General features: G+C 47.1%; 54 protein-coding genes (2 of these 54 cut by a window edge). 9 read left to right on the top strand and 45 right to left on the bottom strand.

Annotation, left to right across the window (positions count from 1 at the left end; translation table 11 throughout):
• The 18 genes from PIL01S_RS24210 to PIL01S_RS24125 form a co-directional block, all read right to left on the bottom strand.
• On the bottom strand, positions 1 to 1,475 hold the 5' portion of the coding sequence (locus PIL01S_RS24210; RefSeq protein ID WP_095361754.1) for a cbb3-type cytochrome c oxidase subunit I. Its footprint begins 496 nt before the window's first position; 1,475 of the gene's 1,971 nt are visible here — the first part of the coding sequence; its start codon is at positions 1,473 to 1,475; the stop codon falls past the left edge of the window.
• Positions 1,476 to 1,496: 21 nt separating this feature from the next.
• On the bottom strand, positions 1,497 to 2,456 hold the full coding sequence (gene cyoA, locus PIL01S_RS24205) for a ubiquinol oxidase subunit II (RefSeq protein WP_127539817.1): 960 nt from the start codon (positions 2,454 to 2,456) through the stop codon (positions 1,497 to 1,499).
• Positions 2,457 to 2,774: 318 nt separating this feature from the next.
• Positions 2,775 to 3,038 carry a hypothetical protein gene (locus PIL01S_RS24200; protein ID WP_095292381.1) on the bottom strand — a complete coding sequence of 88 codons (264 nt, stop codon included), beginning with the start codon at positions 3,036 to 3,038 and terminating at the stop codon, positions 2,775 to 2,777.
• Positions 3,039 to 3,362: 324 nt separating this feature from the next.
• Positions 3,363 to 4,709, bottom strand: a complete 1,347-nt coding sequence (locus PIL01S_RS24195) for a GH1 family beta-glucosidase (RefSeq protein WP_127539814.1) — start codon at positions 4,707 to 4,709, stop codon at positions 3,363 to 3,365.
• A 19-nt stretch (positions 4,710 to 4,728) separates the two neighbouring features.
• On the bottom strand, positions 4,729 to 7,107 hold the full coding sequence (locus tag PIL01S_RS24190; protein ID WP_127539812.1) for a glycoside hydrolase family 95 protein: 2,379 nt from the start codon (positions 7,105 to 7,107) through the stop codon (positions 4,729 to 4,731).
• 273 nt (positions 7,108 to 7,380) lie between these two features.
• The gene (locus tag PIL01S_RS24185) at positions 7,381 to 9,081 is read right to left on the bottom strand and encodes an ABC transporter substrate-binding protein (RefSeq protein WP_371859984.1); all 1,701 of its coding nucleotides are present in this window, start codon (positions 9,079 to 9,081) and stop codon (positions 7,381 to 7,383) included.
• A 335-nt stretch (positions 9,082 to 9,416) separates the two neighbouring features.
• The gene (locus tag PIL01S_RS24180; RefSeq protein WP_110821703.1) at positions 9,417 to 11,111 is read right to left on the bottom strand and encodes an ABC transporter substrate-binding protein; all 1,695 of its coding nucleotides are present in this window, start codon (positions 11,109 to 11,111) and stop codon (positions 9,417 to 9,419) included.
• Between the two features lie 381 nt (positions 11,112 to 11,492).
• Positions 11,493 to 13,181, bottom strand: coding sequence for an ABC transporter substrate-binding protein (locus PIL01S_RS24175; protein WP_127539810.1), 1,689 nt, complete (start codon positions 13,179 to 13,181; stop codon positions 11,493 to 11,495).
• Between the two features lie 184 nt (positions 13,182 to 13,365).
• The gene (locus PIL01S_RS24170) at positions 13,366 to 14,268 is read right to left on the bottom strand and encodes a carbohydrate ABC transporter permease (protein ID WP_095292355.1); all 903 of its coding nucleotides are present in this window, start codon (positions 14,266 to 14,268) and stop codon (positions 13,366 to 13,368) included.
• Positions 14,269 to 14,283: 15 nt separating this feature from the next.
• Positions 14,284 to 15,267 (bottom strand): ABC transporter permease, encoded by a 984-nt coding sequence (locus PIL01S_RS24165; RefSeq protein ID WP_127539808.1) that lies wholly within the window; start codon positions 15,265 to 15,267, stop codon positions 14,284 to 14,286.
• A gap of 279 nt (positions 15,268 to 15,546) precedes the next feature.
• Positions 15,547 to 18,429, bottom strand: a complete 2,883-nt coding sequence (locus PIL01S_RS24160) for a glycoside hydrolase family 2 protein (RefSeq protein ID WP_127539805.1) — start codon at positions 18,427 to 18,429, stop codon at positions 15,547 to 15,549.
• Between the two features lie 188 nt (positions 18,430 to 18,617).
• A complete protein-coding gene (locus PIL01S_RS24155) occupies positions 18,618 to 20,207 on the bottom strand; it encodes a response regulator transcription factor (protein ID WP_127539803.1) in 1,590 nt (529 codons plus the stop codon).
• A complete protein-coding gene (locus tag PIL01S_RS24150) occupies positions 20,200 to 21,990 on the bottom strand; it encodes a sensor histidine kinase (RefSeq protein WP_127539801.1) in 1,791 nt (596 codons plus the stop codon). Before PIL01S_RS24150 ends, PIL01S_RS24155 begins: the two co-directional genes overlap by 8 nt.
• A gap of 305 nt (positions 21,991 to 22,295) precedes the next feature.
• On the bottom strand, positions 22,296 to 22,718 hold the full coding sequence (locus PIL01S_RS24145; protein ID WP_076311998.1) for an OsmC family protein: 423 nt from the start codon (positions 22,716 to 22,718) through the stop codon (positions 22,296 to 22,298).
• A gap of 200 nt (positions 22,719 to 22,918) precedes the next feature.
• On the bottom strand, positions 22,919 to 23,665 hold the full coding sequence (locus PIL01S_RS24140) for an amino acid ABC transporter ATP-binding protein (protein WP_095292344.1): 747 nt from the start codon (positions 23,663 to 23,665) through the stop codon (positions 22,919 to 22,921).
• A gap of 16 nt (positions 23,666 to 23,681) precedes the next feature.
• Positions 23,682 to 24,326, bottom strand: coding sequence for an amino acid ABC transporter permease (locus tag PIL01S_RS24135; RefSeq protein ID WP_127539799.1), 645 nt, complete (start codon positions 24,324 to 24,326; stop codon positions 23,682 to 23,684).
• A 31-nt stretch (positions 24,327 to 24,357) separates the two neighbouring features.
• Positions 24,358 to 25,185: a substrate-binding periplasmic protein gene (locus tag PIL01S_RS24130; RefSeq protein ID WP_127539938.1), complete on the bottom strand. Its 828-nt coding sequence runs from the start codon at positions 25,183 to 25,185 to the stop codon at positions 24,358 to 24,360.
• 132 nt (positions 25,186 to 25,317) lie between these two features.
• Positions 25,318 to 25,950, bottom strand: coding sequence for a TetR/AcrR family transcriptional regulator (locus tag PIL01S_RS24125; RefSeq protein ID WP_127539797.1), 633 nt, complete (start codon positions 25,948 to 25,950; stop codon positions 25,318 to 25,320).
• Between the two features lie 241 nt (positions 25,951 to 26,191).
• Here PIL01S_RS24125 and PIL01S_RS24120 point away from each other — a divergent pair, with 241 nt between their 5' ends.
• Entirely contained in the window at positions 26,192 to 26,980 is a 789-nt protein-coding gene (locus PIL01S_RS24120) for an undecaprenyl-diphosphate phosphatase (protein ID WP_246058548.1), read from the top strand.
• 71 nt (positions 26,981 to 27,051) lie between these two features.
• On the opposite strand, the gene PIL01S_RS24115 is transcribed toward PIL01S_RS24120, so the two are convergent.
• From PIL01S_RS24115 to PIL01S_RS24100, 5 genes are all read right to left on the bottom strand, one after another.
• Positions 27,052 to 27,378, bottom strand: a complete 327-nt coding sequence (locus PIL01S_RS24115) for a thioredoxin family protein (RefSeq protein ID WP_095292336.1) — start codon at positions 27,376 to 27,378, stop codon at positions 27,052 to 27,054.
• Between the two features lie 85 nt (positions 27,379 to 27,463).
• The gene (locus tag PIL01S_RS24110; RefSeq protein WP_127539791.1) at positions 27,464 to 28,372 is read right to left on the bottom strand and encodes an aldo/keto reductase; all 909 of its coding nucleotides are present in this window, start codon (positions 28,370 to 28,372) and stop codon (positions 27,464 to 27,466) included.
• A 149-nt stretch (positions 28,373 to 28,521) separates the two neighbouring features.
• Positions 28,522 to 28,689: a hypothetical protein gene (locus tag PIL01S_RS29605; RefSeq protein ID WP_153980001.1), complete on the bottom strand. Its 168-nt coding sequence runs from the start codon at positions 28,687 to 28,689 to the stop codon at positions 28,522 to 28,524.
• Between the two features lie 205 nt (positions 28,690 to 28,894).
• Positions 28,895 to 29,638, bottom strand: coding sequence for a 2,3-diphosphoglycerate-dependent phosphoglycerate mutase (gene gpmA, locus PIL01S_RS24105; RefSeq protein ID WP_127539789.1), 744 nt, complete (start codon positions 29,636 to 29,638; stop codon positions 28,895 to 28,897).
• 69 nt (positions 29,639 to 29,707) lie between these two features.
• Positions 29,708 to 30,292 carry a DUF420 domain-containing protein gene (locus PIL01S_RS24100; RefSeq protein WP_127539787.1) on the bottom strand — a complete coding sequence of 195 codons (585 nt, stop codon included), beginning with the start codon at positions 30,290 to 30,292 and terminating at the stop codon, positions 29,708 to 29,710.
• Positions 30,293 to 30,665: 373 nt separating this feature from the next.
• On the opposite strand from PIL01S_RS24100, the gene PIL01S_RS24095 reads away from it, so the two are divergent.
• Positions 30,666 to 31,856 (top strand): cation:proton antiporter, encoded by a 1,191-nt coding sequence (locus tag PIL01S_RS24095; RefSeq protein ID WP_127539785.1) that lies wholly within the window; start codon positions 30,666 to 30,668, stop codon positions 31,854 to 31,856.
• Between the two features lie 282 nt (positions 31,857 to 32,138).
• Here PIL01S_RS24095 and PIL01S_RS24090 read toward each other — a convergent pair whose 3' ends face one another.
• From PIL01S_RS24090 to PIL01S_RS24045, 10 genes are all read right to left on the bottom strand, one after another.
• Positions 32,139 to 32,624, bottom strand: coding sequence for a DedA family protein (locus tag PIL01S_RS24090; protein ID WP_127539783.1), 486 nt, complete (start codon positions 32,622 to 32,624; stop codon positions 32,139 to 32,141).
• 14 nt (positions 32,625 to 32,638) lie between these two features.
• Positions 32,639 to 33,184, bottom strand: coding sequence for a CDP-diacylglycerol--serine O-phosphatidyltransferase (gene pssA, locus PIL01S_RS24085; RefSeq protein WP_095361727.1), 546 nt, complete (start codon positions 33,182 to 33,184; stop codon positions 32,639 to 32,641).
• Positions 33,185 to 33,205: 21 nt separating this feature from the next.
• On the bottom strand, positions 33,206 to 34,963 hold the full coding sequence (locus tag PIL01S_RS24080; RefSeq protein WP_127539781.1) for a sensor histidine kinase: 1,758 nt from the start codon (positions 34,961 to 34,963) through the stop codon (positions 33,206 to 33,208).
• Positions 34,960 to 35,640 carry a response regulator transcription factor gene (locus PIL01S_RS24075; RefSeq protein WP_095361726.1) on the bottom strand — a complete coding sequence of 227 codons (681 nt, stop codon included), beginning with the start codon at positions 35,638 to 35,640 and terminating at the stop codon, positions 34,960 to 34,962. The genes PIL01S_RS24080 and PIL01S_RS24075 overlap by 4 nt, the downstream gene beginning before the upstream one ends.
• 238 nt (positions 35,641 to 35,878) lie before the next feature.
• Positions 35,879 to 36,691: a bifunctional hydroxymethylpyrimidine kinase/phosphomethylpyrimidine kinase gene (thiD, locus tag PIL01S_RS24070; protein WP_095292321.1), complete on the bottom strand. Its 813-nt coding sequence runs from the start codon at positions 36,689 to 36,691 to the stop codon at positions 35,879 to 35,881.
• Between the two features lie 105 nt (positions 36,692 to 36,796).
• Positions 36,797 to 37,495, bottom strand: a complete 699-nt coding sequence (locus PIL01S_RS24065) for an ABC transporter permease (RefSeq protein WP_164764334.1) — start codon at positions 37,493 to 37,495, stop codon at positions 36,797 to 36,799.
• Positions 37,488 to 38,411: an ABC transporter ATP-binding protein gene (locus tag PIL01S_RS24060; RefSeq protein WP_127539777.1), complete on the bottom strand. Its 924-nt coding sequence runs from the start codon at positions 38,409 to 38,411 to the stop codon at positions 37,488 to 37,490. Before PIL01S_RS24060 ends, PIL01S_RS24065 begins: the two co-directional genes overlap by 8 nt.
• Positions 38,412 to 38,536: 125 nt before the next feature.
• Positions 38,537 to 39,466, bottom strand: a complete 930-nt coding sequence (locus PIL01S_RS24055; RefSeq protein WP_164764340.1) for a sensor histidine kinase — start codon at positions 39,464 to 39,466, stop codon at positions 38,537 to 38,539.
• Positions 39,466 to 40,134 carry a response regulator transcription factor gene (locus PIL01S_RS24050; RefSeq protein ID WP_371859986.1) on the bottom strand — a complete coding sequence of 223 codons (669 nt, stop codon included), beginning with the start codon at positions 40,132 to 40,134 and terminating at the stop codon, positions 39,466 to 39,468. Before PIL01S_RS24050 ends, PIL01S_RS24055 begins: the two co-directional genes overlap by 1 nt.
• A gap of 215 nt (positions 40,135 to 40,349) precedes the next feature.
• Positions 40,350 to 41,192: a DegV family protein gene (locus tag PIL01S_RS24045; protein ID WP_127539773.1), complete on the bottom strand. Its 843-nt coding sequence runs from the start codon at positions 41,190 to 41,192 to the stop codon at positions 40,350 to 40,352.
• A gap of 305 nt (positions 41,193 to 41,497) precedes the next feature.
• Between PIL01S_RS24045 and PIL01S_RS24040 the strand changes: the two genes are divergently transcribed.
• The 4 genes from PIL01S_RS24040 (at position 41,498) to PIL01S_RS24025 (ending at position 44,832) form a co-directional block, all read left to right on the top strand.
• The gene (locus tag PIL01S_RS24040) at positions 41,498 to 42,274 is read left to right on the top strand and encodes an ABC transporter permease (RefSeq protein ID WP_127539771.1); all 777 of its coding nucleotides are present in this window, start codon (positions 41,498 to 41,500) and stop codon (positions 42,272 to 42,274) included.
• The gene (locus PIL01S_RS24035; RefSeq protein ID WP_127539769.1) at positions 42,271 to 43,071 is read left to right on the top strand and encodes an ABC transporter permease; all 801 of its coding nucleotides are present in this window, start codon (positions 42,271 to 42,273) and stop codon (positions 43,069 to 43,071) included. The genes PIL01S_RS24040 and PIL01S_RS24035 overlap by 4 nt, the downstream gene beginning before the upstream one ends.
• 20 nt (positions 43,072 to 43,091) lie before the next feature.
• Positions 43,092 to 44,060: an ABC transporter ATP-binding protein gene (locus PIL01S_RS24030; protein ID WP_127539934.1), complete on the top strand. Its 969-nt coding sequence runs from the start codon at positions 43,092 to 43,094 to the stop codon at positions 44,058 to 44,060.
• A 94-nt stretch (positions 44,061 to 44,154) separates the two neighbouring features.
• The gene (locus PIL01S_RS24025; protein WP_127539767.1) at positions 44,155 to 44,832 is read left to right on the top strand and encodes a succinylglutamate desuccinylase/aspartoacylase family protein; all 678 of its coding nucleotides are present in this window, start codon (positions 44,155 to 44,157) and stop codon (positions 44,830 to 44,832) included.
• A 49-nt stretch (positions 44,833 to 44,881) separates the two neighbouring features.
• On the opposite strand, the gene PIL01S_RS24020 is transcribed toward PIL01S_RS24025, so the two are convergent.
• The 5 genes from PIL01S_RS24020 to PIL01S_RS24000 form a co-directional block, all read right to left on the bottom strand.
• The gene (locus PIL01S_RS24020) at positions 44,882 to 45,280 is read right to left on the bottom strand and encodes a MerR family transcriptional regulator (RefSeq protein WP_127539765.1); all 399 of its coding nucleotides are present in this window, start codon (positions 45,278 to 45,280) and stop codon (positions 44,882 to 44,884) included.
• A 21-nt stretch (positions 45,281 to 45,301) separates the two neighbouring features.
• Positions 45,302 to 46,747, bottom strand: coding sequence for an alpha/beta hydrolase family protein (locus PIL01S_RS24015; protein WP_127539762.1), 1,446 nt, complete (start codon positions 46,745 to 46,747; stop codon positions 45,302 to 45,304).
• A gap of 299 nt (positions 46,748 to 47,046) precedes the next feature.
• Positions 47,047 to 47,508, bottom strand: a complete 462-nt coding sequence (locus PIL01S_RS24010; protein ID WP_127539760.1) for a FixH family protein — start codon at positions 47,506 to 47,508, stop codon at positions 47,047 to 47,049.
• A gap of 17 nt (positions 47,509 to 47,525) precedes the next feature.
• Complete coding sequence (locus PIL01S_RS24005) at positions 47,526 to 47,978, bottom strand: disulfide oxidoreductase (protein WP_127539758.1); 453 nt, start codon at positions 47,976 to 47,978, stop codon at positions 47,526 to 47,528.
• 195 nt (positions 47,979 to 48,173) lie between these two features.
• Entirely contained in the window at positions 48,174 to 49,808 is a 1,635-nt protein-coding gene (locus PIL01S_RS24000; protein WP_127539932.1) for a copper amine oxidase N-terminal domain-containing protein, read from the bottom strand.
• A gap of 338 nt (positions 49,809 to 50,146) precedes the next feature.
• Here PIL01S_RS24000 and PIL01S_RS23995 point away from each other — a divergent pair, with 338 nt between their 5' ends.
• Positions 50,147 to 50,353, top strand: coding sequence for a hypothetical protein (locus tag PIL01S_RS23995; protein ID WP_127539756.1), 207 nt, complete (start codon positions 50,147 to 50,149; stop codon positions 50,351 to 50,353).
• Positions 50,354 to 50,367: 14 nt separating this feature from the next.
• Here the strand turns inward: PIL01S_RS23995 and PIL01S_RS23990 are convergent, their stop codons facing one another.
• Positions 50,368 to 51,243: a phosphotransferase gene (locus PIL01S_RS23990; RefSeq protein WP_127539754.1), complete on the bottom strand. Its 876-nt coding sequence runs from the start codon at positions 51,241 to 51,243 to the stop codon at positions 50,368 to 50,370.
• Positions 51,244 to 51,598: 355 nt separating this feature from the next.
• Here PIL01S_RS23990 and PIL01S_RS23985 point away from each other — a divergent pair, with 355 nt between their 5' ends.
• The gene (locus tag PIL01S_RS23985; protein ID WP_246058542.1) at positions 51,599 to 52,705 is read left to right on the top strand and encodes a stalk domain-containing protein; all 1,107 of its coding nucleotides are present in this window, start codon (positions 51,599 to 51,601) and stop codon (positions 52,703 to 52,705) included.
• Between the two features lie 196 nt (positions 52,706 to 52,901).
• The gene (locus PIL01S_RS23980) at positions 52,902 to 53,177 is read left to right on the top strand and encodes a WXG100 family type VII secretion target (protein WP_095292300.1); all 276 of its coding nucleotides are present in this window, start codon (positions 52,902 to 52,904) and stop codon (positions 53,175 to 53,177) included.
• Between the two features lie 89 nt (positions 53,178 to 53,266).
• Here PIL01S_RS23980 and PIL01S_RS23975 read toward each other — a convergent pair whose 3' ends face one another.
• From PIL01S_RS23975 to PIL01S_RS23950, 6 genes are all read right to left on the bottom strand, one after another.
• Positions 53,267 to 53,533 (bottom strand): DUF4176 domain-containing protein, encoded by a 267-nt coding sequence (locus PIL01S_RS23975; protein ID WP_127539752.1) that lies wholly within the window; start codon positions 53,531 to 53,533, stop codon positions 53,267 to 53,269.
• Between the two features lie 26 nt (positions 53,534 to 53,559).
• Positions 53,560 to 54,288 carry a hypothetical protein gene (locus PIL01S_RS23970; RefSeq protein ID WP_127539750.1) on the bottom strand — a complete coding sequence of 243 codons (729 nt, stop codon included), beginning with the start codon at positions 54,286 to 54,288 and terminating at the stop codon, positions 53,560 to 53,562.
• A complete protein-coding gene (locus PIL01S_RS29945) occupies positions 54,289 to 55,251 on the bottom strand; it encodes a hypothetical protein (RefSeq protein ID WP_246058541.1) in 963 nt (320 codons plus the stop codon).
• A 38-nt stretch (positions 55,252 to 55,289) separates the two neighbouring features.
• Positions 55,290 to 56,117: a hypothetical protein gene (locus PIL01S_RS23960; RefSeq protein WP_127539748.1), complete on the bottom strand. Its 828-nt coding sequence runs from the start codon at positions 56,115 to 56,117 to the stop codon at positions 55,290 to 55,292.
• Positions 56,118 to 56,369: 252 nt separating this feature from the next.
• On the bottom strand, positions 56,370 to 57,413 hold the full coding sequence (locus tag PIL01S_RS23955; protein WP_127539746.1) for a hypothetical protein: 1,044 nt from the start codon (positions 57,411 to 57,413) through the stop codon (positions 56,370 to 56,372).
• Positions 57,414 to 57,461: 48 nt separating this feature from the next.
• On the bottom strand, positions 57,462 to 57,671 hold the 3' portion of the coding sequence (locus PIL01S_RS23950) for a DUF6138 family protein (protein ID WP_127539744.1). It continues 1,488 nt past the right edge of the window; 210 of the gene's 1,698 nt are visible here — the last part of the coding sequence; the start codon falls outside the window, past its right edge; the stop codon is at positions 57,462 to 57,464.

Below are 57,671 nucleotides of genomic sequence, written 5' to 3'. Positions count from 1 at the left end.
CAGCCGGTATCCCAGCCGTAGGTACTCAGACGACGTGTCATACCCATCAAACCTACAGCGTACTGCGGCATGAAGCAGACATAGAAACCAATATTCCAAGTCCAGAACGCCCATTTGCCCAGTTTCTCTTCAAGTTGGAAACCGAACATTTTTGGCCACCAGTAGTACAGACCTGCGAAGTATCCGAATACTACACCACCGATCAATACTTGGTGGAAGTGGGCAATCAGGAAGTAACTGTTGTGGAACTGGAAGTCAGCTGGTGCTACGGAAAGCAGAACCCCCGTCATACCACCGACGATAAAGCATGGAATAAATGCGATTGTCCATAACATCGGGGTGGCCATGCGGATCCGTCCGCGATACATCGTGAACAGCCAGTTGAAGATTTTAACCCCTGTCGGAATGGCAATCAACATCGTTGTAACAGCGAAGAATGCATTAACGTCTGCTCCCGAACCCATCGTGAAGAAGTGATGCGCCCATGTGAAGAAGGACAGGAAGCTAATGATCAACATCGCAAATACCATTGATTTGTAACCAAACAGTTTTTTCTTCGAGAACGTACTTACAATCTCGGAGAACACACCGAATGCCGGCAAGACGACAATGTATACCTCAGGGTGACCCCACATCCAGATCAAGTTGATATACATCATTGGGTTACCGCCCATATCAAGCGTGAAGAAATGCGCCCCGCCGAATCGATCCAGGAAGAGCAATGCAAGTGTCACAGTCAGGATTGGGAATGCAAACAAGATGATGATACAAGTGGAGAATACCGACCATGTGAACATCGGCATTTTCATCCATTTCATGCCTGGCGCACGCATTTTAATGATGGTAACCAGGAAGTTGATACCGGTAGCCAGGGAACCGATACCCGAGATCTGTATACCCCATATATAGAAGTTCTGTCCTACCCCCGGACTGTGTGACAGCTCCGATAGAGGCGGATAACTCAGCCATCCTGCATCAGGTGATCCACCGATAACGAAGGATAGGTTGAACAGCATTGCTCCCAGGAAGAATAACCAGAAGCTCAAAGCATTCAGGAACGGAAATGCGACGTCCCTTGCCCCTATTTGTAGAGGCACAATTACGTTAAACAAACCGAACATAAATGGCATCGCCATGAACAAGATCATGATGGTACCGTGAGTCGTAAAGACTTGGTTATAATGTTCTGGATGCAAGAAATCCATGTTAGGCATAGCTAGCTGAAGACGCATCATCAGCGCATCGACACCACCACGGAACAACATGATGATGGAAGCAATGATATACATAATACCGATCTTTTTATGATCGACGGTTGTTAACCAGTTACGCCAGAGCCAGCCCCATTTTTTGAAATAAGTCAGCACCGCTACGATGGTAATCATCGTAATCCCGATGGCCACGTCCGCACCATAAATCAGCGGGTCACCGGTAACGAAAAACTCCGATGCAAACTCCTTAAGTCTCTCTAACATTGGGGGCCTCCTTTCGAATCTTTAGTTAGAACTCTTGTCCACTTTCGTGGACGTATTTTCTTGGGCGCCTGAAGCTTCTTCCGAAGTTCCATGGTTATGAGCGCCTGTACCTTCAATGACATACTTCGTCACGATATCTTGGAACAATCCTTCAGGGAAGGAAGAATAATAAGCAACATTGCTTGTTCCCGGTTCCGCCAGAGTGTTATACGTCTCTTGCGTCAGCGGTTGGGATTGACCTTTCACTTCTCTTACCCATTGATCGAATTCTTCATCTGATGTTGCGTTGACGTCGAATCGCATTTGGGCAAAATGTTCGCCAGTAAAGTTGGCACCAGAACCGAAGTAAGTTCCTTCGTGATCTGCTTGCAAATACAAGGTCATCGCCATACCCGACATCGTATAAATTTGTCCACCAAGCTGCGGAATCCAGAACGAGTTCATCGGTGAATCCGCGGTAAGCTCAAATTTCACGGGCCGGTCTGCCGGAATATTCAACGTATTGACCGTTGCAATGCCTTGCTCAGGATACATAAACAACCATTTCCAGTCCAGTGAAGATACTTGAATGGTAATGGGTTCTTTCTCGGAAGCCAGTGGCTTCGAAGGCTCCAAATCATAGGTGTAGCGAACAGTTACGATCGCAAGCAATCCAATGATAACAATTGGAACCGTCCACCAGATAGCCTCAGCTTTGGTACTATGAGCCCAGTTCGGCTCATAAGCAGCTTTATTGTCCGGCTTGTCGCGGTAACGCCAAACGATTACAGCAGACAAAATCAACACAGGCACGATAACGACCGCACAAAGAATTGTCGAAATGACAATCAAATCTCTCTGCGAAGCGCCAATAGGTCCCTTCGGATCCAGAACAACGTACTGCCCGCCTGCCAGCATTGGCCAGACAATCAATGCAATTGTAACCAACGTCAGGACAACCGGAATGATAATCCGGGTAAGCGACCTAGGTTTCTTGTTCATCTTGATCCCCTCTCCTTAAATTCGCTCATACTGAAAAATCAGTATACTACTCTCTTCCTTCTAAAGATATCAGAAATGAGCAACTTTTTTGGTCTTGTTAACAAATTTGTCGATTTTACACCTTAAATGTGTGAATTTTTTCTCACAAATCACTTGCACACTTGATATTTTTCCATTGTAATCATTACACTTCGAGTCACAAAATAAAACCCTTTGCAGTCCCGTTGAACAGTCTCAACGAATCCGCAAAGGGCTTTATTGACTGGATTCCGGGTACTTATCCAGTCTTATTATGAACGAAAGATCGCCAGATTATAATTAATCCGCTCCTTCATCTTCCCGGCGTGTATGAACAAGACCAATTGATTTGGCGATTACATAAATAAACACACTACCTACCAGAAAACCGATACCGACCATCAAGCCAAGATTACGGTCATTAAATTCATTCAGGTTAATCAAACACATGACCACTCCAGTAATGAGGGCGATCCAAGCCAAAACTGTCATCGTCAACACTGCGCGCCGCATATTCTTATCTTTACGCTCCAATTGGCTTACCATTGCTGTCTTCGATGCCATAGTAAACACTTCCTTTTCCCTTTTTGTAAGTGCTTTCCTTTTACCAATATACCACATCAGTATGATTTTTAGTCAACAAATGTTCAAATTTATTTCGAAATTTGGACACTTTATTTTGATTTAGACTGTTGACAAACACTTAATTTATCCTCTTGTTATGTATAACCCAAAAACGACCTCTTCATAACAGCAATAGGATTTAACCTTTTGAACGCTTTATGAACATGTCTCCTTTCCCTGAAAATCCTCACAAAAAAACGGCGGTTCGGATAAACCGAACCCACCGTCTTGTTTCGAATCTATATTGTGCATGGATAGCTCCAACTAATTACGTGTCTCCAGCCAGTTGTTTTTAATGACATTCTGGTACCAATAAAAGCTTTCCTTCGGCGTTCTTACCAGTGAACGATAGTCCACATGAACAAGACCGAAACGCATCCGGTACCCTTCTGCCCATTCAAAGTTATCCATCAGAGACCATGCCATGTATCCCTTCAGGTTAATGCCATCGTTAATGATCCGGTGAATTTGGGCTAAATGCTGTTCGTAATAGGAAATTCGGCGATCATCATTAATTTTCCCATTCTCCAGATCATCATTGATACAAGCACCATTCTCGGTGATATAGACATCAACGTTGCCATACTTTTGCAAATAATGCATGAACTCATACAGCCCACGGGATTCAATCGGCCAGCCAATGTCCGTCTTCGTCAAGCCCATATCTACTTCTTCAGACTGCAGTACGCCTGCCTCCGGATTGAAGCGATTAATGCCCATCGTGTAATAGTTGATCCCCAGCAGGTCAATCGGTTGCGAGATGATCTCCATATCACCTTCCTGGATTGGCACTGTGGCACCCGCTTGGGCAAACCAATCCACCATGAATTGCGGGTAGGAGCCTTTGTAGATCGGGTCCAGGAACCAGTCTGTGTTGAGTGCGATAGAGCGGTCGCATGCCGCCTGATCTTCCGGTGACTTGCTGTATGGCTCAGCCCAGCATACGTTAGGTGCAATACCGATCTGTCCCGTTGTGCCAAGGCGCCGGAAGGACTGTACCGCTTTACCATGAGCTACAAGCAGTCCATGAGCCACATTAAGGGAGGTCTGAAGGTCTTTGTTCCCCGGTGCATGGATTCCCAGCAGGTTGGACAGGAACGCAATACACCATGGTTCGTTAAACGTTAGCCAGAACTTGATTTTACCCGTGAATTCCTTGAAGATGACCTCTGCATATTTAACAAAGGCATCGACGGTTCTCCGGTTTCCCCAACCTCCGTCATCCTCCAACACTTGAGGCAGATCCCAGTGATAGAGCGTGCAAAAAGGTTCAATACCTGCCTCAAGCAGCTTGTCCACGAATCGGTGGTAAAAGTCCAGACCTTCACGATTGATCTCGCCATCCCCGTCCGGGATAATGCGTGGCCAGGCAATGGAGAATCGATATGTGTTGATACCCAGCTTCTTCATCAGCTCAATATCTTCCTCATAACGGTGGTAGCTATCACAAGCTACATCTCCATTATCCCCGTTGAAAACTTTGCCTGGTGTCCGGGCAAATGTATCCCAAATGGATACACCGCGTCCACCTTCCTGTGCTGCTCCTTCTATTTGATAGGAAGCTGTTGCTGTACCCCAGCGAAAATCCTGCGGAAATTGAAAAATGGTCATTGGTTTCTCCCCCGTCTCCTCATGATACGCGGACAGTCTGTCCTGCGGTCATGGATAAAGTAATTACATAATCCCCTTGTGGTGTCAGCTCAGCCTGATGCCCCTCCCCATTTTCACCCTGCAGCGCTTGTGCACTTCGAATGGTTACCGAACCATCCCGCTCAGCCTTGATTACGGCAGATACCAATTGGCTGTCCTTCCACTCCATGGATAGGGTATAGCCTCCCCGTGCACGCAAACCAGTTACGCTGCCTTGTGTCCATTCATCTGGCAAAGCCGGCAGCAAATGTAGTTCATTCAGATGGCTCTGCAGCAGCATCTCTGCAATGCCGGCCGTGCCCCCGAAGTTGCCATCAATCTGGAATGGAGGATGATCATCGAATAAATTAGGGTGAGTGGACCGGGCAAGCAGTGTACGTACAAACTGATGTGCCTGGCCACCGTCAAGCAGACGCGCATACAGATTGATTAACCATGCACAGCTCCAACCGGTATGCCCGCCCCCTTGCGATATGCGCCGTTCAAGCGTTACACGTGAAGCTTCCACCAGGTCCGGTGTATCCATTCGATTGATCTGTTCCCCCGGATACAGGCCATACAGATGGGAAACATGGCGATGTCCTGGCTCCGATTCGGCGAAATCCTTGAACCATTCCTGCAATTGACCTTCACTGCCAATCCGGAACGGATATAATCTGCTCAGGCTGTCTTCCCATTCCGCAACCAGTGCCTGATCGACCTCAAGAGTCCCCGCTGCCTCAATACATCTGGTGAACAATTCACGAATCAGCGTCATATCCATCGTGGACGCCATCGAAATGCTCCTGGCTTCTCCTTCACCCGTCAGGAACTTGTTCTCCGGTGAGGTTGAAGGAGCAGTAACCAGATAGCCATCCGGTCCTTCAATCAGCCAATCCAGACAGAAAAGTGCTGCCTCCTTCATGACCGGATATGCACGCTCTTGGAGGAAGCGCTGATCTCCGGTAAAGAGGTAATGTTCCCACAGATGCGAAGTCAGCCAGACACCACCCATCGGCCAAAATGCCCAACTGGCATCACCGCCCGTAGGTGTTGTCGTTCTCCAAATATCCACGTTGTGATGGGCTGTCCACCCGCGAGCACCATACAATATGCGAGCTGTTCTGCGCCCGGTCTGACTGAGGTCCTCCAACAAATCGAAAAGTGGTTCATGGCATTCGCTCAGATTACACACCTCAGCTGGCCAATAATTCATTTCCGTATTGATGTTTATCGTATAATCACTGTGCCAGGGCGGCTCAACCTGATGATTCCATATACCCTGCAGATTGGCTGGCTGTGTACCTGGACGCGAGCTGGCCATTAATAGATATCTGCCATATTGAAAATAAAGAGCTTCGAGCCCGGGATCTTGAACTCCACTCTGGTAGGATTGAAGCCGCTCATCGGTAGGCAGCTCTGCGTTAGAAGTAGATCCGAGATCAAGACGGACCCGAGAAAATAAAGAAACGTGATCAGCCTCATGTCGGATACGCAGGCTTTCATGCCCTAATGTCATGGCTTTGGCGATGACATCTCTGCACTCTTGCTCAAGCAATGGTCCATCCTTTACGGGAACAATCTCATAGCTCTCATAAGCAGTAGCTGCAGCCAAGTAAAATACAACCTGTTTGGCTCCCTGAACATGAAGCTTGCCATCCACCGTCGATATCTTCGCCTCATTTCCGGTCACCGTCACCGCTAAACGAACTGCATACGAGGTCCCCCGGTCTTCTTCATAGATGACCGATTCGGGATGGTCCCGGAAGTAGTTCGACTCCACATGACTCGGACAACGGCTGAACATGGTCACGCCATCTTCAGAAAGCTGGGTTGTATACGGATGCGGGCTATCCAAATAAGCAGTGATGTTAACTGCCCCGTCCCTGTCAGCCGTGAGCGTACATATCATCAGATCATCCGGTGTACTGGTGTACACTTCACGAACATAACGAACACCTTCGTAGACATAGCTTGTTTTCGCTATACCAGATTCCAGATCAAGTTCACGTTCAAACTCTTCATAATTCAGCCCAAGAAGTCCTTCCTGCCGCAGGATGAAGTGCCCCATCGGCTGGTAAGCTTCCACATCACGGCCCAACATTTCACGATTGAGCAGTTCTTCAGCTTCACTATATTGTCCCGCCATGATTAGTTCACGGGTGCGCTTCAAGTACCTCTGGCTGCTGTACTGAATGGTGTCGCGTGGATAACCTGACCACAGGGTGTCTTCGTTTAACTGAATACGCTCTTCCGCTGCACCACCATACACCATACCGCCGAGACGACCGTTCCCAATAGGCAGCGCCTCTTCCCATCGAGTAGCGGGCTGACGGTACCATAGACGATTGAACTTTGCTTCCTCATTGAATAGGGACATATAATAACTCCTCTTCATTAATCATCTATTATTATAACGGAATCACTAAAACGTTTTCGAATACAACAAAACAGGTGCAATTGTTATGTATTCACTGGATCTCCGTGCACCTCAATTTAGTGCTTTAGCAACATTAAGGTGAAAGTGCTTTCAGTAAGAAAAGTATATTGGATTTAACATTCTTCGTCAACGTAAAACATCACAAGACAAACAAGAAGAGACCCTTCTTCAGGGCCTCTTCTATACTATGGATGAACCTCCACCCACGCTTGATTATTTTACATCTTTGCCAGTCCAGAGAGATACACGGTCTTTAACCCAAACCGTATATTGTTTCTCCATTTCCACTGCACCTGCTTTATCCAGCTCAGCGAGCATGTCATCATACACTTTATCGAAATTCGCAGGCGTCGTCAGAACCGCTTCCGGAATCCGTTTACGTACGATATCCTGAGTTTTTCTGAACGTTACGTCATAGTCTGTACCTGAAGGTACAGGCATGTTATATGCCGCTCCCCATTCTTTGAGAGGAAGATCCTCTTCAGACGGATAGAACTCTTTCCAGGTTGTAATGCCATAGGCTTTGAGCGTTTCTTTCTCAGCCGCTGTATAACCAGCTACAATCTGTTCAGGGAAGTTGGTTGTGTAATAGTTATCTGTAGAATCCTTCACACCATCACCATATCTTGCGCTGAAGATATTGTACAGACCAATACCTGTTTCTTTACTGAATGCAGAGTTGTCATTGGTTTTACGATCCTGAACTTCGTCAGGGATAACACGTTTACCATTCTCTACATTATAGTGTTGACCTTCAATTCCCCAGTTTCTCAGCACTTGACCTTCGTCCGAAGCGAGCCAGTCCATGAATTTAATGATACGCACTGGGTCTTCCGCTGCAGTGGTGATTCCAATTCCGTAGCCGTCGAATCCAGTTGGCTGGAATGTGTGGTCCACGATATCCTCGTTCAGGGATACAGAGAAGTGGGCGTACGTGCTGTCATCCTTGCCTGCACCTTTCAGTGCATTTTCAGCTTCTTGATAGTTCCATTCCTGGTCAATCAAGCCGAGTACACGGCCGCTGGCAATTTTGGATTTGTATTGGTCGTCTTTTTGAACAAATGTATCTTTGTCGAGCAGTCCTTCATTATACATTTTGTTCAACCAACGGAAATATTCTTTTTCTTCCGGACGTTTGTAGTGCAGCATCGCTTCATACGTTTCCGGGTTGATGTAATATTCACCGTCATCCGGAGCACCTGTTGCTTGGAATGCCGGGTTGGTTACCGTAATCATGATCTTCCAGTCATCCGCATTCAATGTCAACGGAATCGTTGGCTGTCCATCAATGGTTGGATGTTTCTCATAGTAGGCTTTGAGCACATTCTCGTAATCCTCAAGTGTTTTCACTTCAGGGTAGCCGAGCTCCTTCAACACCTTTTGTTGAATTTCAAAACCGCCTGTTGCGTCAAACGTCATATTATCTACACCCATATTGGTTGGGATCGTGTAGATGGCTGGGTCTTCCGTGCTGTATTTCAAACGATTCATCTGATCGCCATAAATCTTCTTCAGGTTTGGTGCATGCTCCTCAATCAGATCCGTGAGGTCAATCATCGCACCGGCATCTACAAGCTTAGACAAGTTACCTTTTGGGAAAATGATATCAGGATAATCACCGCTGGCAGCCATGAGACCAATTTTTTGATCGCCACCATTGTTTACATCGTATTCTGCTTCAATTGTAACGCCAGTTTGCTTGGTAATTTCCTTACCAACTGCATCTTGCATCTTGTTCCAAGTTGGACTTGCATCAGCACCAAAAAACGTAAATGTAACCGGATCGGTACCGTTTGAATCTTCAGAAGCGCTTTTGCTTCCCGAATTTCCGCAACCAGCAGTAACCAACAGCGCACTTGCGAGCATCAACATTGCAAAAGTCTTAGGTGTATTGCCTTTCATTTTGCCTCTCATTGTCTAGTTCCCCCTATTATTATGAAGGTTTTATCTGTATAACAGGCTAAGCCTGCGAATACCACTCTTGGAGCGCATTTCTGTATGCGCTTACCATAAGACCAATCCATACTTTTTGTAAGCCTAAAATATATTGTATGGACACATCACTTTAATGCTTCTAACAATGGTAAAACGTTTTCGAAACCTTCTTTAAAACGCTTACTGAAAGTGCTTACATCAATGATTATATGCTATCCTACCCGTCCCGTCAACAACAAAAAAAGGCCTTTTTACAAGGCCTCTTTCTGCAGAACAAAAGCTTTAAATTATAGTTCATTTTCTGAAATTTTCAGTTATTTCACATCTTTACCCGTCCACAGGGCTACACGTTCCTTCACCCATACGGTGTACTGTTTCTCCATCTCTACTGCCCCTGCTTTGTCGAGTTCAGCCAGGAGGCCGTCGTAAACTTGATCGAAGTTTTCAGGCTTCGCCAGAATAGCTTCAGGAATCCGTTTGCGGATGATATCCTGTGTTTTCTGGAATGTTACGTTGTAGTCTGTATCCGATGGAACCGGCATATTGTATGCAGCGCCCCAGTCTTTCAACTTCAGCTCATCTTCAGAAGGGAAGAAATCCTTCCATGTTGTAATACCATATGCTTTCAGCGTTTCCTTCTCAGCTGGAGTGTAACCCGCTTGGATCTGTTCAGGGAAATTGGTTGTGTAGTAATTGTCCGTAGAATCTTTTACCCCGTCGCCATATCTTGCGCTGAAGATGTTGTACAGACCAATACCTGTTTCTTTGGTAAATGCCGAGTTATCGTTGACTTTGCGATCCTGAACTTCGTCAGGAATGACACGTTTTCCGTTTTCAACATTATAGTGTTGACCTTCAATTCCCCAGTTTCTCAGCACTTGACCTTCATCTGAAGCAAGCCAATCCATGAATTTGATGATTCGTACCGGATCTTTGGCCGTTGTTGAAATCCCGATTCCGTACCCGTCGAATCCAGTTGGCTGGAATGTGTGATCCACGATATCCTCGTTCAGGGATACAGAGAAGTGAGCATACGTGCTGTCATCTTTGCCCGCTGCTTTGAGGGCATTTTCGGCTTCACCATAGTTCCAATCCTGGTCAATCAGACCGAGTACGCGGCCGCTGGCAATTTTGGATTTGTATTGGTCATCTTTTTGAACAAATGTATCTTTGTCGAGCAGTCCTTCATTATACATTTTGTTCAACCAACGGAAATATTCTTTTTCTTCCGGACGTTTGTAGTGCAGCATCGCTTCATACGTTTCCGGGTTGATATAATATTCACCGTCATCCGGAGCACCTGTTGCCTGGAATGCCGGGTTCGTTACGGTAATCATGATCTTCCAGTCATCCGCGTTCAATGTGAGTGGAATGGTTGGTTGACCGTCAATCGTTGGATGTTTCTCATAGTAGGTTCTTAATACGTTTTCGTAATCCTCAAGCGTTTTTACTTCTGGATATCCAAGCTCTTTCAAAACCTTTTGTTGAATCTCAAATCCGCCACCAGCATCAAATGAAACGTTATCTACACCCATGTTCGTCGGAATCGCATAAATGGCCTGATCTTCGAGACTGTATTTCAAACGATTCATCTGATCCCCATAGATTTTTTTCAGGTTTGGTGCATGTTCTTCGATCAAATCGGTAAGGTCAAGCATAGCACCTGCGTCAACAAGCTTCGATAAGTTCCCTTTAGGAAAGATAATATCAGGGTAATCACCGCTGGCAGCCATCAAAGGTATTTTCTGATCCCCGCCATTATTCACATCGTACTCTGCCTCAATCGTAACACCTGTTCGTTTGGTAATCTCTTGGCCGACTGCATCCTTCATATTGTTCCAGTTTGGACTTGCATCTGCACCAAAGAATGTAAACGTGATTGGACTGGTTGTATCCCCTGTATCCTCTGGTGTTTCTGAAGCAGTAGTACCTCCTCCACAGCCTGCCGTAATGGCAAGTGCACTAGCAAGTAGAAGCATAGCGAATGTTTTTGGTGTTTTGCCCTTCATGTGTAATCCCCCTTATGGATAAAATGAAGCTATCTATTGTATAACAGGCTGGCCTGCTCATACCGGAAAGTGAATAATCTTAATGTTAATCTTTAGCTTTTATTACTTTAAAAGCGCTTACTAATTGAGTTGATAATTACCTTTTTAAATTAATAAACCTGATATATTCCTTTATTTCAGACTTGAAGGGAAAGCCGTTAAGGTCTGTCATACCAGTGATGTAAGTGCTTTCATACTTGAATAATAATCGCTCCGAAAGTCCTTGTCAATAGTGAATTTGTAAATTTGAAAACGTTTTTTAGAAAACGTTTTAGCACAAAAAAAGGAACCCAGGTTTCTGGGTTCCTCTCTTCAAAAAATGAATGATACACTATAGAACAATTATTGAGCTTCACCACTCCACAATTTAACGCGATTTTGGACAAGCTCGGTATATTGTTGTTCCATTTCCTCTGCTCCGGCTTTGTTCACTTCAGCAATCATTCCATCATAGATGGCGTCAAACTGATCCGGGGAACTGAGAATAGCCTCCGGAATTCGTTTACGGATAATATCCTGTGTTTTCTGGAAGATGACATTGTAATTGGAGTCACCTGGCGTTGGCAAATTGTATGCCGCTCCCCATGGCTTAACCGGGAACTCATCTCCACTTGGGTACAAGTCCTTCCAGGTTGTAACACCATATGCTTGCAGTGTTTCTTTCTCTGGCTCTGAATACGCTGCTACGATCTGTTCAGGGAAATTCGTGGTGTAATAGTTATCCGTCGAATCTTTAACCCCATCTCCATAGTGACCCGACATATTCGTGTAGAGACCAATCCCCGTCTCTTTTTGGAATACGGCAGCATTGTTTGTCTTTTGGTCCAGAACATCGGCAGGAATGACACGCTTGCCATCCTTCACTTCGTAGTGCTGGCCTTCAATTCCCCAGTTCATCAGCACTTGACCTTCTTCAGAAGCCAGGTAATCGAAGAATTTAATCGTACGAACCGGATCCGGATTCGTAGTTGTAATACCTACACCCCAGCCGGATACGAATCCCGTGTCCTGATAGGAATGATCCTTGATGTCCTCAGACAGGGTTACCGGGAAGTGTGAATATGTTGCTTCAGGTTTGCCTGCTGCTTTCAATGCGTTTTCAGCATCGGAGTAGCCCCAATCCTGGTCAATTACACCAAGCACACGTCCACTTGCGATTTTGGATTTATACTGATCCGTTTTTTGTACGAAGCTGTCCTGATCAAGCAATCCCTCGTTGTACATTTTGTTTAACCAACGGAAGTACTCTTTTTCTTCCGGACGCTTGTAGTGAAGCATTGCTTCGTACGTTTCTGGATTGATGTAATATTCACCGTCATCCGGTGCACCTGTTGCGAGGAAAGCCGGATTCGTTACCGTGATCATGATTCTCCAGTCATCCGCGTCAAGTGTTAGAGGGATCGTTGGTTGTCCATCAATCGTCGGATGTTTCTCTTTATATGCCTTCAGCACATTTTCGAAATCCTCGAGTGTGCGCACCTCAGGGTAGCCAAGCTCTTTCAATACACGGTGCTGAATACCGAACCCGCCGCCTGCATCAAAGTACTTTTGGTCTACCGCGTAATACGTTGGCAGCACATAAATGGCCTGATCCTCATTACTGTATTTCAACCGGTCCATGTAATTACCATACAGCTTCTTCAGATTGGGAGCATACTGGTCAATCAGATCGGTCAGATCCAACATTGCTCCTGCATCCACCAGCTTGCTAAGCTCTCCTTTGGGTGACACGATATCGGGATAATCGCCGCTCGCTGCCATTAAGGATATTTTGTCCTGACCACCGCTGACGGCAAATTCACCGTTAAGTGTTACTCCTGTTTTCTCCGTAATAACCTGGCCAACCTCATCCTTCATGCCATTCCAGTTTGGACTGGGATCGACGCTAAAAAAGCTGAATGTGAGCGGAGTCGTTTCACCACTTGTGTCTTTAAACGACGTATCGCCGCCAGTTCCTCCACCGCCACAACCTGCGAGCAAAGACATCGCAAGTACAGGAGCCAGTGCCCCTTTCATTTTAAAACTTGCCATAATGGTAATCCTCCCTGTTTCATATGTCTGTCTTATCCGGGACTTTTTTGTCCCTGTCTATAGCTTCATGAATGCCGCTCCGCAGCCCTATACGGTGAGGCGCAAACCAATTGGTTACGCCTCGGGCACCTGATGCTTTTTTTAGTTTACGGCTGCTCTTTTTGCAGCTCTATATTGTTGATTATTATGCTTTTACTGCACCCAGTGTCATACCGCCTACAAAGTACTTTTGCAGGAATGGATATACAACCAGGATTGGAACGGTAACAACGATCGTAATGGCCATCTTGATGGACTCTGGTGAAATCTGCGTCATCTGCTGTGCCATGTCATTGGCATTCCGTCCAGCACCAGAACCTTGTTGTGTACTTTGCAGTACTTTCATCAACTCATACTGGAGTGTTGTGAGATGTGCCTTGGAACCGTTGTACAGATACGTATCAAACCATGCGTTCCATTGGCCTACTGCCAGGAACAATGCAATCGTTGCAAGAACCGGTTTACAGAGTGGCAGGATGATTTTGTAATAAATCTTAAAGTCATTTGCACCGTCCAGTTTCGCCGATTCTTGAAGCGCATACGGCAGTCCGTCAATAAAGGAACGAATAACGAATACGTTGAACGCACTGATCATGCCTGGCAATACATACACCCAGAACGTACCGATCAGGTTCAGGTCACGCATCAGGATGTAGACCGGAATCAGACCCCCGGAGAAATACATCGTAAGTGCAAGTGCAGTGGATACGAATTTTCTCAATTTGAAGTCCGGACGAGCCAGTGTAAAGGCAATCATCGAGGAACTGATCAGACCGAGCAGTGTACCTACAATCGTACGCATAATGGAAACCTGTAGACCTTGCAGCAGCCCGTCATACTGGAAGATCGTTTTGTAGTTTTCCAGTGTAAATTCCCGCGGCCACAAGTAAATTCCACCACGTACCGTATCTGTTGAGTTATTCAATGAGATCGCAAGCACGTTCAGGAATGGATACAGCGTCACGATCAGTACCAGCGCCATAGCAATGATATTGAATATATCGAACAGTTTATCGCCCCGTGTAGCATTGAATGATTTGTTCGCCATAGTGTTCCCCCCTCCCTACATGATGCTTTCTTTGGTGAATTTCTTGAACAACCCGTTCGCTGTAAACAGAAGGATGATACTGACAACGGAGTTGAATATACCTATCGCTGTTCCGTATGAGAATCGTCCCATGTTCAAACCATAATTGAGTGCGTAGAGATCGAGAACTTCTGAGTAGTCTAGTACCAGACTGTTTTGCAGCAAGAACTGCTTTTCAAAACCGATACTGATCAAGTGTCCGATGGACATGATGAACAGTACGGAGATTGTCGTCCGAATACCTGGCAGTGTAATGTGCCACATCTGTCTCCAACGGTTCGCACCGTCCACTCGGGAGGCTTCGTAAAGTTCCTGGTCAATACCGGTAATGGCCGCCAGATAGATGATGGCATTCCAGCCCGTTTCTTTCCACATATCTGAAGCGGTTACAATGTACCAGAACAGGTTCCCCTTCGCCATGAACTGGATTGGCTGATCGATAATGTTCAGACCTACCAAAATGTCATTGACAATCCCTCCATCGGTGGAGAGCATCTTGGTAATAATCCCTGCAACCACGACCCAAGATACAAAGTGAGGCAGATATGATACCGTTTGCACCGCACGTTTGAAGAACATGCCTTTGAGCTCATTCAAGAGAATTGCAAAGAAAATCGGCACGACAAAACCGACAACCAGCCCCATTAAGCTCATTGCAAGTGTATTTCGAAGTACCAGATAGAACCGCTCATCGCTAAACAGCTCTACAAAGTGTTTAAAACCAACCCATTCTTGGTCGCTGAACGATCTGGCTGGTTTGAAATTTTGGAAAGCCATTGTCCATCCCCATAGCGGCAGATAGTTAAATACAAAAACCCAAACTACGAATGGCAGTGACATGAGATAGAGATACTTCTGCTGCTTGATGCTATCCCAAATTCCGTTCCGCCGTTTGTTCGTTGGCGGCTTGGGGTTACTGCTTCTTTTCGCGGAAGCGGATTTTTTTGTTAGCGTTTCCATCTCCGTTCCCCCTCCTCTGTTTTATAGATCCATCATAACTGATAGAGCGTTTTCAAAATACCATCTGGATTTTAGAGAAAATCATATAAAAATTAGATATCCCCCCACAGAATTCGACATTATCTGCTCAAAATCAGGTATTTTAAAGCCTTTCATCTACAATTTACGCCATAAAAAGGTAGAGATAATCTAAAATGCTAATTTTCGAAAACGTTTTATAGAAATCGTTTACCTTCACTTTTAGAGATTAGAAAAAGGACCTGGTTCAGGTCCTCGTAATCATAATGTGAACTGAATGGTCTGCAGCTTGACGATGCCCAGCAATTCAGCCGCCGATATCGTGGCAACAGGATCGAATTGATCTCCCAACAAGTACGCGACCATCTCCTGAAACAGGAAGGCAGCTTCAGGACGCTTCATCATGGAAACATTGGCAAACGGCAAAGACGATACTAGCAGTTTCCCCCGCCCCACTCTGGCCTCAAAAGCATATGCCAATCGTTTCGCTCTGTGAAAATGATCAATTACTTCAAGAGATGGACGTACTCCATGTAACGAATCAAGGCATATCGCAGGAGTACCATTCACCAGGTGGTACCAATGCCAATCCGAAGCCTGATCATGCGGGAAACGGCCCAGCAAAGGTACCTTTTCCTGCAAATTCATTCCCATTGTTGCTCCAGACTGTGTTGCAAACATGAGATAATTCCAGAATACAGGCAGATACTTGGTCTCTACAGCATCATATAGTTCATTCGGTTTAACCTGAAGCCAGACATTGCCACCATTCATCAGATAATCAAGTACATTAGGCGTAAGTGAAGAGATGATCACCAAGTCCATTTGACCTTGGCTAATCAAGTCTTTCCCGTCCAGAGGGTCCGCCTGGCGATGATAGGAATCCGGTAAAAATGGTTGCAGCTCACCCACGCAATTCCAGATCCGATGAGATCGGTTGTGAGGATGATAGTGAGGAAACGACCAACCGTACCAGACATTGGCCGCAACAATTTCCGAATGGCCTGATCTGATCTCAGCTTCAATGACAAAGGCAGCAGCCCCATGCTTAGGTGCCTGTATGGTTAGACGCCCAAGCGAAACAACAGAGCCGCAGCTAATATCTCCATGTGCCCACTCACCCTCATCCTCAATGATATTATTACGGATTAGCTTCCAATGGATTGAGGCATCGGCAATCGGCTTCTCTCCATAATGAGATATGCTGGCTTCAATATGGACAGGTTCCCCAGCATAGTAGGTCCGCTGTCTACTACCCAGCAAGAGCACAATGCTTTCGTTAAACTGCTTGAATACTGCTGGTTCCACTATCCCCTTGCTCTCCCAGAACACGTCCAGAACTCCCGTGGTCGCATGTCCCTGTCCAGGAAAGTCACGGATATCAAGCAGTTGTATTCCCGCTGCATCTGGTGTGCGGCGAACTCGCTCCATTGCTTCCTTTAACGACCGCAGCAGATGTATGCCACTTGCGTGCTGAAAATCTTCCACATCATCTGCCAGGCTTCTGCGTGCAATGGACTCTTCAATGGACTCCAACCAGCTTGGGCGCAGGACGCCTGTGTACTTCTCTCGCTCCTGAGGGCGTACATACATGGTAAACTGTGCATGTTCATGCCCAACGACCGGATTATTCGTAAGCCGGGTGACATCATGGTAATCCAGCGTGGTGTCCGGTACAGCAGACAGCTCGGATTCCAGTGGAGGATGCCAGTTCAATGACTGAATATAAAAGTCTGCATTTCGGCCTTGAGCCGGCAGCTGACCAAAGCCCGTATTATCCGTATATAACCGTGTGGGGTCAAGCGAACGAGCGAGTTCTACCAAATCATTCAATTCAGGATGTCCGTTAGGACCAATCAGTTCATTACCCAACGAAAACATGACAAAGGAAGGATGTGTGTGCAAGGAATGTAATAATCCTTTTAATTCCCGGGTTAAAAATAGCATGATCTCTGCCGGTGCCTTCACGTCACGATTCTCAAACCACCGTGACCAATGCGGAAGTTCAGCCTGAACAAGCATGCCTTCTTCATCTGCAGCCTCCCAGAACGGCCGAGGTGCACTCCAGCCATGCAGACGTACATGATTGAATCCGTAAGACTTTGCCGTACGGAACTGCTGTACATAATGCTGCTTGTCCCAGACCGGATAACCCGTTAACGGAAAAATGCAACAATCCACGTATCCGCGCAAAAATACTGGCACACTGTTTAACTCAAGCCTTTTTCCATTCGCTCTGAAGGAACGCATGCCGAATATCCGTTCCACTCGATCCAGCTCTCGTCCCTCATCTTGCAAGGAGACAACGACCTGATATAACCTCGGAGATCTATCCGACCACAGAGCAATGTCCTTCTCCTGGCCCAGGTCCAGATCCCACTGCTCCGTGCCATAGCTTCCTTCGAATTGTTGGTCCTCATTCGGAAGAGACATCGAAGCGATGGTGCGGCTCTGCCTCGAAAGCCAGCTTCCATCAGGGTGCCTAATATCCACATGAAGTTGACATGTGCTGGATTTGGTAGACTCGCTAGCGCTTACATCATACCGGATCGTTACGATCCCGTTCTTGGCGCCAGGCTCGACATACAATTGCTTGATCCGGGAAGACGGTAGCCGATCCAGATAGGCACCGCCTGTAATTCCGCCCCACGCTGTAGCCGTGTGGATGGAATGAATATGACTTCCGGCCAAAGGCAGCTTCATCGTATTATCCACACGAAATTTCAGCTGGTTTTGCTCTCCCGAATGGAGTAGGGATGTAATGTCCCATTCCTGCGCCACAAGCAGACTGTCACGCTGCCCGGCATGATGTCCATTTACCCAGAGATCTGTTGTCCATCTGACTCCCTCAAGTCTCAATACATATTCGCAGTCTGGCTCTGACACTGGAAGATCGACTATCGTCGAGTACCAGGCAGCACCCTCGTATTCACGTATTTTGGTCCATGTATCCATCCTGAGATAATCCGGCTCATTTCCATACCCCTGCTCTTCCCAGGAACCTGGAACCTGAATCGTTCCCCATATGGATTCATCAGAAAGTGGCGGTCTCCCGCCATTGGCAGGGTCTGTTTCGAGACAGAACTTCCAGGTCCCCTTCAGGTCAAACGTATGGCGAACAGCTTGTATATCCGATGGTTTCATCTGATGGTCTCCTTGTCTGGAATTAGATACATCCAGTTTAAGACGTACATATGGAAGACTCCATTGCTTATATAAGGAAGACGATGGACTAAATCATGATGCAAATGAAGACATGAGCATTTTCGAAAACGTTTTATATCTTAAGAAAAGAAAATTAACATATAAAAAGCAAAGCTATTTTGCCTGCACTATACGCCGTCAGGCTCTTCAGGCTGATCTTTAGATTGGGATCTGGCATGTTTGTACGCCGAAGGAGACTCTCCCACATACTTCTTGAATTTACCGTGAAAATAATCCACATTGGCATACCCGACTCTTGCGGCAACCTGATGTACCTTTAACCCTTCATCAAGCAGTTCTTTCGCTTTTTCCATACGAACCTTGTCCAGGAATGCGTTGAAATACTCTCCTGTGTGGTTCTTGAACAGCTTACCCAGATAACTGCTGTTATAGTTGAACACCTCGGCAAGAACCTCCAGCTTGAGATTCTCTCCAGGATTACGCCGAATAAAATCGATCATTTGTTTTAGCGCCGTATCTTTACTGCCACCGCCCATACGTTGAATAAGACGGCTTAGATGGCCTTCTGCCATCGCCTTCAGATCAGATACCGTTAATTGATGATATACTTCGTTGATCAGGACAGAATGTTCCTGCATGATTGACTGCATATGCTGGTTCGAGGCAGCCAGCTTGTTGATAGCCATGGAGAATACCTGAGAGAACGCTGTTTTGATGGCCTGCTCTGTCCGGTGGTAAGGAACAATTCGCTCCTCGATCTCACCCAGCACCCGAATTACAGATTCCATGCTGCGTATGTCGAGCGCATAATACAGCTTGTCTGCCAGTTCCGATTCTTCAGGCTCAGCGCTTTCATCTTCGCCGATCATGGAAGCAGCCGTTCCTTCAGCAGCAAGCTCTTCATTCCACAACATAATCCGTTGTTCGGTGAATAGAAAACGTTCTGCCAGCAGTCCGTTAGCCTGTTTATAGGATCTGACAATCTCGGAAGTGGTATTGGCCGGTTCGCCTGCTGCTCCGTACATCGTAATGTTCCATTCTCCGAGCAGCCGCTTCAGCTCATCATATAGATGCTCGGCAGATGAAGCCGATGTGATTGGATCCTTGCACAGCAAGGCAAGACCCGAATGATAAGAGAAGACGATTCCCCGATCCTTTTGATCAAAGGCCTCTGCCAGTTTGCGTTTAACTACACCTCCACGCTGCACATCAGGTGCGGTATGCATCTCTAACAGGACAACCTGATATTGCGGCCACTTCAATCCAAGGGCATCCTCTTCGATGGGACCGACGCCTTCCAGATTATCAAATAGAAGGGCCTCGATCTGATGCTCCCGATATGCCGTATCTTCACCAGCATGACGTGCCAGTGCCTCCTGCTCACGTGTAAGCACTGCAGCAATACGCTGAAGCTCACCAATGATCTCCTCTTCATCCACAGGCTTGAGCAAGTACCCATCCACACCGAAGCTGATTGCTTTCTTGGCATAATCAAAATCGGCATACCCACTCAGAATGAGAAAATGTGATCCAGGATGCTGTTTCCGCACCTCTTCGATTACGTCCAGTCCAGTCATGCCCGGCATACGGATATCGATAATGGTCAGATCAGGTTTAAGCTCATCAAATCGAGTAATGGCCTCCCGTCCACTGGCTGCGGTAGCAATCACCTCAAATCCATACTCTGCCCAATCTATGATCGTTGTCAGTCCCTCGCGTATGCTCGGTTCATCATCCACCAAAAATACTTTATACATGCTGTTCCCCTCCTGAAGGTAAGTCAAAAGCAATCTCTGTTCCTTCTCCGTACACACTCGTAATCTGTAATCCGTACGGTTCACCGTATGTCAGCGTTAACCGTTGATGCACGTTGCGCAGCCCAATCCGGCTCTTCTCTTGCTCCTCCGGTCCACGGATAAATTGCATCACCTCTGCAAGACGCTCCGGTGTAATACCGGCCCCATCATCATTGACGCGAACCTGTACCACATCATTGACCAGACGAATATCTACATTGACATGGACCGTTCCCTCTTTATTCTCCAATCCATGCACAATGGCGTTCTCCACCAGAGGTTGAACGATCAAAGGCGGAATGTATATTTTCTCTGCTCCGGGATCGATATGAATCTGAAAGGCAAGCCGATCCCCGTAGCGGAATTTCTGTATCTCTAGGTAGGAGCTTACCATCTCAAGCTCAGCCTGGAAGGTCGTTTTGCCACTCCCGATTTCAAGACTCTTGCGCATCAGTTTGCCGAGCAGTCTGACGATATTCGCAATCTCGGCCTCCCCTTTGATATGAGCTTTCATGCGAATGGACTCCAGCGCGTTAAACAAAAAGTGAGGATTAATCTGACTTGCCATCATTTTCAGTTTAATCTCTTTCTGTGCGATTTCCAATTGGTTGTTCTGCTCGGTCGTTTCAACGACCTGAGTCATTAGTTCGTTTATGCTTTTGACCATGTAATTGAATTGTCTCGATAATTGTCCAATTTCATCGTCCCCGTCGATTCTCGACGTCACATTTAGATCCCCAAGGGCCAGCTTGTTCAGATGCTTGCTAAGACGAAGCAGCCTGTTCGAAGTAAGGAATGAAATAATATATACAAGTAAGAGTGCAATGATTAAGACAAGGGAAATAAAGAGCATGCCGATCAGACTGATCGTATTGGCATCCTTGACGATATCTTTGGTCTCGAAGACGGAGATCACCTTCAAGCTGTTCATACTCGACACAGGGCGCAGCTCATCGATAACAATATTGGACGGCTCTCCCTGAAAATCAGCTTCCAGTGTTCCCTTGGCCTGATTCTGTAAATCGACGCCAAAATCCAGCTCGTCCAGCGTTTTGCCCACCAGATCCGTATTTTTGGCAGCCACAACATAACCCTGCTCATCCGCAATCAGCGTTTCAAAGGGTTCTTGTCGAAGCAACTCGTTGAGCTCATCCTGATTGATTTCAATCAGCAGTACTCCCTCGGTGCGATATTCAGGAAAAGGCACTTTGCGCACCAGGCTGAGTTTGTGAACTGGATTATCTTCCTTGTCCGGAATGTAGAACCATCCCGTGTTCGTCGATAAAAGCGCTTTTTGATACCAATAGCTTTGCTTTGTCTGCTCGTTCAACGGGATAAACTCCAGATTATTGATCAGGGTGGGGTTATCGGAATAAAAACGAATGCCTGCCACCTCACGGTATTGTCGCTTGTATTCCTGAAAATCCTTATAGGCCAAATAAGCAGAAGTCAATTCCATTACGCTGGAATAGCGCTTGTTCACAATCTCCTTCAGTTCGTTGTTGAACATCAGAATATCGGAAATATCCGTCGGCACACGCAGCAATGTGGCTGTCTGGCTCTTGATCTTGTCCACGTTGTTGATTGTCTGCCCGATCGCATTATCCAGTGCCTGCTGCCGGAAATATCCGGTCACGGCAAGACCAATGATCAGAACCGGAATCATGACGACAAGTACATAGGAAATCAGCAGTTTATGCTTCAATTTGAGATTGTTCGATACACGTATAAACCTTCTTAACATATCTGCACCTTCCATTGTCCATATAAGCGCTTACATATAAATAGCAAGATCCATTGGTTCCTGCATTTCCACTTATCATACCATACAAGCCGTATAAGCTCTTAAATTTCCAGGTTTGTGATCTCGGCAATTATTCCTTAGATTAGCATACATTCCTGCTCAATTGCAGTGACCAAATGATGTATTTGCCATACAAAAACAATAAAAAGGCCGCCATGGGTATGGCGGCCGGGCTTGCAGATATGCTGAATCGCAAACAGATGGCGATATAAACGCAAGACCCTTTTGCTGAAGCAATTGATCAATTAAGGACGGGGTGTCTCTACCCCATTCAGAATCAGTTTAGGATGAATATCCGCGCTCAATGAAGCCGATACAGCGCAGTATTTTTCTTCAGCCATTTGGATGGCTTTCCAGATACGATAATCCGGGATATCTCCGTCAACTTTGAAGATCAGATCAATGGATGTAAAACCTTTGGGCATTCCTTCACTGCGTGTACCCTGAGCTTCAATCTCAATTCCGGTGATTTTGTCCAGGAAGGCATCCAAAATCATCGTAATATCGATTCCCATGCATCCTCCAAGACCTGCAAGCAACAGTTCCATCGGTGTAGCACCCTTGCTGTCGCCACCATAAGCAGCCGTGGCATCCATGCCTACAGCATAGCCAGAGGGTCCTTCGGAAGTAAACGCGCGTTTGCCTTTCCATACGGTTGTTACATTCATGATGTTATCCTTCTTTCTTAGAATAGTTTACGTTCTGCAGATATCCGTTCCAGGTACGGCTCGTTCTTCCGATCGCTGTTGTCTCCAGATGTTTTTGATTTATACTCACAAAGGATAACATTCGGTGACAAAGGCGAACGCTACGCTTCTTCAGAATCGATTCCGTCCCTTTCACTCAGTCTGCTTATCTCTGAGAATTCTCAGAATTCAGTAATTTGCTGTAAAAATCTTCGTGTTCGTTCCTGTTCCGGATGTTCAAAAAATGCCTGTGGACTGGCTTCTTCCACAATCGAACCGTCTGCCATAAATACGATCTTATTGGCCACATTCCGGGCAAACTTCAATTCATGCGTGACCACCAGCATCGTCATGCCTTCCTGTGCCAGCTCCTTCATGACCGACAGAACCTCGCCTACAAGTTCGGGGTCCAGGGCCGAAGTCGGCTCATCGAACAGCATCACTTTCGGTTCCATGGCAAGTGCACGAGCAATCGCAACCCGCTGCTGTTGTCCACCTGACAAGCGGGATGGATAAGCATCCTGCTTGTCCGACAGTCCTACACGATCCAGCAGAATGCGGCCGCGTTCAGCCGCTTCGTCGCGCTTGATTTTCTTCACTGTCACGAGGCCTTCCATCACATTTCCCAGTACTGTTTTGTGAGGGTACAGGTTGAATTGCTGAAACACCATACCAGTCTGACGGCGGATCTCAAGCACTCGTGAGCGCTGAACTCGCAGCGGATCATTGCTGTCTACGATAATGCCGTTCACTTCGATCTTTCCGCCGGACAGTTCTTCTAGTCCATTCAGACAGCGAAGCAGCGTGCTTTTACCGGAACCACTCGGTCCCAGCAAGACTACGATATCTTTTTCATTCACGTGCAGGTCAATATTCGTAAGTACTTCATGATTTCCAAAATGTTTCTTCAGTCCAGTTGTTGTAATCATCGGTTCTCTCCCTCCATCAGTAAGCCCGGGCCAACCGGCGCTCCACTTGTTCCAGAATGGCCGAGAAGCCGATACTCATAATCCAGTACATCACACCGATGGCCAGATAAAACGGCATATTAACATAATACTGTGCCACCAGCAGCTGTGCTGATCGAAGCAGCTCCGTTACTCCGATGGTTGCCACAAGTGACGTTTCTTTCAGCATACCAATAAAGGTATTCCCCATCGGTGGGATGGCAATGCGGACAGCCTGAGGAAACACGATCCGCTTCATGGTTTGGAAAGGTGTCATTCCCGTTGCGTAGGCCGCCTCTGTCTGGCCTTTCGGTACGGACTGAATGGCACCCCGGAATGTCTCAGACAGGAATGCACCTGCATTCAAGCTCAACCCCAGACATGCAGCTGTGAGAGACCCCAAGGTTACGCCGTAATCGACCAATCCGAAATAAATAACGAATAATTGCACCAGCAGCGGAGTCCCTCGCATGATCGATACGTAGAATCTAGCGATTAACCGGAGCCACATTGGACCCTTAAGACGAGCAATGGCAACGAGCACTCCGATGATAAACGCAAAAAACATGGATATTACAGTTAAATACAGTGTGTAGTATGCCCCCTTCAAAAAGAAGGGGATATTCTGATATACCAGTTCCATGGTTTAAACTTCCCTTCGCCTTGCAGTTTCATTATTGCGCAGGCTCTTCACCAAACCATTTTTTGAAAATGGTATTGTACGTGCCATCATCCTTCATGCCTTGGAGAGCATCATTAAGTGCAGCAACAAGTTCCGGATTGTTTTTACGAACGGCGATGCCGGCTTGGTCACTCTTAATCGCTTCACCTACGGCTTTGATATCAAATCCATTGGCATCCACAATAGGTTTCAGTGCATACAGGTTGTTGATTGTAGCATCAATCCGTCCAGCATTCAGATCTTTCAGCGAAGAAATGACATCGTCATAGGTCTTAATAGTGAAGTCTCCCACTTTCGGCAGCACTTCATTACGCAGATATGTTTCATCATTCGTGCCCAAACCTACACCAATCGTTTTTCCTTTGAAATCTTCGAGTTTGGTAATATCGTTATTATCACTTTTCACAATGATTTTGACTTGGTTTGTGATATATCCTCCACTGAAATCGAGCGCCTGTTTCCGTTCATCAGTGATCGTCATTTGGCTGACAATAGCATCAATTTTTTTGGATTGTAGACTTGGAATCAGGCCAGAGAACTCCTGGGATACAAATTCAACTTCAACCCCAAGGCGCTTGGCGACCTCACGTGCAATATCTGCATCAAAGCCGTCCATTTCCTTCTTATCATTCAAGAAGTTATAGGGTGCATAGGTACCCATCATACCCACTTTCATGGTGCCCGCTGACTTGATCTGTTCCAGTTCATTACTTGCTTGTGCTCCATTACTGCTGCCATTGTCGGTTGTTTTGCTTCCGCATGCACTGACAACCAGTACTACCATAAGTAGAATTGCCGTCAGCATCCAACCTTTGCGCATCTTTCTGCCGTTACTTGGTGTTCCATTATTCATCATGTTAACTTCCTCTCATTCATGTGGTTAATAGTTGTATCCATTATTCCCTGCTTCTGTCTCAATCATGTAAAAAAAGCCCTCGGTACAGGCACATCATCACGTGCCCAGCAAACCGTAAAATTCAAAGCTGGATGCTTCCGCAGCGAGCGATTCAGCTGTCTTAGCCGATATGCCCTCATGCAGCTCCGCAGAGCCAAACAGCCAGCGGGAGATCATGCCTTCGATCATGCTCACCAGTAGAGCAGCCCGTACAGGCACATCCATCGAAGGTGGCAGCATGCCAAGTTCAATGGCACGTTCCATGTTATGGCGGAATGCTGACTCCACAGCACCGCGTGTCTCCTCAACCAGACGACGTACCGATTCTTCGGTCACGATACCTTTCAGCAGCAGCTCCATAAAGTAACGGTTATCTGCGGCAAAAGAGAACAAGCTGATAAACAATCGCTCTGACGCTTTAACCATATCCTCAACCGATCCTGCATCCTTGCGATAACCCTGACCGATAGCTTCAAGCAGTTTCTCTCTGCCTGTTAACACAATCTCTTCAGCGATGGCTTCCTTACTCTTGAAATGCCAATAAAACGTCCCTTGAGCTACACCAGCTTCACGAACAATATCCGATATCTTGGTCTGGTGATACCCATGAGTCGCAAATCGCTGCATCGCAATACGTATAATCTGATCCCGGCGTTCTTCTCCGGGTTCCTTATCATTTACTTTGGACATTTCAATACCCTCCCGATTGATCAGTCAGTCAGTTAACTATATCCTATGGGATAACTAGGTTTTTGTCAATATGGTTTTAAACAATCAATTCAATGCATAAGTTGAAGTTGGACACGTTTCTGATCATAATAGATGATAGCCTTGTTCTGCTGAACAAGCATTGTCAGTCAAGCAGAGCAGACCACCTTCTGCATCTGCATTTCAAGGAGGAAGAGCATTGGACATTTTATCATCCATTATTATGGGCATCATCGAAGGTTTGACTGAGTTTTTGCCCGTGTCCTCAACCGGACACATGATTCTGACCGCCCACTTGCTGGGATTATCGGAGGACAACGAGTCAGTCAAAACGTTTGAAGTGGTTGTTCAGCTCGGTGCTGTACTTGCTGTCGTTGTACTCTACTGGAACAAATTCATTGATATGTTCCGCTTCACCGGAGGCAAAAGGAGCTACTCCCAACGTCTGAACCTTGTACATATCTTTCTCGCGATGGTACCGGCTGTAGTCATTGGACTTGTTTTCCGCGACTGGATCAAGGCACATCTATTTGGGCCAGAGACCGTATTGTACAGTTTGGTCATCGGTGGGATCTTGATGATTGTAGCTGAGCGCTGGAGCCACCGCAGTCAGCGTATCACAACACATGATGTGGACGATATTACGTATACACAGGCATTTGTCGTGGGACTTTTTCAGATTTTGGCATTGTGGCCAGGTTTCTCACGTTCCGGTTCAACGATCTCTGGTGGATTGTTCGCAGGGGTAAGCCGCGTTGCTGCTGCTGAATTTACCTTCCTGGTGTCCGTTCCCATCATGATTGGAGCCACAGGATACGACCTCTACAAAAGCATCGATCACCTGAACGGTAGCGACTTCCCTATCTTTGCGATTGGATTCATCGCTGCATTTATCGTAGCCATGCTTGCCATTAAGACATTCTTGTCCATTTTGAAAAAACTCAGCCTGACCGTCTTTGCGATCTATCGCTTTGTGCTGGCAGCTGTATTCTTTTTCATTTTGATGATGTAGTTACAGTTAAAAATAATTTTAAAAAGGCGACACGCGTTCCTACCGGAACCGGTGTCGCCTTTTTCATATCCTTATACTTTGGATTCCAGCGTCTCCAGGTACTCGGAGATTTGTGTAGGCGTTTTTGCCCATTTACTGTGCAGGTGGGCAATCTTCTTGCCGTTCTGGAACACGAGCAAACTTGGAATGCCGCGTACCGCATTTTCTTCAGCGAGCGGTTGGAATTCCTCCGCATCCATTGCATAGAAGGTTTTGTCCGAGTGCTGATCGATGACTGCACCAATAAAACGGTCGAGGTTTTTGCAGTCCGGGCACCAGTTTGTATCGAATTTGATGACGGTCAGCCCGTCTGAATTAATGGTATCACGGTATTGCTGTTCACTTTGAATTCTTTCCATATGTCTTCTCTCCCTTGTACAATTCTTAATGGTTGACCTCTATTGTACCTCTAATAGTTACAATTGCAATAGGCTGACTGGATATTCAACGGTGCTGCTTGTACTGATTGGCCGGATAATGCTCCCTTATTTCTTGAATTTCCGCATCCGTAAGGGGTGCAGATGCCGAAGCCTCAATATTGTGGAGCAGCTGTGTTCGGGAGCTTGCTCCCGGGACGACGGCAGCTACCGCCGGATGGGACAAGGCGTATCGAATGGCAGTTTGCGCCATGCTCCGTTCGTCAGTAACGAGGCGGCTCAAGCCTTCACGAATGGCAAGCAGCTGATCCGGCGTATAATCCAGATAACCCTTCTCTACCTTGGAAGCACCGGAATCCGCGAGTACTCCGCTGGCAACAGGTCCGCGGGCAATGACGCTAATCCCTTTTTGTTCAAGCAAAGGCAGTACTTCCTCTTCTGCACGGCGATCCACGACGCTATATTGATTCATAACACTGGCAATGGATGATCTTCTTACATACTCCCGAATGACATTAGGGCGTATGGACGATATGCCATAATACCGAATCAGCCCTTCCTGCTTCAGCTCCTCGAAGGCTTCAATCGTTTCTTCAATTGGATCATCCAATGTACCGCCATGCAGCTGATACAGGTCAATGTAATCTGTTTGGAGTCGTCTGAGGCTGTCATGGACAGCTTGCTTGATATACGCTTTGGACGGATCCCATGACCAGCCCTCTTTCCCTGGCAATCGGCGGTTGCCCACCTTCGTTGCCAAGATTACCTGCTCACGGCGACCCTGAATTGCTTTTCCCACAATTTCCTCATTACGTCCTGCATCATACAGGTCAGCTGTATCGAGCAGATTGACGCCGCGGTCCAGTGCCTCATGAATCAGATTTACAGCGGGCTCCACTTCGGTTCCGAGTGACATGCAGCCCAGTCCAATTTCACCGACGTACAGTTCAGATGAGCCCAGTCGATTTTTCTTCATGCCTACATCCCCTTTCATACGTTCTGCAAGTATCCATTGTATCATTCTTCCTGGCAAAAATCGCATCCGAAGATGCGATGGGATTAAACAAAGAAAAGCCCGGAACCTGAAGGGCTCCGGGCCTCGCTAGTATATTCACATCGGTGAGTCTAATTGATGTCTACTCGCTGTACTTTTTTGCTTCCATTTGAAGAATTTGAGCCTTTCATCATGCCGGAAACCGTTGAAAACAGTTTATCTCTGGCCTGCTTGTTCCTCATCAGATAGGTTACGCCTGCACCAATAGCCGTCATTATAATTCCGCTTTTTTTAGACATGTGTTTCTCCTCCTTAAGGGATTGATGTACATCGTGTCTTGCTTGAAATTTACCCTATGTGAGGAAAACGAAACGGCTATGTCACGCCAGTCATATCTCCTGGAGACGATGCAGAAAAGCTCCTGAGTCAGCAGCCAAATTGACATCATAAAAAAATGACCCCTAAACATTAGGAGTCACCTTGATTAGCTCTTTGACTTTGAGATCAATCCGACGGCGGTGCAACATGGGTCATTTCTTCATGTTTGTACGTCGAACCATCTGCAGTCAGGTAGAAGTGTCCGATGGGATGCAAATTCTCATCCAGCTCGTAAACAAGGGGGACGCCGGTAGGAATGTTGAGAGCCATGACATCAGCTTCCGACATCTCATCCAAATGCATCACCAGTGAACGAAGAGTATTCCCGTGCGCAGAGATCAATACCCTTTTCCCGGCTGACACCATGGGTTTGATCTCGCTGTTCCAGTACTCCAGCACCCGCTTGGACGTATCCATCAAGTTCTCGGTACGGGGGATGGTACAACCCAGACGCTTGTACTTGTCCACATCCTGCACATAACGATCATCCGTCTCATCCAGCGGCGGCGGAGATACGTTAACAGAACGTCTCCACTCCATAACCTGGTCTTCTCCGTATTTGACTGCAGTCTGCTGTTTATTCAAACCCTGCAGAGCACCGTAATGACGTTCATTAAGCTTCCATGTCTTCGTGATCGGAATCCACATCCGGTCCATCTCATCAAGCGCAATGTCCAGCGTTCGAATGGAACGTTTAAGTACCGAAGCATAAGCATAGTCAAAATCAAAACCCTGTTCCTTTAAGATTTTGCCAGCTTTGCGGGCTTCACCATATCCGTCCTTGGTCAGGTCTACATCAGTCCAGCCTGTAAATCGGTTCTCTACATTCCACATACTCTGTCCATGACGAATTAATACCACTCTGTACATTGCCGTACCTCCTTCCTCGAAATCATTACCCGCATGTGCTGCGAGATATGCCTCAGAAAATGAACTACATTAATAGTATGGAGCCATCATCAGGTAAACGACTACCCCTGTGGAACTAACATACAGCCAGATCGGCATCGTCCAGCGTGCAATTTTGCGGTGTTTCTTCAATTGGTTTGTCCAGCCCCACACGAGAGTGAACAAAGCCAGCGGCACAATAATGGCTGCAAGAACACTGTGAGTAATCAGAATAAAGAAATAGATGGAGCGAACAATGCCTTCCCCGCCGTATTTGGACGTTTCCGGAGAGAGATAGTGGAACGACAAATACGTGACAAGAAACAGCAATGTTGTTGTGAACGCAGCAAGAATAAATCGTTTATGGAGCTTCACGTTCTTTTTGATGATAGCAATCAGCGCGGCAAGCAGGAAAATGAAAGTGAAACTGTTAAATACGGCGTTGAACCGCGGCAGCACCGTGATATCAAAGGCCACATCCCCCTTGTATCCGATCGAAGGTGCGAAGAACAACAATAAAATAATGACATTGGCAAGAATGGAAATGGTAATAATGATACCTGCAAAATTTTTATTACTTGTCGGGGTGGCCGGATTGGATTGAATATTCGAATCCCCTTTGTTATGTTTGCCCAAAGCAAAATCCTCCTCATATGCTAACTTCTATGTTCTATGTCATTATATCTCGCGGCCTGCCCCCTGTTAAGTGACAACACTCTGAACAAAAAGCGTACCATACCCACATAAAATGCCCTTAACAGTTTGTTTTCATCCGAATATCGGCAGTCACCGGTTTACCCAAAACAGAGTTTATGGTATAATTAATGCAATTAATCACATACGCGTTCAAAACCGGAGGAGCCTGTCACCAAGGGCCCCTCTTTGTCTTTTTCAGGCATGCAGAGGCAGTTTTCCAAGCCTTATCTGCATGCCTTTTTGTATGCTGGGCTTGGAATGAAACGCCTCTGGACAGGTAACCTTATTAACGCGAATAAGAGAGGAGCTCACTATGGAATTTGTTTTGGTTCTTGCCATCATTCTGATCTTCACCAAAATAGCCGGAGACCTATCCGTTAGATTAGGACAGCCTTCTGTACTGGGTAAACTGATCGTAGGCGTAATTCTTGGACCTGCGCTGTTAGGTTGGGTTCAGCCTACGGATTTCATTCATCACATGTCTGAAATTGGTGTACTGTTACTGATGTTTATTGCAGGCTTGGAAACGGATTTGGAGCAATTGAAGAAAAATTGGAAGTCGGCCTTCGCCGTAGCGGTTGGGGGCGTGATCTTGCCTTTTATCGGCGGATATGGATCGGCTATTGCCTTTGGCATGACTCAGGCACATGCGTTGTTCTTCGGACTTCTGTTCTGTGCAACATCTGTCAGTATCTCCGTACAAACGTTAAAAGATATGAATCAACTCAGTTCACGTGAGGGGACTACCATCTTGGGTGCAGCCGTTGTGGACGACGTGCTGGTCGTTGTTCTGCTGGCAGTAATGATGAGCTTGCTCGGAGCTGGTGCAGGTGATGTCTCGATCGGCCTGCTTATCGGTAAGAAGGTACTCTTCTTCGTTATCATCGCCTTTGCCGGCTGGTGGCTTGTTCCACGGATTATGAAATGGATGGCCCCTTTACGGGTAACAGAAACCGTCATTACTGCCGGACTGATCATCTGCTTTGGCTTTTCCTATTTCGCCGAATGGATGGGCGTGGCAGGAATCATCGGGGCCTTCGCCGCAGGGATTGCGATTTCTCAGACCAACTTCAAACATGAAGTCGAGACGAAACTTGAGCCCATCGCATACAGTATTTTCGTGCCTGTGTTCTTCGTGAGCATCGGACTAAATGTTACCTTTGACGGGGTTGGTTCACAGATCCTGCTCATCGTAGTCATTAGTCTGATTGCGATTATAACCAAATGGATTGGTGGGGGAGTCGGGGCACGGCTTACAGGCTTTGATCGCTCATCATCCATGGCCATCGGTGCAGGGATGATATCCAGAGGCGAGGTTGCACTGATTATTGCTTCAACCGGACTCACTTCTGGCTTGCTCGACCCCGAGTATTTCACCAGCGTGGTCATCATGGTTATCGTAACTACACTTGTTACCCCACCTTTGCTCAAATTAACTTTTGCTCGCAAAAAGGGTGAAACTCGTGTTGAACAAGGGATTGAGGACGCTCATTTAAATGGTTAGTCCCTTTAACGAATGAATCGGAGCACAGTAGAACTTTGGAATGACTATCTTTTACAATATTGAATATTGAAAAAGTCCGGTTCCTGACGTTATACTTGTCCTTAGTTAAGAAATTTAGGCCGTGAAGCACACGCCGCTTTGACACATTTCCAACCTTTGATTCAAAAAGGTTGAAAATGTTCAGAGCGGCTTTTTGCATTTCTTTCAAACTTCTAGAAAAACAAAAAAAGACCGCTCCATATACAAGAGGTCTTCATCCTCAACCCGAACAGGTTGTCCCATTTAAGTTAACACACCAACGTAGAAACCGATCGATATAAACACAACGCACCATATAAATGCCCCGATCCCGGAGATCACTACATATTTTCCGATGGCCATGCGGCTGATGCCGGAGAAGCAGCACATCAGATGGCGAATGCCAGGAATAAAGTAGCCGAGGATAATGGACCAGTACCCGTACTTCAGGAACCAGCCCTCCACCCTCCCCAGCCGTTTGGGGTTAACCCCTATCCACTTGCCATACTTCACGACGAGGGGTCTGCCCGCCTTCTTGCCAATTGCGTAGCTGAGCAGCCCGCCTGTAAAAGCACCGCCAAAGCTGACAATGATCGAAACGGAATAGTTCAGGACCGAGATGGAGGCGAGATAACCGACAAAGGTCATCATCACCTCATCCGGGATGGGCATACCGAATACGCCCAGAGCGAGCAATCCATAGATTGCGAAATACCCATATTGACTAATAAATTCTTTAGCAATTTCCATGACTGACTCGCTCCTTATTTCGGTTCCACGATGTCCTTCTCATGAGGCGCCAACACCTGTTTCAGAGATGGGAATCGAATTTGGCTGACCATTAGACCGGATAATACAACGATAACAAGATAGGCTACACCGTGGGTGAAATAAGGACTCCAGAGCGCGAAAAAGGACATCAGTCCGCCTGCAAACGTAATTGGCATTCCAACGAAACCTACACTTGCTGTCTTCTGACAGTTGTAACGAGCGAGGCGCAAGGCGCCGCATACCGGGAACAATGCCGTTAATGCCATGCCAAGCACACTTACTTCGTTCATGGAGTTCAGATACAAAATCAGCACCGGGGCTGTTCCGAAGGAAACGACATCAGCCAGGGAATCCAGGGCTTTGCCGAACTCCCCTTCACAATGCAATTTACGGGCGGCAAAGCCGTCAAACAGATCAAAGAACATGGCAACCCAAATCATTGTCACAGCCAGTGCGAACTCGCCATGAATGGCCATGATGACGGCGAGCATGCCAGAAGTTAAATTGCCCAATGTTAAAATGGACGGTAAAGATTTCATAAGACTTGACTCCCTTTCGTACTAAGCATTAGGAAAAATAATATAAAAGCGGACTCCGTCCGGCGTGTTCTCCACTCCATAACTGCATCCGTGCAGATCAAGAATCTGCTTCGCGATGGCCAGGCCCAGGCCTGTTCCTCCCATTTTGCGATTACGTGATCGTTCTACCCGATAAAATCTCTCCCAGATATACTGGCGTTCAGCTTCCGAGATCCCCTCGCCTTTATTCTCGATGGAGATTCTTACCTGCCCTTCCAGCCTGCTGATCTCTATCATTATATCGGTCTGCGGCAGCGCATGACGTATAGCATTCATCATCATGTTATAGATCACTTGCTCCAGCTTGCTTCGATCTCCTTCTACGGTCTGCTCTGTAGTGGAGACAAGCACGATTTCGAGCCCTTTTTCCTTCAGCTGCGGGCCGAGACGCCCGGCAATCTCCTCGATCATGTCTCCAAGGACAACTGCACCAATATTCAGCTTGATCGCCTGAGATTCCAACCTAACGAGATCCAGCATTTCTTCAACCATCGTCTCCATTTTGACCGCTTCATCCGCAATGATCTCAATGTAACGCTCCCGCTTGTTCTCGCTGACTCCATCCTTCAGCCCTTCGGAATATCCCTTGATGATACTGATAGGCGTTTTGAGTTCATGCGATGCATCGGCAAAAAATTCACGCTGCCGCTGTTCAATCCGCTGCTTCATCTCCATATCAGTCCGCATTTGACGATTCGCCTGTCTGAGTTCCTCCAGCGTCTGCCCCAATGTGGTGGACAGAGCGTTCAGGCTATCGGACAAACTGCCAATTTCATCATTGCGTTTGATTGGTGATTTCACGGAGAAATCAAGCGTCGACATTTTTTTGGCCACATGGTTCAAGGCCAGTAAGGGTTTTGTGACAATTCTGGACAATAACAAGGAAAGAAACAGAATCAGCACAAAAGCACCCATACCAAAATATGCATAGAACAAACGTGTTGCTTCGTTCGCTTCCCTCATCTCCTGCAGAGAAGTCAGGGAAAAAATAAGCTGCTGCTGTGGCCCGTTTTTGTGAACCGGAGCAATGGTAATCACATTCCGAACACCACTCCAGCTATCCGTCCATTCTTCATTAAGCATCTTGCCATTCGCCAAACTGAGTTGATCCTCCGTCGAGAGCGGAAAGCGGCTGTTCAGTGCCTGCACAAGCAATCCCTGTCGCTGACTCCATGTTCCCAAATTCGGAAGCACCACTTCGGTCAATACGCCAGACCATTCCTGAACCGGTTCAGAGAGCTCCTGAAAGTCCTCCGTCCCTCGCGCGGCAGAATTGTTGTCCTGGATTTTTAACGGATAGACCATCGGTTCGTTCAACCCGCTGGCCGGACCTGTGACGGTCAATTCCTGGCCATATTTCAGATGAGTGGCAATCCAGCCCGCGTTCTCACTATTGATGAACAAGGATAGGGAGACCTTCACCTGACTACCATCCTCGCGGAGCAGGGTAATGTGAAACGGATCGTTGACCAGTTTGCCCGTACTTGTCAAAATCACCAGATGCGACTGATTTTGACGCATGAACTTCCCGGTTTCCTTAGCCAGTTGTATACTATCCCAATGCCCTCTGGAATACTGCTGTTCAAATTTCGCCAGTTTTTTCTTCATGCTGCTGATCTTCTGATGCTGGTAAAAGTCCGGGAACCAGACCAACTGTGCGGTCACTGATGTTCCATATAAGAGGAGCAGAAAACCAGCCATAACCAGAAATAGCTTCATCGTTACACCATTACGTCTCATGCCTCAGCCTCGAATCGATATCCCGTGCCAATAACTGTCCGGATACACTTGGCTTCATCCCCTAGTTTGCTGCGCAGCTTCTTGATGTGCGTATCCACAACGCGGGAATCACCATCAAAATCGTATCCCCAGACCCGATTAAGGATCGCATCCCGGGATAGAACGATTCCCTGATTGCGTGCCAGGTAGAGCAGCAGCTCATACTCTTTGGGAGCAAGCTCTACCTCCAGTCCATTCATCTCCAGTCGTCTCGCCCAAGGATCAAGCAATGCGTGACCAAACCGGATCACACCCTGTTCCCTGCTGATCGCACCTTCGACTCGCTTCATTAATGTCTCTGCACGCGCAACCAGCACACGAGGGCTGAACGGCTTCGTTACATAGTCATCGACACCAAGGTTAAATCCGTGGATCTTATCATCATCTTCAGACCTTGCGGTCAGCATTATAATAGGTACGGTGGATTGTGACCGAATATGCTCACAGAGCGTCCATCCATCCATTTCAGGCATCAGCACATCCAGAATGACCAGATCCACTTCATGCAGATCCAGCAGTTGGAGTGCTTCAATTCCATGCTCCGCCTCGATTACATTCCATTGTTCCTTTATAAAATAATCGGCCACAATTTCACGAATGCGGCTTTCGTCTTCCACGAGAAGCACTGTTCTCACCATGGCCGACTCTCCTTTTATCTTTCTTCTGTTAACATACTGATTCCATGTGTCGTTCGTGTGTCCATCCATGTTCTGGAATGAACTCCATGTTATATACGATTAATACCCCATATAAGTTACCGAATTCGCAGCAACCCACACAAAAAGGCGGTTGCCAACGAGCCACCTTCGCCCATTGACAACCACCCTTCAGCTGAATCCAAGTTCTCTTTCCCGGTATCGCTTACCGCATCCGCTATTAGCGTTGTTGCTCCAAGCGGTGTGCCGCGTGCAACGTCGGGCCAACAAAACGATTGAGCGGGAATCCGCCAGCAATCGCTTGAGTAATGAAGGCTTTGCCTTCACGTACAGCCTCTTTTACGGACAAACCGCGCGCCAAACCAGCGGTAATCGCTGCAGAGGTTGTACAACCCGCCCCATGCGTATAACCGGAACCAACAACATCGGCTTCATACCATTCGTAGTTTTTGCCATCATAGAGAAGATCCATCGCTTTGCCTGGGGTGATGACGCCTCTGTCCTTGATCAGGACATGCTTCGCCCCATGGTTGTGAATTACAGCTGCTGCTGCTTCCATCTGTTCCTTGGAACGGATCGGTCCGCTCTTGGCCAGTTGGGAAGCTTCAAACAGGTTTGGAGTAACCAGGTCAGCACCCGGCAGCAAAAATTCAATCATTGCTTCCGTATTCTCAGGCTGCAGCACCTCATCTGTACCTTTGCAGACCATTACCGGATCGATTACGATCTGTGGCAGACCGCTGCGGCGAACATGCTTCGCTACCAGTTCAATAATATCTACGGAACCCAGCATTCCCGTCTTCATCGCATCAAAACCAATTCCGTCCAGAACGGTACGGAGCTGTGCTTCCACTACATCCAGAGCCACGGGGAAAACCTGGTGGTCCCATGTTTCAGGCTCCATCGCCACAACCGTCGTCAGAACGGTCATACCGTACACACCAAGCTCCTGGAATGTTTTCAAATCAGCTTGAATTCCTGCGCCGCCGCTTGTATCTGAGCCGGCTATTGTCAATGTTTTTGGAATCGTCATGGTAGTCGCATTCTCCTTCATGTTTCAGTTGACATTATCCTATCCCTTGTACGAGCGGATGTCAATGGCATCTGAAGCCATACGAAGCATGGTTTTTCGAGCATTTCAATTCACGTCTTTTGTCTCCAGCCGAACCATGGAAAGTGAAGCAATCCAAAGTCCGATGGCGCCTAGGGTTAAAGGAATCACGATAATGGAATTGATGGAAACGCTCGGTCCATTTACGCCGGAACACACTACGAGAACCAGGAAAATGGATGACACCATGGTTGCCGTGACCGAGTGCTTTCGCATGCCGAACAACAAGGGGATCAATGCCATTGCAGCAGCAGACAGCGAACTAATCGTATATTTGATCAGCAATTGAAGTGCTTGTTTACCCGTCAGCTCATCAGTAATAAAGGGATAAAAGTGATCTGTTGTCAGCAGGATCGCTCCCATTAGCAAGTTGGTAAACATAATCATGAAAAAGGTAAACGCAAATACAATAATCAGCTTGGCTGCAATAATTTTGTGACGTTTAATTGGATAGGTAAACATCACATTCATCGTTTTGTTGCTATATTCGCTAATAATCAGCTTCGATATCAATGCCCCTCCAAAAATAATAAAGGTTGCCCGGGCAAATGTATCAATCAGCATAAAGGAGAGAGGATACGTGGTAAAAGCATAATCTTCTGCTCCCCAGTCCACCACACCAATCATGATCAGAAACAACAGAATCCCCACATTGGCGATAGCTGCGTATCCGAAATTACGAGCAAACCGGTGTTTTCGCATTTCCAGAAAAATAAGTTTAAGCAACGTCCTCATCCCCCTTCACCAGGTTTAGAAAGTGTTCCTCCAGCGAATGGGACCGCTTGATAATCGACTCAATCTCAACACCATGCTGAACCAGACTGCCTGTTAATTGGGATGGAGATACACCAGGGTCATAAATGCGAACTGTACGATCATCAACCAATTTATAATTTTTCAACTCAAGCTGATGCTCAATAACATAAATCGCCTTGCGTCCATCCATCACCTGCAGCTCGATATAATCGCTCTGAGTCCCACGAATGCTCTCCATGGACACTTCCTCGACCAGACGACCGCCACGAATCACCCCTACCGTATCGGCAATTTGCTCAATTTCGCCCAGGATATGACTGGAGATCAGGAGAGTAATTCTATATTCCGTACTGAGGCGTTTGAACAGATCACGCATTTCTTTAATTCCAACCGGATCGAGCCCGTTGATCGGTTCATCCAGAATGAGGAGCTCCGGCGTTGTAATCAGTGCACGCGCTATACCAAGCCTTTGCTTCATTCCCAGAGAGAAGTCACGCACCGGTTTCTTGCCGGTATCCTTCAGACCTACACTTTCCATCATATCGCCGATAACCTTCTTGTTATGAAACCCCATATATTCGCAGTGAAGCTCCAAGTTATCTCTGGCGGACAGTTTATCGTAGAAAAAAGGATATTCAATAATGCTGCCTATTGGCTTAAGCACTTCATAAGAGTCAGGGGTAAGTTTCTCCCCGAACATTTCAATCTCCCCTACGGTGGGCTTAACCAGATTGGTCAACATTTTCATGATTGTCGTTTTCCCTGCTCCGTTCGGCCCTAAAAATCCGTATATTTCACCTTGCTTAATATTCATATTGACGTTGGATACGACCTCCGTGCCTGCATACGTTTTGGTCACACCGATGGTGCGTGCAATATATGTCATCTCTTCTGTTCTCCTTTACGATCCCTGACGGGTTCTTATATCTGTATTGTAAAGAGAAAAGTCTGCTTTTTTATTAATCAAATCTTACAAAAAACTTAAGTTCCTCCATCCACACAAAAAGGCAACTAACGAGATTTAAGAGAGATTTTAAATGAAGTCCGCTCATAGGGTACACTGCGCAGCTCAATGCGTCCTCCCATCCGTTCGACAAGTCGCTTCGTGATGGTGAGACCAAGCCCGCTTCCATGGTAGAGACGGTTACGGGAATCCTCCAGGGTGTACATGCGTTCAAAAACACGGTCTTGTTCTTTTTCCGGAATGCCTTTACCCTTGTCCCAAATCTGCAGCATGACCTCTCCATGATTCGTTGGTTCAAGCAGCAGACCCAATACCTTACCATCCGCCCCATATCGCATTGCATTAGTAATCAGATTATCCAGTACCCGGTCGAGTGCATCCTCATTGCCGGTCACGAAGAGATCACTCTCAGGAATGGACAGCTCCACCTGCAGACCCTGATTCGTTAACATTTCATAAAAGGAGAGCATCTTCACCCTGCATAATTCACTAAGATTTATTCGAGTCAAGGCAAGCTCGGTATCCCCTGACTCCAGTTTCGCCAGATCAAAGAAGGAATGGATCAGACGCAGCACCTCCTGCGCTTTATCCTGAATCTTGCTGATCATCCCTTCCCGTTCCTGATCGGTTAATGAAGAGCTATGGAGCAGCGTTTCACTATAACCCATCACGACCGTGAGAGGGGTTTTCAAGTCGTGGGAGATGTTGGAGAGCATATTGCGGATCTCCTTCTCCTGATTGGCATAACGGGCACCGGTTCGGTGTGCGTAATCCAGCAATTCGTTGATATCCCCCAACAGAAGTCGAATCTGTGCATCGCTGCTAAAGACCAGCAAACGCTCATATGTCCCCTCTTCCAGAATGCCTCCGAGCTTCTGATGAATATATGCCAATTGCCGGCTGCGCTTATTCAGCTTCACAGCGAGTAAAATGACAACCATGAGGAGAGCAACCGTTAAGATGGCCAATAGGATGATCACTTGGGCTCCACCTCCAGCTTATAACCGATCCCCCACAACGTTTTGATATAATGCGGATTCGATGGATCTGTCTCGATCTTTTCGCGCAGCCTCCGCATATGTACGTTAATGATATTTTCGTCTCCATAATACGGATCGTTCCAGACAGAGGCGTAAATCTGTGCCTTCGTAAACACTCTGCCAGGATGCGTAACAAACAGCTTAAGAATGCCAAATTCCTTGGATGTCAGTCTTACAGGGACGCCTTCCCGCTCCACTTCATAGGTTTCCACATCCAACACCAGCCCTCCAATTTCAATCCGTTGATCCTTGGCTGGTGTCGAGGTAACCGCCGGTACCGTATAGTTGGCGCGGCGAATTGCCGCCTTGATTCGCGCGGTCAATTCGATGAGGGAGAACGGCTTGCTCAAATAGTCGTCTGCACCGAAACCAAGCCCCAGTGCCTTGTCCACTTCCCCATCCTTTGCAGATAATATTAATACCGGGACAAGACTGGCAGCTCTGATGGTCTGCAGTACGTCCATGCCGCTTCGCTGCGGCAGCATGAGATCCAGAATGACCAGATCAAACGCAGGCTCCGCTTGTTGAAACTTGTGCTCTGCCTCTAATCCGTCATATGCGTACGTGACGCTGTAGCCCTCTTTCTCCAGATATGGTCCAACCATCTCGCTAATTGAACGATCGTCTTCCACAAGCAGCAAACGGTGAATCGACACGTGATTTCCCCCAACTTCTTTGTTTTCTTTTATTACCTCACAGTTCACCTGAATTGGCAATGCGTGGAATAGCACTCTTTCTAATCTCATCTCAAAAAACAAAAAAGACAGGGAAGCCACCTATATTCAAGGCGGCTCCCCTGCCATATCGATCATTAATCCATCTATGTCGTCTCGCTGCGTATCCAACACAGACCAATCGTACCTGCGCCTGCATGAATACCTACTACAGGGATAAAAGGCATGATTTCCGTCTTCAATCGGGGCAGCAGATCGGCAATTTGCTGCTTGATCGTGATGGCTTCTTCCTGATTATCGGCATGCATGATACACACATGTTTTACTTTCTCCATGTCTACCTTAAGCACCTCTAACATGCGCTGTTTGGCTCGTTTGAAGGTACGAATCTTCTCGTTAACGACGACCTTGCCCTCTTCAAATCGCAAGAGCAGGTGAATTTTCAACAATTGGCTGAGTACTAGCTGTGTGCCTGACACGCGCCCACTGCGGTGAAGATGCTGAAGACTGGCCGGAATGAGGTAAAAGGACATATTATCCATCATCTGTTCAATATGAAGCTTGATTTCAGATACGGAACATCCCTGTTTCTGCATTTCCATACCTTGCAAAATCATCTCCCGCAGCGGGTAGGCTCCCGCTCTGGAATCAATTGCCGTTATCGATACTCCAGCAATCTCTGCCGCCTGCATTGAAGTATGCAGCGTTCCGCTAAGTGCAGTTGAGCAGTGAATGGTAATAATCTCATCATACTGACCTTTTAGCGATTCATATAGTTCGATAAACTCACCTATAGGCGGCTGAGAGCTGCTTGCCCTTGAAGCCTCTGCAAGCTTCTCATAGAACTGTTCGGATGAGATGTCCTCGGTCTCCCGATAGCATTCCTCTCCAAATACAACGCGCAGCGGTACAATGTATACGTGATTTTGCTCTGCAAACAGCGGATCGAGTGTGCTGGTACTGTCGGTAACCCATGCAATTTTTTTCATTCCAACCTTCTCTCTTGCCGGATTGTTGAAGCTGTATCCTCCATCGTCAGGCACATGCCCGGCGGATTATTTTAAATTTAAATAACACAGATTGTAAACGTTTACGTCATTACTCCTTAATTATAAAGGACCTGGCGAACCGATGTCTTGTGGCGCATTATTGAACAGCCCTGTTTCTTCCGGGATATCCCAAAAAAATGTCTTGCCTGTGAAGGAATAAATTGGTATGCTGTTGTCCTTCTCTCTTTTTCGCCTTGACTGAAGTGAACGGGACCGCCGTTCAATCCACTTATCGGAGGTGTCAAATGCTTTATCTCACTCTGGCTTCCAAAGCCTACGCCCGGAATCTGCAATATCGCGGGGCACACATGGTACATAACCTGGCAAGCGCCATGTTCGGTTACATGTATGCCTGTCTCTGGATCGGCATCGGGGCCGATCACGCACTCGGGGAATACGGGACACAGGGGATGGTCAGTTACATTGCGTTTACGCAATCCTCTCTCTGGATCTCGGGTTTTCTCACCAATGGACTCGGAATTCCCCTTACGGTCAGGACAGGGCAGATCGCGCTGGATCTGATGAGGCCGGTGCATCTGTTTACTCACCTTATGGCACGCGAATGGGGACAGATTGCCTACCAGTTCGTGTACAAGAGCATTCCAATCTACCTGCTATTCTCTATCGTTTTTTCCCTGCAATGGCCTACGAAGGTCTCAACCCTGTTATTTGCAGCGCTTGGTCTTGCCGGCGCATCCTACTTATCCATCTGCATGAATTACATCATTGGGGTTACTGCCATCTGGACGACCGAATCATCCTGGCTCCACTGGGGCAATCATGCCCTGATGAATCTGCTGGCTGGTTTCTTCATTCCGCTCGAATGGCTTCCTGACTGGCTCGAACGTCTGGCCTGGTTATCACCCTATCCCTTTCTACTCTATGTTCCTACCCGAATCTATCTCGGTTTTGAAGATGGCTCCTTGCTCTGGGGAACCTTGCTTTGGTGTGTGCTCATGACCCTGATCTGTCTGGTCATCACCCGTGTGATGCGCCGCAAAGTGGAGGTGCAGGGCGGATGAAGCGAACTTCCTGGTACCATCTATATAAAATACTGATTCGAACGAGCATCCGCAGCCGGATGCAGTACAAGTTCAATTTTATATTGGCTTCCGTTCTGGCCGCACTGATTCAGATTTCAGAGTTTCTCATGGTTGCGCTGGTGCTGCATCAGTTTGGTGCGATTAAGGGCTGGTCTCTCCATGAGATCGGTTATCTGTTCGCGATTATGACGTTATCCAAAACACTTTACCGCACCTTCGGCAATGAGGTTCATCATCTGGAGAAGTATTTAGTCGGCGGCGAACTGGATCAACTGTTAACGAGGCCCATGCCCGTATTACTTGCACTGCTACCGCAAAATTTCCGCATCATGGTCGGCGAAGTGCTTCAGGGAGGATTCATTCTATGCTGGTCTCTGGCAGGCATGATGCACAGTGGGCAGATCGGATGGACGGTCATTCCCCTCTCTCTGCTGATTATTGTGACTGGGGCCATCATCCTCTTCTCTATTGGACTGGCTACAGCGACGCTGGGATTCTGGACCACACGCATTGAGGAGCTGCAGACAATCACCGAAGATGCAGCCCGTACGGCTGCCCAATATCCGCTAACGTTATATCCCAAATGGATGTCCGGCATTCTGCTGACGGTCATTCCGGTTGGATTCGTCAACTACATCCCCTCCCTGTATCTACTGCGGGGTCAAGGCGGAGCTTGGGTGCTTGCAGGGATTGCGGCTGTAGCTGCTTTGTGTCTGGCTGCCAGTCTGCGCTTCTGGAAATACGGTATCACCAAATATCAAAGCACGGGAAGCTAAGGAGGGTTCTTACCATGAACATGATTACAGCGAGGCAGCTGCAAAAAGAATTCAAAACGCCGGTCGTTCGGGAAGGCCGGTTCTCTGGACTTCGGACGCTATTTTCACGCGAATACGTGTCCAAAGAGGCTGTACGTGACATCAGTTTTGACATTCCACAAGGGGAGTTCGTTGGATACATCGGGCCGAATGGTGCCGGCAAGTCGACCACTATTAAAATGTTGACCGGCATCCTCCACCCGACCTCGGGGGAAGTCCTGCTAGCCGGCATGAACCCGCATCAGGAAAGGCTGCAAACGGTAAGACGACTGGGAGTAGTGTTTGGTCAACGCAGCCAGCTCTGGTGGGATCTGCCCGTGAAGGATTCGTATGATATTCTGGCTGAAATGTACGGTGTACCTGCTGAACTCAAAAGGAAACGGTTGTCCCAGTTCGCTGAACTGCTGGACCTTGAATCCTTCTGGTCCACGCCAGTCCGTAAACTCTCACTTGGACAACGGATGCGTGCAGATCTGGCAGCTTCCATGCTGCATGATCCGGAACTGCTTTTTCTCGATGAACCCACCATTGGGCTGGATGTGAACGCCAAACGGAATATACGTCAGTTTCTGCGGACTTTAAATGAAGAGTTTGGCAAAACGATTTTGCTGACGACCCATGATATGGATGATATCGAGCAGTTATGCAGCCGGGTGATGGTTATCAATCACGGCCGGCTCACATATGACGGTACGATCTCCTCTCTGCGGGACACGATTGGTCTGCCCACAATTATCCGGGTAACATACAGAGGGGAGTTTCATATCCCAGACGCCATACCTCCTGCCATACAGATTACAGGTGTGGACGGACTGGTCGTTACTGTACAAGTGAACCGGAAAGAATGGAGTACTATGGATATTTTGAAGCTGCTGGAGCAATGGGGCGAAATTATCGATGTGGAGATGCAGGAACCCGATTTCGAAGATATTATCCACCAGGTATACTGATTGGCCCAATTTGGACAGATCTGGATGAGGGCCTGTTCGGATGCCGTTACATGCAAGAAGGACATGACGTACTGTAGTAACGGAGGTGAGGTTCATGCTTGTCACTAAACATGTACTAGCAGCGTCCAGCACATATTCTACTCCCTACTACATGGTGCGTGGTGCAGCGTCTGGCCCCGTGATGGTTGTCACTTCCGGCGTTCATGGAAACGAAACCGCAAGCATGGCTGCTGCGCAAAAACTCGCCGACGATTGCGCAGCAGGACGACTATCCATTCAGCGCGGTCTTCTCATTATTATTCCAAGAGTGAACCAGAAGGCTTATGACAAAAAAATCAGGGGCAATCCCGATCTGAACAGAACATTTCCCCGCCGCTTATCTGCTAAATCCAGGCATCCACTTGCTTCTGCCGTCTTTCGTCTGGCTCGTGAACATGGGCCAGAATGGTGGATTGACCTGCACGAAGCCAACGGATTGTCCCAGCTCAGCTCCCGTGTATTAGGGCAAACTCTGATCACCAATCCCGGAAGCCGTGCCGTTCCGGCATGCAGAAGAATTATTGAGCACATGAATCGTTCCATCGCCATTCGTGATCGGCATTTCAATTTGAAGAAGCATGAGCTTCCCGGATCTGCCCGGACAGCTGCCGCCAGACTGCTGCAGGCCCGTTCCGTCACCGTTGAAACCTGCTGGAGCCTGAAGCGATCAGTACGGATCAAGTACCAGACGAGAATTGTACACCACTTTTTGCGGGAAGCAGGCTTCATATGAAATGAGTAACCTCCCAATTCCATCGTGATGTGGAAGGGAGGTCACTCACTTATTCTTCTTTATTGTTACGGAAGGATTGAATATAGTTATGGATATCCTTTTCCGGTGTCATGAGCAGGGCTTCAAGGAACGTCTGCATACGCTGCAGATTCTCGATGTGACTCTCGATATCTGTGATTCGTGTACGTACAAGCATCTTCAGCTGCTCACTTTCCATATCCTCCTGGCTAAGCAGCTGCAAGTTTTCCTTAATCTCTTTCAGCGAATATCCAAGCGCTTGTGTGTCTTGAATGAATTTGATTTTAACCAAATAATCCTCTGTATATATTCGATATCCGTTAGATGCCCGGCGAGGAGCAGGCAGTATGCCCATGTTCTCATAGTAACGGATGGCTGCCATGCTTATTCCTGTCCGTTTTGCCAATTCACCTCTCGTCATGGTATCCATAAAGCCTGTCCCACCTTTTTCTTAACGTTGTTTTCCCTGGTCATTGTCTATGTTTGTATACTTGGTATCGTATGCTGCCTCCGGGAAACGGTCTGATGGTCCTTTCAACAACACCTGCTGCTCTCCTTTAAGATAGCGGTCGAAGAATGCCAGCGTGTATGATCTCGTGATATCCACATTATGCTCGGGCGTCATCCCTCTGGCAAACATTTCGGGCGAGATCAACGAAATATCCGTGAAGCTCTGGTGGAAAAAGCCATCTACTGTCAGGTAATACGTATCGTTCAAGCTCTGTGTCATGACATGATTCAAATCCGGTTCAAATTCAGGATAAAACACGTTATCTTTTTCGGTAGCGTCCGGTTCTAAACTTTTGGCTGTCTCACCTGACATGATATACATAAACGGCTGTTTCAGAGATACCTTGGACACTTCACCCCAGAAGCCGCCTTCCAGACTAAGCCCTGCGCTAAAACGATCATCCTGAGCCAGAGTTTCCACTGTGGTTGCCCCGCCGTAAGAGTGTCCAAAAATGCCTACACGATCCAGATTCAGCTTGCCTTCGAGCAGCCCGTTCGGATCATGACTATTCCATAATGTAAGTGTATCCAGTACAAAGCTTGCGTCTGCAGCACGAATGCCTACGTCTTTGACATTATACTGGTACAGTTCCTCTGACGTCCCGAATTCAGGACCTGCTTCATAAGCCACGACATGCCCGTCCGGAAACGTAACTAGTGCTGATGTGTACGGATGGTCTATCCCCACAACAATGTATCCATGGCTAACCAGTTCTTCAATAGCGGTCATACTTTGGAAACGGGCAGAACGAACCCCTGGCGAGAACAGCAGCACAGGATAATTGCTCTCTGCAGCCGATACCTTTGCACCAGTGACCACATGTGTGGGAATCGTGTCCAGATAGCTAAACACCTGTGGTGGAATGCCGAACACGAGGCTGATGGCTTCACCCATCTCTGCGGGATAATGCTCCAGCGGAAGTCCCTTGGCAGCTTCGTGATCCACTGGATACCAGACATTGATCATAAGTTCTCGCTTGTCTCCTGGCTCAGGCGATTTCGTCTCTTCGCGGGATTCATCCACGAGATGCTGTTGAAATGTTCCTATGGCATAAGGACCCGTCGGCTCAGGCATTGTAAAAGCCGGAAGTAACCAGGTTAGTGCCACTGAACTTGCACTAAGTACCAATACCATGATAGAAGCCACCGTGGCTTTGATCCATGATCTGTGATTCTTTTGTCGAACAACGATCATAACCAAAAGAACCAGGACCAGAAGATATGTAGGCAGCATTTGCACTCGAAATTGCTCTATTACACCGTGCAGCGCAGTAAACAAAACCAAAGCAGATATCATAACCATCCTCATCCCCCGCCTCGGACGAACCAGCATCAATATGGCGACCACAACGGTTACAAGTACTAAAATCCATTCCAATATTCTCATCGTTCAACCTCCAACATCTCTGTAATACAACAAGGATAAACCTTGAAGCACACTTCAAGGTCAAGGTTAAACTTTCGAATTATATCATAAAGGGGCTCATATGATCTCTTCCAGCTCGGGAACGTCCTGAAGGTCTTAAACGCAAGCGGTATTTAGAATATTTAAGCAGAACATATCAGTAGTCATGAAGTAGCTAATAACAGTCATCCATTAGAAAACCCGTCATACGTGGTACAGCGGCCCTGATTGGCTCGTACCTCCGTCTGACGGGTTTTAACGTTCAACTAAGCATTCTTTTTTTAATTTCCCGAAGCGCTCTCTACAGTCACCTTGGTTCTTGGCATCGCATGCATGGCCCCAGCGGTTACATGGACCTGTACGACATATACGCCCGTTTCCTCGAACGCATAGTTGGCCTCGTAAATTCCATCCCCTGCGGATTGGGCAGTAATCGCTCCCTGAGCTTCAAGATCCTCCGGATTCATCATTCCTTGATCTACAGCAGGTGCTGCTGGCTCATTCTTTTCATTCCATACCTGAAATTGCACATGGTCTGCATCATCCACGGGCTGACCTCCCTGCGTTAGTTTAATCTGCAGGGCAACATCATCCTGGATGGACACCTTATCCGGTACCATGAGCTGCACCTTAATCATCTCCAGCGTATCCGTACTCTGGGATTGCTCATCGTTGGAGCAGCCCACAGTCGTAAGGAGCAGAATGATCATTAACGGCATGAACCAACGGACTTGTCCACTCATCCATCATCTGTCCTTTCTTATGAAGAAGATTTTGGTGTTTTGCCAATTCCCCACAACATTACAATAATGATGATAAACGCAATCAGGGCAAGCAATGGAATCGTGATGAAACCAAACCAGTTCAAATAGTCGGTATAGCAAGGAATTTGCCCACAAGCGACGGAATTGCCAGTAGCCGAATAGATTCGTTGAATCGTAACGTGGTATAACGAGATTCCACCGCCAATGAAACTAAGCGGAAGCACATATTTGGTGATCCCTACATCATCCTTGAAATAGGCGATCCCAAGCACTATGGTCAGTGGATACATAAAAATTCGCTGGAACCAGCATAGATCACAAGGGATATATCCCTTAATCTCGCTGAAATATAAACTTCCTCCCGTCGCGATGACGGATACGGCCCAAGCAATAAACAGCCGGGTATCCACGTGTCTCGCCGAACGCTCGGGTTTTGATGATGCACTCATTCATCTGGCCTCCTCTGCATTTTGAAATATCATAATACCTCATTCATGACGCAAGGGCTATTCAAGCCGTTATGTAGGGTGTTACATGATGATCATTATACCAAATATTTGAATAAATTGGTGAAACACAAAAGAGCTGCCTTGCGGGCAGCCCTCCTGCTTCTTTCTGGTTATTCGTTAGTCGATTTCCTACGATTACATGGATTTGGTCAATGTGATGGAACCGTCCTTTTGAGCCCATTTTACGTCCCAGTTCAACAGCTCAGCAATGAAACGCAGTGGTACTTGGGTACGTCCGTCTTTGTTAACAAACACTGTGGAGCCTACGTTCTTCTTCATACCGTTCACTTCCATGACTTTGTTGTTCACCCAGAATACGAGGGTATCCTCACCAGCCATAACCGTAACTTCCTGGGCTTTTTTGTCCCATTTCACCGTTGCACCAATTCCTTCACTCAGGAAGCGAAGTGGAATGTACGTCGTGTTTTTCCAGAGCACCGGTGTAGTATCCATGTTGGTCGTTTTATCGTTAATTTTCAGCATTTTGCTGTTCAGCTTCATCCAAACAGTGGTCATATCCGGAGCTGGCGTTGGTGTTGGGGCAGGTGTCATCGGCTCCTGAAACTTGTCATTGTTCTGAGTCACGATCGCATTACCCAGGGCTTGACCTACACCAAACATCACTTTGAAACCTTCACGATTCGTGGTATACGAAGCATCATAATTACCGGCTGCATATTGGTCGAGAACTTTCTGTACTTGTTCTTCGTGTGTAGTCAGTGCTTCTTGTCCGGCTGCCTTAGGAAGATTGCCTGCTGTTGCCGAATCCAGAAATGCAGCGAATTCTGTGGTGAAACCATCAATACGCTTCTCTACCGCTGCACGAGCTGCTGCGTCATTGTTTTTAACGGCCTTTACATAGTCACTCTGTGCATTAACATGATTGGTTACCCAAATTTTCTCGAAAGCGTTGGCCCCGTCATTACCGTAGATGGAAGCAATGGCTGCTTTGAAATCAGCTGTGTTCCCGGCTTCAGCTGTAACCAGAGCATTCGAGGCTGCTGTGCGTCCGTCGTATTCCTCTTGCATTTGCAGGGCAGACAGCGCAAAGTGCTCGGAGGCCAGGTGATTCAGAGCGGATCTTAGATCTGCTGCCTTTGTATCGGCTTTGGTGTTCTCGAACTTTTCAGGCATTTGTGTCGTGATTGCCGTGGAGAGCGCCTTACTTACGTCGAACATCTCCTTGAAACCTTCACGGTACGCCTTGTATGCATCGCTGTAATCTCCGGCTACATATTCATCGAATACCTTTTGCACGAGATCCTCATGTACCTTCAGTGCTTCTTTTGCTGCCGCTTTGGGCAATTTGCCTTCCGTTGCGGTGTTCAGGAATGTGGAGAACTCATCGACAAATCCATTGATATTATCCTGTGCTTGTTTGATGCCAGCCTGGTTGCCCATTTTGGTTGCTTTCACCAGATCGTCGGTGTATTTGTTGTGAGCGCGGAAGATGCGTTCGAATTCCTTCGCACCTGCATCACCGTACAGGGAGGCGATGGCCGGCTGCATATCCAGGGCATTTTGGTCGAGTGCTTTGTAAGCTGCGTCTGCATCTTTTGCTCCGTCATATGCTTTAGCCATAGCTGTTACCGCCAGTGCAAAATGTTCCGACAATAGGTGATCCAAGTTTGCTCTAAGGTCAGCAGCAGGTGTGTTCACCGTTGCCTTCATCGTAGTCATTGGCGTCTGTGGCGCGGAAGCAGCCCCTGCGATTCCCGGCATCAAGAGCGTCAAGCTTAGCATGGGTGTGATAAACTTCTTCATTTTCATTTTCATTACGTATTCACTCCTCAATATCATTTTGTATGCTTTGTTTCCTCGTCGTCGTTTTCAAAGGGTGTAACGCAGGGATCTCCAATCTGGATCACCCCATAGGCAAAAAAAATTCACGGCCTCCGTTCGGGAGAGCCGCGAATCCGCATCATTATTGGTTTTTTTCATGCTCAAAATGATTTAATTTATTGTGATCTATTGTTGAAATTGAGTTATATCCACTGTAATTCAGCTGCTTTATTTTCCTTAATCTCACAAATAAAACCTTACATCCCAGGTTATCCTGGGGTACAATAAAGGAGATGAATTATACGCCTTTTGAAGGAGGTTCACTCATGAGTTGGCTGCCTTATATTTTAATTATTGGTATTGCCTTGTTTGGCGGCATTGCAACCCTGATCATCGGAAATTCCAAAGCCAATCAGACCAGTAACCCCGAATACGACCGCCGAACCAAACAGAATTTGAGCCGGTTAACCTATGTATACATTGGTGCAATCGTGCTTGGCATGGGCGGACTGATCCTTTATCTTGTAAACTAAACGACCTACCGAGTTCAATGAAGTATGACTTTAAATCTGTTCAACATCTCAATCGTTCGTTCTACATATAAGATGGTTGGGGAATCCATTCCCCTTTCCCTGATCACCGCCAAACACCCCCGCAGCATCCATATATGGATCTGTTGATACAGACTCTTCCTGTTCAAAACTGCATTCCCGTTCCTGTATCCGCACTCGAAATCTGCCACGATCATATCTAGTTCTCTTTCATTTACCGATGAAGGTATGGTGGAAGTCAGCGCGGCCGCCAGATCAAAATGATGATTCCCCCTCCTCACCTCACCCATATCAATAATGTAGATGTTCTCCTTCGTAAATAACATGTTCCATGCGCCAAGATCACCATGAATCATGGTATTATTCTTCGGTTTATATTCCATGCACTGCTCTGTATGTTCTGCTAAAGCCCGGATTCCTACAAGTGATGAATTCTTCACTTCATTGGACACAGCACTCCATAATTGGCGTAACGGATAGCGATCCTTCTGCTCTGGAATATCCAGGTGAGAGATCAGTTGATGAAAAAGGGAAATCACGTTACCCAACTGCACAAAATCAGTGCTCACTTGATGATACGGAGTTGTATTGTCTATGTAGGTTTGCAAATTATAAATCTCATGATTGTAGATGATATAGGATAGACCATCTCTGGCTTTGAGCATCTTTGGAGAAATGTTTACAGATCCCAGCACTTGATAAAGTTTATGTTCAGCCTGAGCCTGCTGTTCATTTTTGAGTTTACGCAGAACATATTTTCCAGATGCTGTATGAATCAGTATCGCCTTAGAACTGTTACCTTGCTGCAAGGCAGTGCTGGTTAGCACTTGGCCAATATCATAATGTTCCCTCACAAAATCGATGTCAGTCATAACTCCTCTCTCCTTTTCTTTGGTTTGGTATCACATAAATACATTTGCAATGTTTACAAGTTGGAGATAATTCAGAATTATTATGGATAACTTCCGGGTTTAATATAAAGCCATAAGGGACGGCGAGCCCTACAAATGACAATCATAAGTTGATCCTAACATTTTACACAGTAACGTAGAGTGCAGAACCAATCTGAAGAAGCGAAGCGGTCACCTTTATCACCGGATTTACCCTTTTAAAATAAGTCAACAAATCTGGGGATAAGAGGGATCGGAGGATGGTACTGCAATCGAAGTGGTAAAGTGTAAATTCGATCAGATCAACTTATACACTGAGCCTAAAGGAGAGATATATATGATGAAAAAAAACCTGAAGAAATCCGCTGCAACGGTGATGGTACTTGGCATGACATTAACAGGAGCAGCTGGTGTATTCGCCGGTACTCAACTGGAGAAAATATCCGCTTATCTTAATCACGGCATCAGCTTCAATGTAGATGGGGCAGCTTATACACCAACGGATGGCAATGGGAATAAACTTGCACCGATCACTTACAACAATTCAACTTACCTGCCTGTACGTGCCATTGCGGATGCACTGCATGTTCCTGTATCGTACGACGGCAAAAAAGGTCAGGTTACCATCGGCGAAGCAACGAGCAATCCTTCTGCCCTATCCAATGTAACCTATAGTGCGGCGCAAAAAGAAGCGATTCAAAAAGCATTTGCACAGTTCGATGGTTTTGAAACAGCCTATGCACCTCAGCAAAGTATCCAAGGTGATACATTTAAAAGTGTAGGCGCCGGGGGCGATGGTGTAAGCTTTATCTTCACCCATATGAAAGTAAGTGTATCACCACGTGATTACTCGGATGGCTATGACAGCAAAGATGTGAAATTGTCCAATGGCGTTAATGCCAAATGGTACACTCCGGATCAAACGGGCATGCTGACATTCCCATTGGATGATCGCTATGTTACGCTCAGCTCCCCTGACCATAAGTTGACTCAGGCACAGCTGGCTCAGGTGGCCGTATCTGTCCAAAAGGTAAATAACAACGATCAAGGCATTACCGGGTTTGCCAATGTAAATTACACCAAGGAACAAACAGCTACAATTCGTAAAGCATTTGCGACATTCGATGGCTTTGAGACGGCTTACGCGCCTCAGCATATGATGGCCGGAGATGCATTCAAAAGTGTGGGTGCCGGTGGTGATGGCGTAAACTTTGTATTCAAAAATATGAATGTGACAGTATCCCCAAAAGACTACTCGTTCAGCTATGATGGCAAGGAAGTCAAACTGTCTAACGGTGTAAATGCCAAGTGGTATACACCGGACAAAACGGATATGCTGACATTCCAACTGGATGATCGCTATGTTACGCTCAGCTCACCAAATAACGCACTGACACACATGCAGCTGGAACAAATGGCTGTGTCTGTGCAAAAACTGAAATAAAACGAATCATACCAAAACACACATCATGCTGTCCCCTTCTAATGGGGCAGATTGGATGTGTGTTTTGTCCTATTCCAAACATATGACTGTTATGAAAATATGGCTTTCGTCCAGCTTCAATTCGCTCAAGATGCGGTTATAATGAATGGTATATGCACATTTAATAGAGACATGAACAGATAGGGAGGGAAAAACAATGAACCAGCGAATAGATCTTTCGCCTGAGGAGCTGCAGCAGCTGGCAGGTGAATTCAGCAAGGCTTCCCAGAATGGTAATGATATTTTGGCACAGCTGAGAACGATGGTGGATCAAGCCGAAGGCCAGTGGGAAGGTGAACGGCAGCGTGAATTCATGCAGCGGATCAACGACAGTATGACATCAATCAGCAATTATCTGCTTGGTTTGCAGGAGACCAGCACCAGCCTGCAGCAGACAGCAACCCGCTTCCGTGAAACGGATCAGTCACGCTAGGACTGATCCGTTATTCGTTAAGGTTGTATTTTACCTTTGCACATTTCTGCAAAGTTCATATTTATTTTTTTTCAAATCAAGCCCATCATTTATTCATTCAAATTCCCTGCAAATGCTTCTTCTTCCTCATCCACATACCCTCTAAAAATGATCTCTTCGATATCTTCATGATTGAATACATACGTATAATCCGGATTAATATATCCTTCCGGGTACAAACATCCAATGTAATCGAACTGACGAGGCGGTTCTGTCATTAACATCTGCTTGCGTCCATAAATGACGAGCTTTTTGGTGCCTTCCTTCAGCCGGATTACGGAGCCGTTGGGCAGTAAAGTCTCTGTTTCCTTTTCCATATGGTATGTAACCTCCTTCAACTATTCTACGCTTTATGGGCGGTGGTTTCCTTCGGGGCATGCAGTACCCGGCGCAGCCAGTAATACCGATGCAAATCCATGATAAAGTGAAATACAACAAAAGCCAGCATAATATAGACACACATCAGGACCACCGCAACCGTCTGCTGCGTGACAAAGACCAACGATAGATTGGCCACCAGATAACCGGCTCCAGTCAGCATGGTCAGCGTCGCGACAGGCATACGTGAGCCTGCACCCGCTTTTGGGCGATGTGGAGACTGCTGCAGCTTACGCAGATGGAACCTGGCATACTGATATAAGGCGAAGCCGTACACTGCAAATGACCCGATCGCATACCAAGGGGTTGTCAGCCCAAGCATGCCATAAGCAAACTTTTGCACGATGATCATGAATCCCAGGGAACAGACGATTCCAAATACGCCGCGGAACAAAACATAATTCAGCTGCAGTCTGCGCGGTGCCACAATCAGGGCTACTGCCCACACATTCATGACTGCCAGAGGAGGCAGCAGAATATAAGCATATAAGGACTGGAACGGAATACTAAAAACCGGGATCAGCAGGAATACATTCAGAAAAAAGAGCACCAGCGTACCTGCACTGAAACGAATCCCATCCGCTGCATATACCGCAAGATAATTCTCAAACGCGTCCGGGTGGTATGAGGTTCCTTCTACGCTTTTGGCAGCAGAATGGTTCGTCGATGATGTGGAACGTTTCTGACGTGCCATCTATTTAAACCATCCTGATACGGTAGACCAGGCCTTCTTCGCTCCGTGTTTCACCACGTCTTTCACGGAATCATCCTGCCCGTCGCCATCCAGATCCATATTCATGGTTACCCCTTCTGCGAGATACGTCAGACCTACGGATACGCCCAAACCAACCGCACCAACGGCCAGGACGGGTGCTGCCGCAGGCAGAATCGCAGCGGTCAGCAGGGTTGCACCTACTGTCGTTGCCCCACCAACAACAACGTTTCCGATGATATCCCCGGCAATTTTGTCAGTGGATGCGTTCTGGCTGATGTTCTCCTGTGTGTCTGTAAACACATCAATGCCGACACTGGCCCAGCCCAGTTTATCCGTTAATGCTGACCTGACCGCATAACCCGGTTTGATCATTGAGGCGATTTCCTTAATCTGAGGCGTAGCTGTTCCGTTGGCTATTTTGGCTTCAATGTCACGAACATAATGAATTTTATAGTCCCGGGGTCTGCCATTGACTACTGGATTATTTTTGACGGAATCATAGCTTTCACGAACCAGAATTCGCGGGGTATTCCGATCGAGCTGCTGCTTCACCATATAGCCATTTCTAACCCGATACCCCAGCTTGGCAACAGCCGCTGCCGCCGTCAGTGTACCCACCGTGCTGCCAGGACCATCGAATGGTGCGAGTAAATTAATGCCCGTTAGCCCAAATGTACCCCCGGATTGATCTTCCTGTTCCATTCGCTCACGAGTCGTTTTCACATATGCAGCCAGCTGCTGCATGCTCTGTCCGGCAGTCTGAAAACGCTGCTGGTGCGACTGGTACAGACCGATTATGGTCTGCCGATTCCCCGACTGCCAGGCCGCTCCCTGGATGGAGCGCTGGAGAACACCATCTACCTGCTGCAGCTGTGCAGTGACCTGTTCAATCTGCTGTGCCAACGAGTTCAGGTACTCGGATTTCATAATAATCTTGGTCAACTGGATCTCCCCCTTTAGCTTACCTACGTTCTATGGGATTAAACTGCAGGCAAAATGGATAACGAACGCGTCGTTAGCAGAAAAAGACTCTGGATCAGCTCTTCTTCTGTTATCTTGAATGCTGTAAATAGTTCTTTTCTTTCATTTTCCTTGTCTTCGATGAACAGCCAATTGCCTGCACAACTACCGATAAAATAAATCGTCTGAGGCTTGTTCTGCATCCCGCGGGTGGATACCTCAAACTGCCCTTGTTTCTCAACGTTAACAAACGCTTGGGTCAGTTCGTGAATTGCCGCCGAATATATATGCAGGTCCTGGCGCAAGGCGTAGGTTACCCTTTCAATCCCGGATTCGTTATCCAGTGTCAGCAACTGCTGCAGTGTGTGCTTCTGAATAGGGGTATGGATGGATTCCTCGGCAGAGTCAGGCAATTCAATCCGATTGCCCATAATACGAAGCATGTCCTGCAAGCTTTCGAATGAAGTCAGGGTCACCTGATCCCGTTCAGGATTCCAGAGCCATTCAACGATGGTTGTTCCGGAAATGAAGCCATAGGTCAGAGATGATTCACGCTGTTCTGAGCTTGATGTCTTCAGATGAAGTTTCATCACTGCGCTGCTGAGCTTGCAGCTCTGGAGCAGCTGATGGACTTGCGGATGTATGGTAATGTCGTTATCTTCAGATTCAATAACGCCATCCTTGATCAGATCGGTTTTTATTTTTTCAAATGTACGTCTGGCCTGCTCACCCTGTAATGCAGCATCGTTCAGATGTGCGAAGAGCACTTCAGCTTCCGGGATATTCATGATCTGAAACAGAAACAGCGCCTCCCGGCCAGAGCAGGTAAACGAAGTATATGTAGGCAAAGTCATTCCTCTTTTCCATGATTTATGCATCAAACTCCAAGGGAAGAGCCTATCTTTTTATTGTAAAAGGATAGGCATTCAGGCTCAATGCGCCCCCACTCCTGTTCTTGGGACGTTCAACCTGATTATATTTACCCACTAAGCCGTGTAACGGCACAGGGTTAAAATCACTTCTGAATCTTGAAATTTAAATGAGAAGCAAAAAATAAAAAGCAGCAAGGACCGAATATTCCCAGCTGCTTCTTATCGTCTTCAGGTCAGATCGGTTAAACGAATAACTCTTCTATAATACATGGAATCCATCCAATCCTCCCACTCCAGTTCATTGGCATTGCTGTCACGATAATATACAGCAGCGGCAGGGAGATAACCAACCAAAGGACCCATGCCGCCACAGATCATCCCGCCGCCATCGCCGCCTTTGGGCAGCACTTCTCCAGACGGATTCATCGTCAATTCAACTTTGTACGGATCTCCGGCAAACTGGAGGCCAAAAAAATTCGGCAGCTCCAAATCATACGGTATTTCATCCTCTTCAACGAGCGACAGGTCCGTCTCGATCGATTCACCTACGATCTCAGTCAGCCCTTCCAAGCGTCCAAAATGCTTCAACTTCATCGTATAATCGAAACTGTCGCCCCAGGGAAATAACGTACGACAGCCACCCCCGTACAAATACTCCCATTCATCTTCGGTGAGCAAACTAAAACCCGCGTTAGCTTGTTCCTCCAGCAAGGCTTCAAGCGTAAGCTCCTCATTGTATAGTTGTATCCGGACTTTCTCACCCTGACGCTCCAGGCGAAACGCCTGATACTGCTCCAATCCCTTAAGATCAGAATGCTTGAATTTCTCCAGCTCTGCCGCAAACTCAGATCCATGTACTGCGAGTGCTTCTTCTTCGGTAACTTCAATCCAACCAAGTGATTGTATCTGGCATTCCACCAGCATTGGAGCGATAGCTGCTTCTCTCACAGGTGACATCTGGCTCGTCAGAAAAGAATCCACATCCTCTACGCCATACTCACTTACCGTCTCAGATAGATCTGCCGAAGTCTCTTCATTCATGCCATCCTGCCACTGATTCCACCCTAAGGTCACACGGTCTCCAGGTACAAACACAAACTCTCGCCCTGCGTGCAAAAATAACCCCGTTTCAGTTCGCTGACCGAACCGTTCAAACGTTCTTACACCGATATATTCCATCCCCGCCGGACATAAGGCAATCATCCCGTGCAGCAGCTTTTCTTTTTCTTGAACAGATAACCCAGTCCACATACCACGAGTCAATGCTTCCATGGCTCTCCGCCTTTCCGGATGCTCTTCCATTCCTTGATGGCTAAGCCCCTATTTACCTGCAGCCTGCAGGAGGTCGAGCAGCAGCTCTTTCCGTTTCCCTTCTGCCTTACGGGCCAGACCTGCAAGCTTCTCCACTTTGCCCCAGATTGGATATATCACACGCTCCACTTCATAGGTTTCCAGACTGCTGATCTGCTGCACCATAAGCGCAAGCTTCTCTTCACTTTCCAGTTCCGGCTGGAGCTTCAGCTTCAAGCC

Origin of the sequence: Paenibacillus illinoisensis NBRC 15959 (assembly GCF_004000925.1) — a bacterium.
Lineage (GTDB): Bacteria > Bacillota > Bacilli > Paenibacillales > Paenibacillaceae > Paenibacillus > Paenibacillus illinoisensis.
This window is presented reverse-complemented; position numbering and strand designations above follow the sequence as displayed.

Bases quoted from the DNA above. Each gene is read 5' to 3' on its own strand.
- cyoA (WP_127539817.1), bottom strand. From the start codon at position 2,456: ATGAACAAGAAACCTAGGTCGCTTACCCGGATTATCATTCCGGTTGTC.
- PIL01S_RS24200 (WP_095292381.1), bottom strand. From the start codon at position 3,038: ATGGCATCGAAGACAGCAATGGTAAGCCAATTGGAGCGTAAAGATAAG.
- PIL01S_RS24195 (WP_127539814.1), bottom strand. From the start codon at position 4,709: ATGACCATTTTTCAATTTCCGCAGGATTTTCGCTGGGGTACAGCAACA.
- PIL01S_RS24190 (WP_127539812.1), bottom strand. From the start codon at position 7,107: ATGTCCCTATTCAATGAGGAAGCAAAGTTCAATCGTCTATGGTACCGT.
- PIL01S_RS24185 (WP_371859984.1), bottom strand. From the start codon at position 9,081: ATGAGAGGCAAAATGAAAGGCAATACACCTAAGACTTTTGCAATGTTG.
- PIL01S_RS24180 (WP_110821703.1), bottom strand. From the start codon at position 11,111: ATGAAGGGCAAAACACCAAAAACATTCGCTATGCTTCTACTTGCTAGT.
- PIL01S_RS24175 (WP_127539810.1), bottom strand. From the start codon at position 13,181: ATGGCAAGTTTTAAAATGAAAGGGGCACTGGCTCCTGTACTTGCGATG.
- PIL01S_RS24170 (WP_095292355.1), bottom strand. From the start codon at position 14,268: ATGGCGAACAAATCATTCAATGCTACACGGGGCGATAAACTGTTCGAT.
- PIL01S_RS24165 (WP_127539808.1), bottom strand. From the start codon at position 15,267: ATGGAAACGCTAACAAAAAAATCCGCTTCCGCGAAAAGAAGCAGTAAC.
- PIL01S_RS24160 (WP_127539805.1), bottom strand. From the start codon at position 18,429: ATGAAACCATCGGATATACAAGCTGTTCGCCATACGTTTGACCTGAAG.
- PIL01S_RS24155 (WP_127539803.1), bottom strand. From the start codon at position 20,207: ATGTATAAAGTATTTTTGGTGGATGATGAACCGAGCATACGCGAGGGA.
- PIL01S_RS24150 (WP_127539801.1), bottom strand. From the start codon at position 21,990: ATGTTAAGAAGGTTTATACGTGTATCGAACAATCTCAAATTGAAGCAT.
- PIL01S_RS24145 (WP_076311998.1), bottom strand. From the start codon at position 22,718: ATGAATGTAACAACCGTATGGAAAGGCAAACGCGCGTTTACTTCCGAA.
- PIL01S_RS24140 (WP_095292344.1), bottom strand. From the start codon at position 23,665: ATGATTACAACAACTGGACTGAAGAAACATTTTGGAAATCATGAAGTA.
- PIL01S_RS24135 (WP_127539799.1), bottom strand. From the start codon at position 24,326: ATGGAACTGGTATATCAGAATATCCCCTTCTTTTTGAAGGGGGCATAC.
- PIL01S_RS24130 (WP_127539938.1), bottom strand. From the start codon at position 25,185: ATGCGCAAAGGTTGGATGCTGACGGCAATTCTACTTATGGTAGTACTG.
- PIL01S_RS24125 (WP_127539797.1), bottom strand. From the start codon at position 25,950: ATGTCCAAAGTAAATGATAAGGAACCCGGAGAAGAACGCCGGGATCAG.
- PIL01S_RS24120 (WP_246058548.1), top strand. From the start codon at position 26,192: ATGGGCATCATCGAAGGTTTGACTGAGTTTTTGCCCGTGTCCTCAACC.
- PIL01S_RS24115 (WP_095292336.1), bottom strand. From the start codon at position 27,378: ATGGAAAGAATTCAAAGTGAACAGCAATACCGTGATACCATTAATTCA.
- PIL01S_RS24110 (WP_127539791.1), bottom strand. From the start codon at position 28,372: ATGAAGAAAAATCGACTGGGCTCATCTGAACTGTACGTCGGTGAAATT.
- PIL01S_RS29605 (WP_153980001.1), bottom strand. From the start codon at position 28,689: ATGTCTAAAAAAAGCGGAATTATAATGACGGCTATTGGTGCAGGCGTA.
- gpmA (WP_127539789.1), bottom strand. From the start codon at position 29,638: ATGTACAGAGTGGTATTAATTCGTCATGGACAGAGTATGTGGAATGTA.
- PIL01S_RS24095 (WP_127539785.1), top strand. From the start codon at position 30,666: ATGGAATTTGTTTTGGTTCTTGCCATCATTCTGATCTTCACCAAAATA.
- PIL01S_RS24090 (WP_127539783.1), bottom strand. From the start codon at position 32,624: ATGGAAATTGCTAAAGAATTTATTAGTCAATATGGGTATTTCGCAATC.
- pssA (WP_095361727.1), bottom strand. From the start codon at position 33,184: ATGAAATCTTTACCGTCCATTTTAACATTGGGCAATTTAACTTCTGGC.
- PIL01S_RS24080 (WP_127539781.1), bottom strand. From the start codon at position 34,963: ATGAGACGTAATGGTGTAACGATGAAGCTATTTCTGGTTATGGCTGGT.
- PIL01S_RS24075 (WP_095361726.1), bottom strand. From the start codon at position 35,640: ATGGTGAGAACAGTGCTTCTCGTGGAAGACGAAAGCCGCATTCGTGAA.
- thiD (WP_095292321.1), bottom strand. From the start codon at position 36,691: ATGACGATTCCAAAAACATTGACAATAGCCGGCTCAGATACAAGCGGC.
- PIL01S_RS24060 (WP_127539777.1), bottom strand. From the start codon at position 38,411: ATGACATATATTGCACGCACCATCGGTGTGACCAAAACGTATGCAGGC.
- PIL01S_RS24050 (WP_371859986.1), bottom strand. From the start codon at position 40,134: ATGGTTGGACCATATCTGGAGAAAGAGGGCTACAGCGTCACGTACGCA.
- PIL01S_RS24045 (WP_127539773.1), bottom strand. From the start codon at position 41,192: ATGAAAAAAATTGCATGGGTTACCGACAGTACCAGCACACTCGATCCG.
- PIL01S_RS24040 (WP_127539771.1), top strand. From the start codon at position 41,498: ATGCTTTATCTCACTCTGGCTTCCAAAGCCTACGCCCGGAATCTGCAA.
- PIL01S_RS24035 (WP_127539769.1), top strand. From the start codon at position 42,271: ATGAAGCGAACTTCCTGGTACCATCTATATAAAATACTGATTCGAACG.
- PIL01S_RS24030 (WP_127539934.1), top strand. From the start codon at position 43,092: ATGATTACAGCGAGGCAGCTGCAAAAAGAATTCAAAACGCCGGTCGTT.
- PIL01S_RS24025 (WP_127539767.1), top strand. From the start codon at position 44,155: ATGCTTGTCACTAAACATGTACTAGCAGCGTCCAGCACATATTCTACT.
- PIL01S_RS24020 (WP_127539765.1), bottom strand. From the start codon at position 45,280: ATGGATACCATGACGAGAGGTGAATTGGCAAAACGGACAGGAATAAGC.
- PIL01S_RS24015 (WP_127539762.1), bottom strand. From the start codon at position 46,747: ATGAGAATATTGGAATGGATTTTAGTACTTGTAACCGTTGTGGTCGCC.
- PIL01S_RS24010 (WP_127539760.1), bottom strand. From the start codon at position 47,508: ATGAGTGGACAAGTCCGTTGGTTCATGCCGTTAATGATCATTCTGCTC.
- PIL01S_RS24005 (WP_127539758.1), bottom strand. From the start codon at position 47,978: ATGAGTGCATCATCAAAACCCGAGCGTTCGGCGAGACACGTGGATACC.
- PIL01S_RS24000 (WP_127539932.1), bottom strand. From the start codon at position 49,808: ATGAAAATGAAGAAGTTTATCACACCCATGCTAAGCTTGACGCTCTTG.
- PIL01S_RS23995 (WP_127539756.1), top strand. From the start codon at position 50,147: ATGAGTTGGCTGCCTTATATTTTAATTATTGGTATTGCCTTGTTTGGC.
- PIL01S_RS23990 (WP_127539754.1), bottom strand. From the start codon at position 51,243: ATGACTGACATCGATTTTGTGAGGGAACATTATGATATTGGCCAAGTG.
- PIL01S_RS23985 (WP_246058542.1), top strand. From the start codon at position 51,599: ATGATGAAAAAAAACCTGAAGAAATCCGCTGCAACGGTGATGGTACTT.
- PIL01S_RS23980 (WP_095292300.1), top strand. From the start codon at position 52,902: ATGAACCAGCGAATAGATCTTTCGCCTGAGGAGCTGCAGCAGCTGGCA.
- PIL01S_RS23975 (WP_127539752.1), bottom strand. From the start codon at position 53,533: ATGGAAAAGGAAACAGAGACTTTACTGCCCAACGGCTCCGTAATCCGG.
- PIL01S_RS23970 (WP_127539750.1), bottom strand. From the start codon at position 54,288: ATGGCACGTCAGAAACGTTCCACATCATCGACGAACCATTCTGCTGCC.
- PIL01S_RS23955 (WP_127539746.1), bottom strand. From the start codon at position 57,413: ATGGAAGCATTGACTCGTGGTATGTGGACTGGGTTATCTGTTCAAGAA.